Annotated in this window: 49 protein-coding genes (1 of these 49 running past the window's edge); 31 read left to right on the top strand and 18 right to left on the bottom strand. The window is 65.8% G+C overall.

Annotated elements, in window-relative coordinates; translation table 11 throughout:
* The 4 genes from AAFN46_RS05420 to AAFN46_RS05405 all read right to left on the bottom strand — a co-directional run.
* A protein-coding gene (locus AAFN46_RS05420; RefSeq protein WP_347807673.1) for an efflux RND transporter permease subunit crosses the window boundary here: on the bottom strand, positions 1–1383 show its beginning. 1770 nt of this gene lie to the left of the window's left edge; the window shows 1383 of its 3153 coding nt (coding positions 1–1383); its start codon is at positions 1381–1383; its stop codon lies off the left edge, out of view.
* Positions 1380–2798: an efflux RND transporter periplasmic adaptor subunit gene (locus tag AAFN46_RS05415; protein ID WP_347807672.1), complete on the bottom strand. Its 1419-nt coding sequence runs from the start codon at positions 2796–2798 to the stop codon at positions 1380–1382. The genes AAFN46_RS05420 and AAFN46_RS05415 overlap by 4 nt, the downstream gene beginning before the upstream one ends.
* A complete protein-coding gene (locus AAFN46_RS05410; protein WP_347807671.1) occupies positions 2795–4057 on the bottom strand; it encodes a TolC family protein in 1263 nt (420 codons plus the stop codon). Before AAFN46_RS05410 ends, AAFN46_RS05415 begins: the two co-directional genes overlap by 4 nt.
* 92 nt (positions 4058–4149) lie before the next feature.
* Positions 4150–4485, bottom strand: coding sequence for a hypothetical protein (locus tag AAFN46_RS05405; RefSeq protein ID WP_347807670.1), 336 nt, complete (start codon positions 4483–4485; stop codon positions 4150–4152).
* Positions 4486–4641: 156 nt separating this feature from the next.
* On the opposite strand from AAFN46_RS05405, the gene AAFN46_RS05400 reads away from it, so the two are divergent.
* Positions 4642–4989, top strand: a complete 348-nt coding sequence (locus tag AAFN46_RS05400) for a hypothetical protein (protein ID WP_347807669.1) — start codon at positions 4642–4644, stop codon at positions 4987–4989.
* A gap of 116 nt (positions 4990–5105) precedes the next feature.
* On the opposite strand, the gene AAFN46_RS05395 is transcribed toward AAFN46_RS05400, so the two are convergent.
* The 4 genes from AAFN46_RS05395 to AAFN46_RS05380 form a co-directional block, all read right to left on the bottom strand.
* Positions 5106–5336, bottom strand: a complete 231-nt coding sequence (locus AAFN46_RS05395; protein ID WP_347807668.1) for a GDCCVxC domain-containing (seleno)protein — start codon at positions 5334–5336, stop codon at positions 5106–5108.
* 128 nt (positions 5337–5464) lie between these two features.
* Complete coding sequence (locus tag AAFN46_RS05390; protein ID WP_347807667.1) at positions 5465–5692, bottom strand: zf-HC2 domain-containing protein; 228 nt, start codon at positions 5690–5692, stop codon at positions 5465–5467.
* Positions 5686–6291 (bottom strand): sigma-70 family RNA polymerase sigma factor, encoded by a 606-nt coding sequence (locus AAFN46_RS05385; RefSeq protein WP_347807666.1) that lies wholly within the window; start codon positions 6289–6291, stop codon positions 5686–5688. Before AAFN46_RS05385 ends, AAFN46_RS05390 begins: the two co-directional genes overlap by 7 nt.
* A 429-nt stretch (positions 6292–6720) precedes the next feature.
* A complete protein-coding gene (locus AAFN46_RS05380) occupies positions 6721–7740 on the bottom strand; it encodes a zinc-dependent alcohol dehydrogenase family protein (RefSeq protein WP_347807665.1) in 1020 nt (339 codons plus the stop codon).
* 173 nt (positions 7741–7913) lie between these two features.
* On the opposite strand from AAFN46_RS05380, the gene AAFN46_RS05375 reads away from it, so the two are divergent.
* The 4 genes from AAFN46_RS05375 (at position 7914) to AAFN46_RS05360 (ending at position 15015) form a co-directional block, all read left to right on the top strand.
* Positions 7914–8831 (top strand): LysR family transcriptional regulator, encoded by a 918-nt coding sequence (locus AAFN46_RS05375; RefSeq protein ID WP_347807664.1) that lies wholly within the window; start codon positions 7914–7916, stop codon positions 8829–8831.
* A 160-nt stretch (positions 8832–8991) separates the two neighbouring features.
* Positions 8992–10230: a multidrug efflux RND transporter periplasmic adaptor subunit MexE gene (mexE, locus tag AAFN46_RS05370; RefSeq protein ID WP_347807663.1), complete on the top strand. Its 1239-nt coding sequence runs from the start codon at positions 8992–8994 to the stop codon at positions 10228–10230.
* A gap of 205 nt (positions 10231–10435) precedes the next feature.
* The gene (locus AAFN46_RS05365) at positions 10436–13618 is read left to right on the top strand and encodes an efflux RND transporter permease subunit (RefSeq protein ID WP_347807662.1); all 3183 of its coding nucleotides are present in this window, start codon (positions 10436–10438) and stop codon (positions 13616–13618) included.
* Positions 13615–15015 (top strand): TolC family protein, encoded by a 1401-nt coding sequence (locus tag AAFN46_RS05360; RefSeq protein ID WP_347807661.1) that lies wholly within the window; start codon positions 13615–13617, stop codon positions 15013–15015. Before AAFN46_RS05365 ends, AAFN46_RS05360 begins: the two co-directional genes overlap by 4 nt.
* 82 nt (positions 15016–15097) lie before the next feature.
* On the opposite strand, the gene AAFN46_RS05355 is transcribed toward AAFN46_RS05360, so the two are convergent.
* Positions 15098–15568, bottom strand: coding sequence for a PACE efflux transporter (locus AAFN46_RS05355; protein ID WP_347807660.1), 471 nt, complete (start codon positions 15566–15568; stop codon positions 15098–15100).
* Positions 15569–15699: 131 nt separating this feature from the next.
* Between AAFN46_RS05355 and AAFN46_RS05350 the strand changes: the two genes are divergently transcribed.
* The 5 genes from AAFN46_RS05350 (at position 15700) to AAFN46_RS05330 (ending at position 19742) form a co-directional block, all read left to right on the top strand.
* Positions 15700–16599: a LysR substrate-binding domain-containing protein gene (locus AAFN46_RS05350; protein WP_347807659.1), complete on the top strand. Its 900-nt coding sequence runs from the start codon at positions 15700–15702 to the stop codon at positions 16597–16599.
* A 52-nt stretch (positions 16600–16651) separates the two neighbouring features.
* Positions 16652–17311 (top strand): glutathione S-transferase family protein, encoded by a 660-nt coding sequence (locus tag AAFN46_RS05345; protein ID WP_347807658.1) that lies wholly within the window; start codon positions 16652–16654, stop codon positions 17309–17311.
* A gap of 269 nt (positions 17312–17580) precedes the next feature.
* Entirely contained in the window at positions 17581–17832 is a 252-nt protein-coding gene (locus tag AAFN46_RS05340; RefSeq protein WP_347807657.1) for a helix-turn-helix domain-containing protein, read from the top strand.
* Positions 17832–19028, top strand: a complete 1197-nt coding sequence (locus AAFN46_RS05335) for a type II toxin-antitoxin system HipA family toxin (RefSeq protein ID WP_347807656.1) — start codon at positions 17832–17834, stop codon at positions 19026–19028. Before AAFN46_RS05340 ends, AAFN46_RS05335 begins: the two co-directional genes overlap by 1 nt.
* 261 nt (positions 19029–19289) lie before the next feature.
* Complete coding sequence (locus tag AAFN46_RS05330; RefSeq protein ID WP_347807655.1) at positions 19290–19742, top strand: hypothetical protein; 453 nt, start codon at positions 19290–19292, stop codon at positions 19740–19742.
* Between the two features lie 3 nt (positions 19743–19745).
* Here the strand turns inward: AAFN46_RS05330 and AAFN46_RS05325 are convergent, their stop codons facing one another.
* The 6 genes from AAFN46_RS05325 to AAFN46_RS05300 form a co-directional block, all read right to left on the bottom strand.
* Entirely contained in the window at positions 19746–21197 is a 1452-nt protein-coding gene (locus AAFN46_RS05325) for an efflux transporter outer membrane subunit (RefSeq protein ID WP_347807654.1), read from the bottom strand.
* Entirely contained in the window at positions 21194–24301 is a 3108-nt protein-coding gene (locus AAFN46_RS05320; RefSeq protein ID WP_347807653.1) for an efflux RND transporter permease subunit, read from the bottom strand. The genes AAFN46_RS05325 and AAFN46_RS05320 overlap by 4 nt, the downstream gene beginning before the upstream one ends.
* A 169-nt stretch (positions 24302–24470) precedes the next feature.
* On the bottom strand, positions 24471–27563 hold the full coding sequence (locus tag AAFN46_RS05315) for an MdtB/MuxB family multidrug efflux RND transporter permease subunit (RefSeq protein WP_347807652.1): 3093 nt from the start codon (positions 27561–27563) through the stop codon (positions 24471–24473).
* On the bottom strand, positions 27560–28765 hold the full coding sequence (locus tag AAFN46_RS05310; RefSeq protein ID WP_347807651.1) for an MdtA/MuxA family multidrug efflux RND transporter periplasmic adaptor subunit: 1206 nt from the start codon (positions 28763–28765) through the stop codon (positions 27560–27562). The genes AAFN46_RS05315 and AAFN46_RS05310 overlap by 4 nt, the downstream gene beginning before the upstream one ends.
* 284 nt (positions 28766–29049) lie before the next feature.
* The gene (gene tpx / locus AAFN46_RS05305) at positions 29050–29550 is read right to left on the bottom strand and encodes a thiol peroxidase (RefSeq protein WP_347807650.1); all 501 of its coding nucleotides are present in this window, start codon (positions 29548–29550) and stop codon (positions 29050–29052) included.
* Positions 29551–29645: 95 nt separating this feature from the next.
* Positions 29646–30287, bottom strand: a complete 642-nt coding sequence (locus tag AAFN46_RS05300) for a GNAT family N-acetyltransferase (RefSeq protein ID WP_347807649.1) — start codon at positions 30285–30287, stop codon at positions 29646–29648.
* Positions 30288–30419: 132 nt separating this feature from the next.
* Here AAFN46_RS05300 and xthA point away from each other — a divergent pair, with 132 nt between their 5' ends.
* The 4 genes from xthA to AAFN46_RS05280 all read left to right on the top strand — a co-directional run bounded on the left by xthA (position 30420) and on the right by AAFN46_RS05280 (position 34036).
* A complete protein-coding gene (gene xthA / locus AAFN46_RS05295) occupies positions 30420–31232 on the top strand; it encodes an exodeoxyribonuclease III (protein ID WP_347807648.1) in 813 nt (270 codons plus the stop codon).
* 92 nt (positions 31233–31324) lie between these two features.
* Positions 31325–32689: a substrate-binding domain-containing protein gene (locus tag AAFN46_RS05290; RefSeq protein WP_347807647.1), complete on the top strand. Its 1365-nt coding sequence runs from the start codon at positions 31325–31327 to the stop codon at positions 32687–32689.
* 178 nt (positions 32690–32867) lie between these two features.
* Positions 32868–33857, top strand: a complete 990-nt coding sequence (locus tag AAFN46_RS05285) for a TerC family protein (RefSeq protein WP_347807646.1) — start codon at positions 32868–32870, stop codon at positions 33855–33857.
* Complete coding sequence (locus AAFN46_RS05280; RefSeq protein ID WP_347807645.1) at positions 33857–34036, top strand: hypothetical protein; 180 nt, start codon at positions 33857–33859, stop codon at positions 34034–34036. Before AAFN46_RS05285 ends, AAFN46_RS05280 begins: the two co-directional genes overlap by 1 nt.
* A 186-nt stretch (positions 34037–34222) precedes the next feature.
* On the opposite strand, the gene AAFN46_RS05275 is transcribed toward AAFN46_RS05280, so the two are convergent.
* A complete protein-coding gene (locus AAFN46_RS05275) occupies positions 34223–35452 on the bottom strand; it encodes an acyl-CoA dehydrogenase (protein ID WP_347807644.1) in 1230 nt (409 codons plus the stop codon).
* 132 nt (positions 35453–35584) lie between these two features.
* Between AAFN46_RS05275 and AAFN46_RS05270 the strand changes: the two genes are divergently transcribed.
* Complete coding sequence (locus AAFN46_RS05270; protein ID WP_347807643.1) at positions 35585–36514, top strand: LysR family transcriptional regulator; 930 nt, start codon at positions 35585–35587, stop codon at positions 36512–36514.
* Between the two features lie 129 nt (positions 36515–36643).
* On the opposite strand, the gene AAFN46_RS05265 is transcribed toward AAFN46_RS05270, so the two are convergent.
* Complete coding sequence (locus tag AAFN46_RS05265; protein WP_347807900.1) at positions 36644–37771, bottom strand: acyl-CoA dehydrogenase family protein; 1128 nt, start codon at positions 37769–37771, stop codon at positions 36644–36646.
* Positions 37772–37779: 8 nt separating this feature from the next.
* Positions 37780–38547, bottom strand: a complete 768-nt coding sequence (locus AAFN46_RS05260; protein WP_347807642.1) for a 3-hydroxyacyl-CoA dehydrogenase — start codon at positions 38545–38547, stop codon at positions 37780–37782.
* Positions 38548–38650: 103 nt separating this feature from the next.
* On the opposite strand from AAFN46_RS05260, the gene AAFN46_RS05255 reads away from it, so the two are divergent.
* From AAFN46_RS05255 to AAFN46_RS05180, 16 genes are all read left to right on the top strand, one after another.
* Positions 38651–39040, top strand: a complete 390-nt coding sequence (locus tag AAFN46_RS05255) for a MerR family DNA-binding transcriptional regulator (protein ID WP_347807641.1) — start codon at positions 38651–38653, stop codon at positions 39038–39040.
* Between the two features lie 29 nt (positions 39041–39069).
* Entirely contained in the window at positions 39070–40233 is a 1164-nt protein-coding gene (locus AAFN46_RS05250; RefSeq protein ID WP_347807640.1) for an isovaleryl-CoA dehydrogenase, read from the top strand.
* A 93-nt stretch (positions 40234–40326) separates the two neighbouring features.
* Entirely contained in the window at positions 40327–41931 is a 1605-nt protein-coding gene (locus AAFN46_RS05245; protein ID WP_347807639.1) for a carboxyl transferase domain-containing protein, read from the top strand.
* A 108-nt stretch (positions 41932–42039) separates the two neighbouring features.
* A complete protein-coding gene (locus tag AAFN46_RS05240) occupies positions 42040–42840 on the top strand; it encodes a gamma-carboxygeranoyl-CoA hydratase (protein WP_347807638.1) in 801 nt (266 codons plus the stop codon).
* Positions 42837–44786, top strand: a complete 1950-nt coding sequence (locus AAFN46_RS05235) for an acetyl/propionyl/methylcrotonyl-CoA carboxylase subunit alpha (RefSeq protein ID WP_347807637.1) — start codon at positions 42837–42839, stop codon at positions 44784–44786. The genes AAFN46_RS05240 and AAFN46_RS05235 overlap by 4 nt, the downstream gene beginning before the upstream one ends.
* A gap of 199 nt (positions 44787–44985) precedes the next feature.
* A complete protein-coding gene (locus AAFN46_RS05230) occupies positions 44986–45888 on the top strand; it encodes a hydroxymethylglutaryl-CoA lyase (protein ID WP_347807636.1) in 903 nt (300 codons plus the stop codon).
* A 10-nt stretch (positions 45889–45898) separates the two neighbouring features.
* Complete coding sequence (locus AAFN46_RS05225; protein ID WP_347807635.1) at positions 45899–47305, top strand: sigma 54-interacting transcriptional regulator; 1407 nt, start codon at positions 45899–45901, stop codon at positions 47303–47305.
* Positions 47306–47554: 249 nt separating this feature from the next.
* Positions 47555–48946, top strand: a complete 1392-nt coding sequence (locus AAFN46_RS05220) for a GntP family permease (RefSeq protein ID WP_347807634.1) — start codon at positions 47555–47557, stop codon at positions 48944–48946.
* 11 nt (positions 48947–48957) lie between these two features.
* Positions 48958–49728 (top strand): 3-hydroxybutyrate dehydrogenase, encoded by a 771-nt coding sequence (locus tag AAFN46_RS05215; RefSeq protein ID WP_347807633.1) that lies wholly within the window; start codon positions 48958–48960, stop codon positions 49726–49728.
* Positions 49729–49783: 55 nt separating this feature from the next.
* Positions 49784–51739 carry an acetoacetate--CoA ligase gene (locus AAFN46_RS05210; RefSeq protein ID WP_347807632.1) on the top strand — a complete coding sequence of 652 codons (1956 nt, stop codon included), beginning with the start codon at positions 49784–49786 and terminating at the stop codon, positions 51737–51739.
* Positions 51740–51908: 169 nt separating this feature from the next.
* Positions 51909–52268, top strand: a complete 360-nt coding sequence (locus AAFN46_RS05205) for a hypothetical protein (protein WP_347807631.1) — start codon at positions 51909–51911, stop codon at positions 52266–52268.
* 134 nt (positions 52269–52402) lie between these two features.
* Positions 52403–53101 (top strand): hypothetical protein, encoded by a 699-nt coding sequence (locus tag AAFN46_RS05200; RefSeq protein ID WP_347807630.1) that lies wholly within the window; start codon positions 52403–52405, stop codon positions 53099–53101.
* Between the two features lie 564 nt (positions 53102–53665).
* Positions 53666–54868, top strand: coding sequence for an S-type pyocin domain-containing protein (locus AAFN46_RS05195; protein WP_347807629.1), 1203 nt, complete (start codon positions 53666–53668; stop codon positions 54866–54868).
* A complete protein-coding gene (locus tag AAFN46_RS05190) occupies positions 54865–55209 on the top strand; it encodes a hypothetical protein (RefSeq protein WP_347807628.1) in 345 nt (114 codons plus the stop codon). The genes AAFN46_RS05195 and AAFN46_RS05190 overlap by 4 nt, the downstream gene beginning before the upstream one ends.
* Positions 55210–56124: 915 nt before the next feature.
* Positions 56125–56829, top strand: coding sequence for a hypothetical protein (locus AAFN46_RS05185; protein ID WP_347807627.1), 705 nt, complete (start codon positions 56125–56127; stop codon positions 56827–56829).
* Positions 56830–56932: 103 nt separating this feature from the next.
* The coding region (locus tag AAFN46_RS05180; protein WP_347807626.1) for a hypothetical protein at positions 56933–57194 on the top strand (262 nt) is incomplete at its 3' end.

Here is a 57194-nt window from a genome sequence, read left to right as displayed (position 1 = left end):
GAACGACAGGGTGATGATCAGCAGGCAGAAGAATAGCGCCGGGCCGACCTCGGCCGCGGCCGTGGCCATTACCCGCCAGTGCGCCTCGCCCTGCAGCCGCGCGCCGGGATGCCGGGCCTGCCAGGCCTCGATGTGCTTGTGCGCGTTCTCGATCATCACCACGGCGGCATCGACCATGGCGCCGATGGCGATGGCGATGCCGCCGAGCGACATGATGTTGGCGTTGATGCCCTGCTGGCGCATGACGATGAAGGCCATGAGGATGCCCAGGGGCAGGGTGATGATCGCCACCAGCGACGAGCGCAGATGCCAGAGGAAGAGCAGGCAGACCAGGGCGACCACGACGAACTCTTCCAGCAGCTTGCCGGCGAGATTGTCGATGGCGCGCTCGATCAGCGCGGAGCGATCGTAGGTGCTGACCAGCTCGACGCCGGCCGGCAGGCTGGCCTTGAGGCTGTCCAGCCTGGCCTTCACCGCGGCGATGGTGTCGCGGGCGTTCTTGCCGGAACGCAGGATCACCACGCCGCCGACCACCTCGCCCTGGCCATCCAGCTCGGCGATGCCGCGGCGCATTTCCGGCCCCAGCTGCACGCTGGCCACCTGGCCCAGCAGCACCGGCACTCCCGTTGCCGTTGCCCGCAGCGGCACGTTGCGGAAATCGTCGAGGCTCTGCAGATAGCCCGAGGCGCGCACCATGTACTCGCGCTCGGCCAGTTCGAGAACGGCGCCGCCGGCCTCCTGGTTGGCGCTCCTCAGCGCCGCTGCCACTTCCTGCTGAGTCACCCCGTAGGCGACCAGCTTCTGCGGGTCGAGCAGCACCTGATACTGCTTGACCATGCCGCCCAGGCTGGCCACCTCGGCGACGTTGGGCAGGCTCTTGAGCTCGTACTTGAGGAACCAGTCCTGCAGCGCGCGCAGCTGGGCGAGGTCGTGCCGGCCGCTGCGATCGACCAGGGCGTACTGGTAGATCCAGCCGACGCCAGTGGCGTCCGGACCGAGGGTGGTGGTGACGCCCTCGGGCAGGCGCTCCTGGGCCTGGTTGAGGTATTCCAGCACCCGCGAGCGCGCCCAGTACAGGTCGGTGTCGTCCTCGAACAGCACGTAGACGAAGGAGTCGCCGAAGAACGAGTAGCCACGCACCGTCTTCGCCCCCGGCACCGAGAGCATGGTGCTGGTCAGCGGGTAGGTCACCTGGTTCTCGACGATCTGCGGCGCCTGGCCGGGAAAGCTGGTGCGGATGATGACCTGGGTGTCGGACAGGTCCGGCAGCGCGTCCAGCGGCGTGCTGCGCAGCGACCACAGACCCAGGGCGGTGACGAACAGGGTGGCCAGCAGCACCAGGAAGCGGTTGCCGATCGACCAGTGAATCAGACGCGCGATCATGGCCGCTCTCCTTCCTTGTCGAGCCGCTCGATCAGCAGGCCGGCGTCGGTCTGCCGGGCGCCGATGCGCACCGCGTCGCCGGGCGCAAGACCGCCGGCCACCTCGGGGCTGGCCAGCGCAAAGCTCATGGTCATGGCAGGCATGTCCAGGCTCTCGAAAGGCCCGTGTTCCAAGGTGACCTGATGGGCGTCCAGGCTGCGGATCACGCCATGGGCCTGGTGCAGTCCCCCGGCGAGGATGCCCTGCAGGCTAGCCTCGGAGTCGATCAGGAACTGCCCGGAGACGACCACCGACTGGCCCTCCCTGAGGCCGGACAGCACCTCCAGGCGCCCGTCGGCCTCGCGGCCCAGGCGGATCTCCTGGGGCCGGTAGCGCCCGTCGCCCTCGGCCAGCATCACCAGTGCGCGCTTGCCGGTGCGGATCACCGCCTCGCTCGGCACCAGCAGCACGGGGCGCGGGTCGCCGGCGTCGAGGCGTACGGCGGCGAACATGCCGGGGCGCAGCCTGCCCTCGGGGTTGGCCAGCTCGCTGCGCACGGTGAGCGTGCGGGTCTGCGGGTCGGCGCTCGGCAGCAGGGCGATGACGCGGCCTTGTAGATGCTGCCCGGGGAAGGCCGTCAGGCTGGCGCGGACATCCGCGCCGAGGCGAATCTCGCCGGCCATGGCCTCGGCTACCGCCACATCCAGCCAGACGCTGGACAACCCGTTGATCCGCGCCAGTTCCTGCCCGGCCGCCACGCTCATTCCGGCGCGCACCGTCAGCGCCTGCAGCTCGCCGGCGATGGGCGTGGTGAGGGTGTGCAACGCCCGGGGAGCGCCGCTGCGGCGCACCTGCTCGATCAGCTCCGGCGGCATGCCAAGCAGGCGCAGGCGCTCGCGCGCCGCCGCGATCAAGCGGGCGTCGCCGCTGCGCTGCACGGCCAGGAACTCCAGCTGGGCCGCCGACCATTCGGGTATCAGCAGGTCGACTAGGGGCGCGCCGGCGGGCAGCACGTCGCCGGGGGCGCGGTCATAGACCCGCTCGACGAAGCCGCCGGCGCGCGCCTGCAGGTTGGCCACCTCGCGCTGGTTATAGGCCAGGCTGCCGACCGCCTCGATGGCGCTGGGCAGCACGCCGCGGACCACGGGCGCGGTGCGCATGCCGAGGCTCTGCACCGCCTGGGCGGGCACGCTGAGGGCGGAGGCATCCTGCGAGGCGCCGGCGTACTTGGGCACCAGCTGCATGTCCATGAAGGGCGACTTGCCCGGCTGGTCGAAATGCTGCGTGGGGTACATCGGGTCGTACCAGTAGAGCACCGCGCGCTCCGGCGCCGGCGCGTCAGCGGCTTCATTCTGAGTCTGCCGGGCCAGCCAGTAACCGGCGCCGGCCGCGATCCCGGCGCTGGCCAGCCAGGCGAGGGTGAAACCCTGTTTCATTGCAGGCCCTCCACATAGGCGTAATGCAGGCTGGCGCCGAGTTGACTCAGCTGGCGTTGTTGCTCGATGCGCCGCAGCCGGGCCTCGATCAGCTCACGCCGGGCCTCGATGACGGCCGTCAGCGTGCCGTTACCGGCGCGGTAGGCGGCCAGCTCCAGCTCGGCGCGGGTGCTGGCCAGCGGAATCAGCTCGTCGTCGCTGCGCGCCAGCGCCCTGCGCCGTTGTTCCAGCTCGGCCAGGCCGCTCTCCAGCGCGGCCCGGTGGGCGCGCAGCAGCGCCTCCTGCTCAGCCTCCAGCTGCGCCATGGCCTGTTGCTTGGCGCCGATCCTGGGTCCCTGACGGGTGCCGACGAACAGCGGCAGGTCGAAACTGAACTGCAGCATCAGCATGTCGCCGAAGCGGCTGTCGCGGTCGTTGTAGGCCAGCTCCACGCCCCAGTCGGGGGTCTTCTCGGCGACTGCCTCGGCCAGCTCGGCGCTGGCTTCGCCGACCCGGGCCGCGGCGGCGCGCAGCTCGGGGTGGCGGACCAGGCGCTGGCGCGCTGGCGGCATCGCCAGGCCCAGGCTGGGCGCGTCGCCCGCCAGGGGCCGCTCGGCCTCGTCGCCAATCCAGCGCCGCAGCCTGGCCCGGGCCAGCGCCACATCGCGCTCCAGCTCGTCGCGGCGGTCCTGCAGGGCCAGCGCCGCCTGGTCGGCGCGCAACAGCTCGCCAGGTTGCGCGCGGCCGCCGGCGATCAGCGCCTGCACGGTCGAGCGCAGCGTGGCGACCTGCTCATCCAGTTCATCGAAGAGTTCGCGGCTGCGCTCGGCGTAATGCACATCCAGCCAGCTCGCCGCCGTCTGCCGCTTGATCTCCAGTTGCATGACCCGCTGCTCGGCCTCGGCGCGCAGCACGGAGGCCTCGGCCAGCTGGCGGCGCGCCTGGCGCTTGTCGCCATTGGGAACCTCCTGGATGAACCCGATGCGGCGCATGGTCATGAAGTCGCGGTTCAGGCTGTAACGATCCGGCCCCTCGAGGGGCAGATTGTCGATGCCGAGGATCAGCCGCGGATCGGGCAGGGCGGATGCAGGCTCCAGCGCCTGCCGCGCCGAAGCGAGCTGCGCCTGGCGCGCGAGGTTGTCGGGCGCGCCTTGCTCGGCGAGTGCCTGCGCCCGCGCGAAGGTCAGGGGCTGCGCCTGGGCGCCAACGGAAAGGACAGCCCAGAGCGCGGCCGTCGGCACGCCCAGGCGCGCACGGCGTGGGAAAGGGAAAGCGGACATGCTTTCGTCTCCAATGCGATTGATCGGAGTCGCCCCGACGCGGCATGCGCGGAGCGACGGCGCCTGCGGCGCAGGCGCGGGGGATCAGGGCATCAGGCGAAGCGAGGAGGGCGCCAGAACCCGGCGGGCTCGCGCTCGATGGCCGCCGGGCTCGGCGCCGCCGCGGGACGTGAAGGGATCGGGGTGAGAGTCTTGCTCGCGGAGGTCTGTACGAGCCCACCGCTCTTGCATTCCAGGCCCGACTTGCAGGACTTCTTAGCGGACATTCCGCTGGATTCGTCCATGTGCTCGCAGCAGGGCGCATCCGCCAGCGCCGGTTCCTGGCTCTGCATCGGGCAATGCTGGGCCGGCATGCCGAAAGCCATGCCGGCGAAGCTCGGCAGCACGAGGCTGACCATCAGCAGCAGGACTAATCCGGTTCGACGCACGGGCGATCACCATTGGGGCACCGCGCGACGATAGCAGATCGCCCTGCAAAAGGCAGCGGGATCTCCCGGTATTCACAAGGCTCGCAGGGACAACCATGTAACAACGGGGCCGATTGACCATCGGAGGGGTGTAGGACATCTCTGGAGGATGAAATCATGAAAACTCTAATCGCCACGACCACTCTAGCGACCTTGCTGACGGGTTTCGGTGCCGTCCCGGCTCATGCGTCTGAGGCCAGCCCATTCTGGAGCGACCAGCACGCCCGGCTGATGCTGGCCGAGGGCGGCAGCGAGCGCCTCATCGTCAACCGTCAACGCATTCAAGAGTCGCTCGCTGCGCGAGATCGTCTGGACGATAGCCAGCGTTTCGCCGATCTCATCGAGGAACAGCCAACCGCGGCCGGCACCCGGGAGGACGCGCGGGAGACTCCGAGCGGCACGTCGGTACCGTCCTATAAGTCGCCTATCCTGCGGGATCGCGCCATCTACGGTAGTCCGCATTGATGCGTGGGGCGCCAGCCAAGGGAAGCCGCGTTTCGGGAGGCGGGCACAGGGATGTACCCGCCCGCGATGCGTGTGCCGAACCCTCGTCCTGGTGCCGCTCTACAGGAGGAGTCGTATCACCGGCCGCCATCTGTGCAGCATCCGCAGGGGCCTCGCCGTAGCTGGACCGGCGGGCAGGGCACCGAGCCGTAGGAGCAGAACACGCAACAGTCACCCGGTCTGGGACGCAACAGGGCGCGGCAGGACGGGCACTCCTGGTAGAACTGGCAGGCATCCGTCGGCATAGCCTGCTTCCAGGCAAAGCCGCACTGCGGACAGGTCAATTCGGACTCGAGGATGGCATTCATCGTCGGCTCACTTGTGCGCGATGGAGGGGTAGCCAGTGCTAACCGGGTAGAGCCCGCCGATGCTGTCGTTTATGGGCAAATGGCGGGGCACCCTGGCGCTCGGGGCGCGACATCGAGGTACGGCGCACTCAGTCATCCGCCTTGCGTAGTCGCTGAATGATGGCCGAGCTGTCGACCTGGCCATCTGCCAGCGGCAGTTTTTGCAGCACCTCGGAGGTCAGCTGCAACTGTTTAAGGTAGAGCTTGCAGCGTGGGCACATGCGTAAATGCATGAACACCGCCCAGCGACTCCTCAGGCTCAGGCGGCCCTCCATGATATCTGAGCTCAGCTCCGACATTTCCCGGCAGGTCAGCATGTTCCCGCCTCCTCGAAATGGTTGAGCATGGCATGCATGCGCTGCCGCCCGCGGTGCAGCAGGACGCGAATATTGCCTTCGCTCAGGTTGAGCGCGCGGGCGATCTCCGCATAGTCCAGGCCGCCCAGCTCGCGCATCAGCACCACGCTTTGCTGGTCGTTGGGCAGCCTGTGCAGGTGCTTGTTGATGCACTCGTACAGCTCTGCCTCGGTCAGCAACGCCTCCGGTGTATCGCGGTGCCATGGCGTGGGTGGGCTGCCCCAGGCACCTTGGGCATTGAAGCGGGAGCCGATGGGGGAGCCACTGTCCTTGCCCCAACCATCGAGGGGTATTTCGCGGCCCGTCTTGCGCAGGATGGCTTGGGCTTCGTTGATGGCTATGCGCGCAAGCCAGGTCCGCAGCTTTGAGCGGCCTTCGAATTTGGCGATGGCCGAGAATGCCTTGACCCAGGTCTCCTGGGCGACATCCTTGGCCAACTCGCGCCCCACCAGGGGAGTGGCCATCGTGACCAGAAAGGCATGATGCAACTGGATCGCACTCCCCAGGGCATCCTTGTCGCCCTGCCTGAGCCGCTTGAGCAATGCCTGTTCGTCATCCATCCGTGGTTTTCCTCCGTCGACGCGAGAATGAACGGATGTTTCTGGTTACAGCGCTGCTGTAACAAATCTGACCGGACTTGATCAGATTAGTAGTGAAACCCTCCGATAGGGGCGCCATCTGGCACTGAGCGCCGGCTTAGCCTTTCGAGGTTAGATGAGCGCTTGGGGGCGACGGCAAAGAGGGATGCCAGAGGCAAGAGGCCGGGTTGTGCCACAAGCGTGGAGACCGAGGGGGAAGAGCCGCTGTATCGCGGGGCCTCATGAACATCTATGGCATAGCACGTAATTTAACATAATATACATTATGCGAAGCATAGGACTCAGCGGAAGTGGACAGGGCTTGCGCTTCGCATAATGGTTCTTCTGTGAAATACGGCCCTGCCAAAGCGGCAAATTTCGAATCGGTGTCAGTGGCCGGGCGCGCGCCTGCTACTCCAGCGTCATCACCACCCGCCCGCCGGCCGGACAGGTCTCCATGAACTGGTTGGCGGCGACGAAATCCGCGAAGGCGAAGCGCCTGGAGATGGTCGGCTTGAGCAGACGGTCGGCGGTCATCTGGTTGATACGGGCCAGCGCGCGCTGCACCGCCGCCTCGTCGCGCTGCAGGCCCAGCTCCGGCTGGCCGGTGAAATCCAGCACACAGTGGCGGAAGAACTGCAGGTGCTTCTTGAACGCCGCGCAGGCCGGGAAGGCCGCGTCGTTGCCGCCGTTGACGCCATACAGGATCAGCTTGCCACGGGTCGCCGCGACGTCGCCGAGCAGCTTCATCTGCGGGCCGGCGCACTGATCCAGCACCACTTCCACGCCCTTGCCGTCGGTGAAGCGCTCGACTTCGAGGACCAGGTCCTGCTCCTCGGTGTCTATCACCTTGTCGGCACCCAGTTCACGCAGGTAGCCGCGAGTATCGCCCTCGCTGGTGGCGGCGATCACGGTGGCGCCCAGCGCCTTGGCCAGTTGCACCGCCTGCGGCGCCAGGCAATGGGCGGCCTCGGTGATCAGCACGCGCTGCCCGGGCTGCACATCGGCCAGCTCGACCAGGGCGAAGTAGGCCAGCATGAAGGGGGTGTAGTGCACGGCCGCCTCGGCCGGGCTGAGCACATCCGGATAGCGGGTCAGCGCGCAGCGCGGCATCAGCACCAGATCGCCCCAGGCCGGATACTGGTTGGGGCTGAAGGCCGGGAAACTGGCCACCGCCATGCCGGGAGCGAGATCCTCGACACCGGGACCGACCGCCTCGATCACCCCGGCCAGCTCGAAGCCGACACCGGCGGGCAGCCGCGCGGCCTCGTCCGGAGACAGGCTCTGGCGCCACAGCACGTCGCGCCAGCCCACGCCGAGCGCCTGGGTACGGATCAGCACTTCGTCATGACCGGGTTTCGGGGTCGGCAATTCCTCCAGACGCAGCACGCTGGCATCGCCGAACTGGTGGAAGCGGATCATGCGGGACATCACACACCTCGCCTACATATCTTCATGGCCACGGACTCTATACGGGCTTTACCTGCAAGACTACCCGCGCCTGTCGATAGTCACCATAACTGCGGATGATCGATTTACCCCTAAGACTTGACGTTGCCGACTCTGCCCCGCACCTTTCACAGATTCCCGAAAGGATGCCCGCGATGAACCGCAACGACCTGCGCCGTGTCGACCTGAACCTGCTGATCGTGTTCGAGACGCTGATGCACGAACGCAGCGTGACCCGTGCGGCGGAGAAGCTGTTTCTCGGCCAGCCGGCCATCAGCGCCGCCCTCGCCCGCCTGCGCAGCCTGTTCGACGACCCGCTGTTCGTGCGCACCGGACGCAGCATGGAGCCGACCGCGCGGGCCAGCGAGATCTTCGCCCTGCTCTCCCCGGCGCTGGATTCCATCTCCACCGCCGTCAGCCGCGCCACCGACTTCGACCCGGCCACCAGCAAGCAGGTTTTCCGCATCGGCCTGTCCGACGACGTCGAGTTCGCCCTGCTGCCGCCGCTGCTGCGCCGCCTGCGCGCCGAGGCACCGGGCGTGGTGCTGGTGATTCGCCGGGCCAACTACCTGCTGATGCCGGGACTGCTGGCTTCCGGCGAGATCTCCGTGGGCGTCTGCTACACCGACGAGCTGCCGGCCAACGCCAAGCGCAAGGTGCTGCGGCGCAGCAAGCCCAAGCTGTTGCGCGCCGACAGCGCACCCGGCGCGGTAAGCCTGGACGACTACTGCGCCCGGCCGCATGCGCTGGTGTCCTTCGCCGGCGACCTCACCGGCTTCATCGACGAGGAGCTGGAGAGGCTCGAACGCAAGCGCCGCGTGGTGCTCGCCGTGCCGCAGTTCAATGGCCTCGGCACCCTGCTGGCCGGCACCGACATAGTGGCCACCGTGCCGGACTACACCGCCGCCGCCCTGACCGCCGCCGGCGGCCTGCGCGCCGAGGAACTACCGCTGCCGGCACGCACCTTCGAGCTGCACATGGCCTGGCGCGGCGCCCAGGACAACGACCCCGCCGAGCGCTGGCTGCGCTCGCGCATCCAGATGTTCTGCGGCGATCCGGACAGCCTCGCCTGACGGGCTGCGAAGGCTCTAAATCGGCCATCGCACCGACTATCAATACAAACAGAGCAATCATCATTCCGGATGATAGTCACCTTCGGGTCGTTCGATTCGCACCTGCAAACTCCGCCCCGCAGACTCCGCCCATCCACAAATCCGACTGGCGGAGTCAAACATGGAACAGTCACCTCATCTCTCCTGGCGCCTGCCCCTGGCCATCGCCGCGGCCCTGGTGCTGAGCGCCTGCGGCAAGGGCGAGGAAGCCGCGCAACAGATGCCGGCGGCCAAGGTCAGCATCGCCGAAGTGATCGAACAGCCGATCAACGAATGGGACGAATTCACCGGACGCCTGGAGGCGCCGGAGTCCGTCGAGGTCAGGCCCCGGGTCTCCGGCTATATCGACCGCGTCGCCTTCCATGAAGGCAGCCTGGTGAAGAAAGGCGACCTGCTGTTCCAGATCGACCCGCGCCCCTTCGAGGCCGAGGTCAAGCGCTTGCAGGCCCAGCTGCAACAGGCCCGCGCCAACCAGACCCGCGCCGCCAACGAGGCCCGCCGCGGCGAGCGCCTGCGCCAGAGCAACGCCATCTCCGCCGAACTGGCCGATGCCCGCGCCAGCGCCGCTACCGAAGCCCAGGCTGCGGTTGCCGCGACCCAGGCCGAGCTGGACAACGCCCTGCTCAACCTCAGCTTCACCCGCGTCACCGCGCCGATCGACGGCCGCGTCAGCCGCGCCGAAGTCACCGCTGGCAACCTGGTCGGCGCCGGTCAGTCGCTGCTGACCACCGTAGTCTCCACCGACAAGGTCTACGCCTACTTCGACGCCGACGAGCGCGTGTTCCTCAAATACGTCGAGCTGGCCCGCCAGGCCGGCGGCGACGCCCGCGGCGCCAGCCCGGTGTACCTCGGCCTGTCCAGCGAGAGCGGCCACCCGCATGCAGGCCAGCTGGATTTCCTCGACAACCAGGTCAACCCGCGCACCGGCACCATCCGCGGGCGCGCCGTGTTCGACAATAGCGACGGCCGCTTTACTCCCGGCCTCTACGCCCGCCTCAAGCTGGTCGGCAGCGGCACCTACCCGGCCGCGTTGATCAAGGACGAGGCGGTCGGCACCGACCTGGGCAAGAAGTTCGTCCTGGTGCTCGACAAGGACAACGCCGTGCAGTACCGCGCCATCGAACTCGGGCCGAAGCTGGAGGGCCTGCGCATCGTGCGCAGCGGCCTGGCCAAGGGCGAGAAGATAGTGGTCAACGGCCTGCAGCGCGCCATGCCCGGTGCACCGGTCGATCCGCAAAGCGTGCCGATGGCCGACGACAGCACCCTCGCCCGCCTCGCCGAACTGCGCCGCGCCGTCGATGGCAGCCGTGCTCCACAGGTAGCCGAGCAAAGCGCCAAGCCCGGCACGCCGCGTAGCTGACCCTAGGCTGGGTTAGGCCAAAGGCCGTAACCCAGCGTTGCGAACCAGCCTGTACACCGCTCGCTGGGTTACGCCGCGAGGCGGCTAACCCAGCCTACGGGCCTACGGGCCGGGTCAGGTACAAGCCTTATCAAGAATACCGTCCGGTGAGCCACGCCGCAGGCCGGCTCTCCCCGAAAATGCCTATCCGCACAGGTAGACGAAGATGAATTTCTCCCAGTTCTTCATCCGGCGGCCGATCTTCGCCGCCGTGCTGTCGCTGCTGATCCTGATCGCCGGTGCGATCTCGCTGTTCCAGCTGCCGATCAGCGAATACCCGGAAGTGGTGCCGCCCACCGTGGTGGTGCGCGCCAACTTCCCCGGCGCCAACCCCAAGGTGATAGGCGAAACCGTCGCCTCACCGCTGGAGCAGGCCATCACCGGCGTCGAGGGCATGCTCTACATGTCCTCGCAGTCCACCGCCGACGGCAAGCTGACCCTGACCATCACCTTCGCCCTCGGCACCGACCTGGACAACGCCCAGGTACAGGTGCAGAACCGCGTGACCCGCACCATGCCGACCCTGCCGGTCGAGGTGCAGCGCCTGGGCGTGACCGTCGACAAGGCTTCGCCCGACCTGACTATGGTGGTGCACCTGACCTCGCCGGATCAGCGCTACGACATGCTCTACCTGTCCAACTTCGCCGCGCTCAACGTCAAGGACGAGCTGGCGCGTCTGGACGGCGTGGGTGACGTGCAGCTGTTCGGCATGGGCAACTACTCGCTGCGCGTGTGGTTGGACCCGAACCAGGTGGCCTCGCGCAACCTCACCGCCAGCGACGTGGTCGCCGCGATCCGCGAGCAGAACCGCCAGGTCGCCGCCGGCGCCCTCGGCGCGCCGCCCTCGGATGCCGGCAACAGCTTCCAGCTGTCGATCAACACCCAGGGTCGCCTGGTCAGCGAGGAAGAGTTCGAGAACATCATCATCCGCGCCGGCGAAGACGGCGAGATCACCCGCCTCAAGGACATCGCCCGCATCGAACTGGGCTCCAGTCAGTACGCCCTGCGCTCGCTGCTGAACAACCAGCCGGCCGTGGCCATTCCGGTGTTCCAGCGCCCCGGCTCCAACGCCATCGAAATCTCCGACGCCGTGCGTGCGCGCATGGCCGAGCTGAAGCAGGGCTTCCCGCAGGGCGTGGACTACGAAATCGTCTACGACCCGACCATCTTCGTGCGCGGCTCCATCGAGGCGGTGGTGCACACCCTGCTCGAGGCCATCGTGCTGGTGGTGCTGGTGGTGATCCTGTTCCTGCAGACCTGGCGCGCCTCGATCATCCCGCTGGCCGCCGTGCCGGTGTCGCTGATCGGCACCTTCGCCGTGATGCACCTGTTCGGCTTCTCGCTCAACGCCCTGTCGCTGTTCGGCCTGGTGCTGGCCATCGGCATCGTGGTGGACGATGCCATCGTCGTGGTGGAAAACGTCGAGCGTAATATCGGCCTGGGCAAATCGCCGGTCGAGGCCACCCGCCAGGCCATGAAGGAAGTGACCGGGCCGATCATCGCCACCGCGCTGGTGCTATGCGCCGTATTCGTGCCGACCGCCTTCATCTCCGGCCTCACCGGGCAGTTCTACCAGCAGTTCGCCCTGACCATCGCCATCTCCACGGTGATCTCGGCGTTCAATTCGCTGACCCTGTCGCCGGCCCTGGCCGCCGCGCTGCTGAAGGATCACCACGCGCCCAAGGATCGCTTCTCCCGCGTGCTCGACAAGCTGTTCGGCGGCTGGCTGTTCGCCCCGTTCAACCGCTTCTTCGACCGCGCCAGCCACGGCTACGTCGGCACCGTGAAGCGCGTGCTGCGCGGCAGCTCCATCGCCCTGCTGGTCTATGGCGGCCTGCTGGTCCTCGGCTACCTGGGCTTCTCCAGCACCCCGACCGGCTTCGTGCCGCAACAGGACAAGCAGTACCTGGTCGCCTTCGCCCAACTGCCCGATGCCGCCACCCTCGACCGGACCGAGGCGGTGATGAAACGCATGTCGGAGATCGCCGCCGAGCACCCGGGCATCGAGAACACCGTGGCTTTCCCGGGCCTGTCGATCAACGGCTTCACCAACAGCCCGAACAGCGGCATCGTGTTCACCCCGCTGCGTCCGTTCGACGAGCGCAAGGATCCCTCGCTGAGCGCCGGTGCCATCGCCGCCGAGCTGAATGCCCAGTTCGCCGAGATCCAGGACGCCTACATCGCCATCTTCCCGCCGCCGCCCGTGCAGGGCCTCGGCACCATCGGCGGCTTCCGCCTGCAGGTCCAGGATCGCGGCAGCCTCGGCTACGAGGAGCTGTACAAGCAGACCCAGAACGTCCTGGCCAAGGCGCGCCAGCTGCCGGAACTGAACCCGATGTCGCTGTTCACCAGCTACCAGGTCAACGTGCCGCAGGTGGATGCCGCCATCGACCGCGAGAAAGCCAAGACCCACGGCGTGGCCATCAGCGACATCTTCGACACCATGCAGGTGTACCTGGGCTCGCTGTATGCCAACGACTTCAACCGCTTCGGCCGCACCTATCAGGTCAACGTCCAGGCCGACCAGCAGTTCCGCCTGGAGCCCGAGCAGATCGGCCAGCTCAAGGTGCGCAACAATCGTGGCGAGATGATCCCACTGTCGACCTTCGTCAAGGTCGAGAACAGCTCGGGGCCGGACCGGGTGATGCACTACAACGGCTTCCTCACCGCCGAGATCAACGGCGCGGCGGCTCCCGGCTACAGCTCCGGCCAGGCCGAGGCGGCCATCGCCCGGCTGCTCAAGGAGGAACTGCCCAACGGCATGACGTTCGAGTGGACCGAGCTGACCTATCAGCAGATCCTCGCCGGCAATACCGCGATCTTCATCTTCCCGCTCTGCGTGCTACTGGCCTTCCTGGTGCTGGCCGCCCAGTACGAGAGCTGGAGCCTGCCGCTGGCGGTGATCCTGATCGTGCCGACCGTGCTGTTCTCCGCCATCACCGGGGTGATCCTGGCCGGCGGCGACAACAACGTGTTCACCCAGATCGGCCTGATCGTGCTGGTGGGCCTGGCGTGCAAGAACGCTATCCTCATCGTCGAGTTCGCCAAGGAGAAGCAGGAAGAAGGCCTTGACCGTATGACCGCTGTGCTGGAAGCCTGCCGCCTGCGTCTGCGCCCGATCCTGATGACCTCCATCGCCTTCATCATGGGCGTGGTGCCCCTGGTGCTGTCGTCCGGCGCCGGCGCCGAGATGCGCCATGCCATGGGCGTGGCGGTGTTTTCCGGGATGATCGGCGTGACCTTCTTCGGCTTGCTGCTGACCCCGGTGTTCTACGTGCTGATCCGCGCCTTCGTGGAGAAGCGCGAGGCGCGCAAGGCCAACCAGATCGCTGACGAGGTGCATGCATGAAGCCGTTGATTCCCGCCCTGCTCGCCCTCGCCCCCGCTTTTATGTTGGCCGCCTGCGCCGTCGGCCCGGACTACCGGGCGCCGGACACCGCGCCTGCGCAGATCGCCGCGCTGGAGGCCGGTGACTACGACCGCACCGACTTCGAAGCGGCCTGGTGGCAGCAGTTCGACGACCCGACCCTGAGTCAGCTGGTGCAGCAGTCGCTCAAGGAAAACCGCGAGCTGCGCGTGGCCTTCGCCCGCCTGCGCGCCGCCCGCGCCATCCGCGACGATGTCGGCAACGACCAGATGCCGGTGATCACCAGCCGCGCCAGCGGCGAGTTCGGCAAGGCCCAGCAGCCACCGACCAGCGAGCAGCGCATCCGTCAGGAGCGCTACGACCTGGGCCTGGACATGGCCTGGGAACTCGACCTGTTCGGCCGCATCCAGCGCAGCATCGAGGCCAGCGACGCGCAGAGCGAGGCCGCCGAGGCCGAGCTGTACCAGCTGCAGGTCAGCCTGATCGCTGAGCTGGTGGACGCCTACGGCAATCTGCGCGGCGCCCAGCTCAGGGAGCGCATCGCCCGCGACAACCTGAACAACCAGCAGGAGTCGCGCGCGCTCACCGAGCAGCTGCGCGACGCCGGCATCGGCAGCGAGCTGGACGTGCTGCGCGCCGACGCCCGCCTGGCCGCCACCGAAGCCAGCCTGCCGCAACTGCAGGCCGAGGAAGCGCGGGCGCGCAATCGCATCGCCACCCTGCTCGGCCAGCGTCCGGAACAGCTGACGGTCGACCTTTCTCCACAGCCCTTGCCGATCATTGCCAAGGCCCTGCCCATCGGCGACCCCGCCGAACTGCTGCGCCGCCGCCCGGACGTGCGCGTGGCCGAGCGCCGGCTGGCCGCCGCCACCGCCAATGTCGGGGTGGCCACCGCCGACCTGTTCCCCAAGGTCAGCCTGAGCGGCTTCCTCGGCTTTACCGCCGGCCGCGGCTCCCAATTGGGCGCCGCCGATGCGCGGGCCTGGGGCGTGGCGCCGACCATCAGCTGGGCCGCCTTCGACCTCGGCAGCGTGCGCGCCCGCCTGCGCGGCGCCGAGGCCGACGCCGATGGCGCCCTGGCCCAGTACGAGCAGCAGGTGCTGCTGGCCCTGGAAGAGTCGGAAAACGCCTTCAGCGACTACGCCAAGCGCCAGCAGCGCCTGATCTCGCTGGTGCGCCAGTCCGAGGCCAGCCGCGCGGCGGCGGCCCAGGCCGCGGTGCGCTACCGCGAAGGCAGCGAGGACTTCCTGGTGCTGCTCGATGCCGAACGCGAGCGCCTGGCCGCCGAGGACGCCCAGGCCCTGGCCGAGATCGAGCTGTACCGCGGCATAGTCGCCATCTACAAGGCGCTCGGCGGAGGCTGGCAGCCCAGCGCCTGATTGCTGTTCCTCCTGGGCCGACACCGCCCTTTGTCGGCCACCACTCGTCCCCGCGGCTCAGCTCCTGTCCGTGGGGATTTTTTTATCCGCAAGAGCCGCTGCGAGATGAGCAGATATCACCCATTGGCGGACATTCGCGCGCCGAGTCGGGCACGCCGAACAGCAGGTCGAAGGCCCACTGGAAGGCAAAGGCGTAGAAGAAGAAAAACGCCAGCAGACCGATATCGGCGACCAGCGCCTGCCACCAGCCGATGTCCAGCCACCAGGCCATGACCGGCACCAACAACAGCGCCAGGCCACCCTCGAAACCGAAGGCATGCAGCAGCCGTCGCCCCAGCGTCCGGGTGCGCAGCCGCTGACGGCCCTCCCAGTACTCGAACAGGCTGTTGAACAGCATGTTCCAGCTCAACGCCAGCAACGACAGCAACAACGCCAGTGCGCCGGTGTGCGCCAGCCCCTTGTCGAAGGCCAGCGCCAGCACCGGGGCCACGAACAGCGCCCCGACCAGCTCATAGAGCACGGCCTGCGTCACTTTCCTCATCGGCCCCTGCATCTCATCGACCTCCTCGCGGCAACCCCGGAATGGCGTGCACTGGCGGCCACTCTAGGGCGGGCGAGTTTTCGCAACAAATGACCTATAGTTCGCCAGGATGAAATCAATTCACCAGTCAGGATGATGCCCGCATGTTTGCCCGCCTGCCCCTCACCGCGCTGCGCACCTTCGAGTCGGCGGCGCGCCTGGCCAGCTTTCGTGCCGCGGCCCTGGAGTTGAGCGTTACCCCGACCGCCGTTTCCCACCAGATCCGCGGACTGGAGCAATGGCTGGGCGTACTGCTGTTCGAGCGTCTCGGCCGAGGCGTGCGCCTCACCGAGGCCGGCGAGAAGCTGCAACGCAATCTGCACGGCGCCCTGCTGGAAGTCGACCGCTGCCTGACCACCCTGCGCCCGCAGCCCGGCGAGCAGTGCATCAGCCTCAACACCATGCCGGCCTTCGCCGCACTCTGGCTGATCCCCCGCCTCGGTCGTTTCTATCGGCGCCACCCCGGTATCCGCGTACGCATCGAGACCAGCAACGAACTGGTCGACCTCGAGCGCGACGCCAGCCTCGACCTGGTGATCCGCTGCGTCCTGGGCGAATACCCGCAACTGCACCAGCAGTTCCTGATGGAGGAGCGCTTCGCCGCCTATGCCGCGCCACAACTGCTGCAGCGCCTGCCCGGCGAAGCGGAACTGATCGGCGTGGGCTGGGAGGCGCCACTGTCCGGCCTGCCCGCCTGGGAGACCTGGGCCGACAGGGCCGGCGAAGACTGGGTACACGGCGCCACCCGCCGCGACTACCCGGACGAGCACTACGCCCTGCAGGCGGCCATCGCCGGCCAGGGCCTGGTACTGGCCAGCTCGGTACTGGCGTCGGACAGCCTGGCCAGCGGCCTGCTGCAACCCTATCGGAGCGACATCAGCCTGCCCGGGGCCCGCTACCTCGCGCTGTGCGTGCCCGGTCGCCAGCGTCAGCCGGCGCTCAAGGCCCTGCTGGACTGGCTGGCCGAAGAAGCGGCGCTGGAAAACGCCCCGGCTGTCGATTGAGGCGCGCGCCGTTCGACCAGTAGCAAGCCCCCAGCCCATGGAGACCCGCAGCATGGCCCTCGAACTCTTCGCCCACCCCTTCTCCTCCTACTGCCAGAAGGTGCTGATCGCCCTCTACGAGAACGACACGCCCTTCGAATACCGTCTGCTGGCGCCGGAGCAGCCGCAGAACATGGCGCAACTGGCCGAGCTGTGGCCCATGCGCCGCTTCCCGCTGCTGCTGGACGAGGGCCAGGCGGTGGTAGAGTCGAGCATCATCATCGAGCACCTGCAGCTGCGTCATCCGGGGCCGGTGCGATTGATCCCGGACGACCCGCAGCAGGCCCTGGAGGTGCGTTTCATGGACCGGGTGTTCGACAACTACGTCGCCACCCCGCAGCAGAAGTGCGTATTCGATGCCTTGCGCTCACCGGATGATCGCGATGCCTATGGCGTGGCCGAAGCGCGGCGCATGCTGGAAACCGCCTACGCCTGGCTGGAACGACGCCTGCAGGGCCGTACCTGGGCCGCCGGCGCCAGCTTCAGCCTGGCCGACTGCGCGGCGGCGCCCTTCCTGTTCTACGCCGACTGGACCCTGTCGATTGGTGAGGCCTTCCCCACCGTGCGCGCCTATCGCCAACGCCTGCTGCAGCGCCCTTCCTTCGCCCGTGCGGTGGACGAGGCACGGCCCTACCGGTCGTTCTTCCCGCTCGGCGCGCCGGACCGGGACTGAGCGCCAAGGGATTATGGGTTGCCTGGAAACGCTGCAAGCCCAGTGAAATTCAGTGGACTGCAAGTCACGCGATAGAGCGGATTAAGCGTATTCGAGCGAAATCTGTGAGCGCTGGGCACTGTCCCGCCAGTGTGCCGACTCTCGTACCGTCGAGGCTGCATAAGAGCAGCGCCCGGCCTCCTCTCGGGCTTGAAAGGCAATGCTCGCTTTGATTTTTCTCTTGGTTCCGTATACGTTACATTTATCTTGACTTGTTGCGTATACGGGACATGGACCATTCCCTCATCACCACTCGCCTTGGCCTGCAGGTTCGGCAGCGACGCCTGAACCTCGGCCTGACTCAGGCCAGGCTTGCCGCTCTGGCGGGCATCACTCGGCAGAAGGTCATCGCCGTCGAGAAGGGCGACCTGTCGGTCGGCATGACGGCCTATGCGCGGGTGCTGGGGGCCTTGGACTGTGAGTTCGCGGTGGTACCCGCCGCGATGCCCACGCTGGATGAAATCCAGGGAGTGTTCGACTGATGGCCGCCGTGCTGCAGGTTTCGACGCCAGAGGGCGATAGCGGGAAGATCCTCACCAGCGCTGGGGATTATCTGTTCCGCTACCACGAGGGGGCCCGCGCGCAGGCGGCGATCAGCTTGCTCATGCCGGTGCGGCTGGATGAATACCGCCACCGGGAGCTGCACCCGATCTTCCAGATGAACCTGCCGGAAGGCTATGTCCTGGAGCAGTTGCGCAACCGCCTGGCCAAGCTGGTGAGCGTCGACCCCACGCTGCTCCTGGCGCTGTCTGGCAGCAGTGCGCCGATTGGCCGTGTAACGGTGAATTCACCGGAGGTCGATGCGCTGCTGGAGCGGCAGCAGTTCCCGGGAGAAAAGCTGGAGGAAATCCTCGCCTGGGATGGTGCGGAAGATATCTTCGCCGGCCTGGTCGATCGCTACATCCTGCGTGCCGGCATCTCGGGCGTGCAGCCCAAGGTCTTGGTGCCTGAGCATCAGGACTCCGCGCCACAGCGTTTTACCTCGAAAACCACCGACCTGATCATCAAGAGTGGCCGGGATGAGTTTCCGGGGCTGGCGATCAATGAATTCCTCTGCATGTCCGTGGCCCAGGAAGCGGGGCTTGCGGTGCCGGAGTTCTACCTGTCGGCCAACGCCAGGCTGTTCGTCATGCGCCGCTTCGACCGCGACGAGCAGCTCAACCCCATCGGCTTCGAGGACATGGCAGCCCTGATGGGCCTGGCTGCGGAGCAGAAGTACAGCAAGAGCTATTCGGCCATCGCCAAGGCCATCCGCCTGTTCTGCCCGCCCGATCAGGTGCAGGGCTCGCTGGCCCAGCTCTTCGCCATGGTGACCCTGAGCTGCATCGTCGGTAACGGCGACGCCCACCTGAAGAACTTCGGGCTGCTGTATTCCGACCCCACCCGGCGCGATGCGCGGCTGGCGCCGGCCTACGACATCGTCAACACCACGGCCTACATTCCAGAGGACGTACTGGCGCTGGATCTCGTGGGCAACAAGTCGATGTTCGCGTCGCGGCAGGGGCTACTGGACTTCGCTCGGATCTGTGATGTGGCGCAGCCGGATGAAGTGATTCGCGGGCAGCTGGGCGCGCTGGAACGAGTGCTGGCGCGCTCAACCGAGGTGTGCGAGCAGGCCCCCCATGTAAGCGCGGCAATCAGGCGGTGCGCTGAGCCGTTTATGAAAACATTCGGCTAGCTGCGTGTTCGGACGGCCCTCGTTTGGCATGGATGTCATTGATCGGCGAGCCTATTCGGCTCATCTAGTGAGCCGATAATGCCGCCTATTCGGCTCATGACAGCCCTGGGTCCGCGAGACGTGGGTCAACTGGATTATCCCGCTTCGCTAACCATCTCCGGCCGATGGGCAATCGAATTGGGTGACGGAAGTTTTCTTGTACCGGCGCGAAGTCGCTTAGCATAGCCTCGCAACGTCCCCGCCCTGCTACAAGGAAAGTCGATGAAAAAGCGCCTGCTGCTGCCCCTGCTCTGCCTGTTCTCCACCCTCGCCCACGCCGACTCGGCATTGACCGAGGCCAGTATCCGCGCCCTTTACGCCGATATCGCCGCCGCCGCCTCGCAGCGCGATGTCGAAGGCACTCTGGGGTATATGAGCGAGGACGTGCGCATCCATATCGCCGCACCCAAGGGCAGCATCGAACTCGATGCGGACAAGTACCGCCAGTTGCTCACGCAGGGCTGGAGCGGCCTGGACAGCTACCGCATGGAAGTGGCCATCGAGTCGATCGAGATCGCCGCCGACGGGCAGAGCGCCACGGTCAAGGACAGCACCCAGGAAACCCTGAGCCTGAACGGCCAGGAGATGAGCACCGGCATGCAGGAAACCGCCAGCCTGCGCCTGATCGACGGCGAGCCGAAGATCGTGCGGATCGAGGCGACCATCCAGCCTTGAGGGCTATTGCTCGGCAGCGAGCCCCTGCCAGCCACCGCCCAGGGCGGCGATCAGCTGTACGCTGGCGATCAGGCGGCTGCCCTGCAGGCTCAGGCGGGTTCGCTCGTTGCTTAGCGCGGTGGTCTGCACGCTGACCACATCGGTGAACTCAACGGTGCCGGCCTTGTACTGGTTGAGCAGCAGCCGCAGCGACTCGCGTGCGGCGTCCAGCGCCTCCTGCTGCACGGCCGCCTCGCGCTCCAGCACGGCCAGCTGCACCAGGTAATCCTCCACCTCGCGGAAGCTGCTCAGCACCGTCTGCCGGTAGTCGGCCACGGTCTGGTCGTAGCTGGCCTCGGCCTGCTCGACGCGGGAACGGATCAGGCCGCCATCGAACAGGTTGAGGGCGAAGGACGGGCCGATCGACCAGAAGCGGTTGGGCGAGCTGATCCAGTCGTCCAGGCCGCCGCTGCGGTAGCCGCCAGTGGCGGACAGGCTCAGCTCTGGATAGTAGGCGGCTTCGGCCACGCCGATCTCGGCGTTGGCGGCCATCACCCGGCGTTCGGCGGCGGCCACGTCCGGGCGGCGCTCCAGCAGGGTCGAGGGCAGGCTGAGCGGCACGCCGGGCAGCGCCGGCACGTCATCGCGCACCGCCAGTTCGAACGCCGACGGCGCCACGCCGACCAGCACGGCGATGGCGTGCTCGAGCTGGGCGCGCTGGTATTCGATATCCACCGCCTCGGCCTCGGTGCCCTTGAGCTGGGTCAGCGCCTGGGTCACGTCGGATCTGGGCACTATGCCGGCCTTGTACTGGTTCTCGGCGATGCGGTAGGCCTGCTTGTAGGTCGCCACGGTCTCGTCGAGCAGGTGTTTCTGCCGGTCCAGCACGCGCAGCTGCAGGTAATTCTGCACCAGCTGCGACTGCTGGCTGAGGCGCACCGCGGCCAGGTCGGCGGCGCTGGCGTCGAGACCGGCGTTCTCCGACTCCAGCTGGCGGCGCAGCTTGCCCCACAGGTCCAGCTCCCAGCTCACGCCGAGGCTGGTCTCATAAGTCTTCGACACGGTCGAGGCATTGGCGCCACTGACGCTGACGCCTTCGCTGGTGCCGATGGTGCTGTCGCCGCCGCCCTGCCCGGCGCGGGTCACGCCGGCGTTGAGCCCCAGGCTGGGGAACAAGCCCGCCCGCGCGCCGCGCACCAGGGCCTGGGCCTGGCGGTACTGGGCGGCGGCCGAGGCCAGGTTCTGGTTGTTCGCGTCGAGTCGCTCGATCAGCGCGTCCAGCTCGGCGTCGCCATAGAGCTTCCACCAGTCGTCACGCAACTGAGTGTCGGCCGGCGCGGCAGACTTCCAGCCGGCCGCCTGCTTGAACTCGACCGCCGGGGCGCTGGTCGGGCGCAGGTAGTCGGGGCCGACGGCGCAGCCGGCCAGCATCAGGGCGGCCAACAGGAAGGAAAGGCGAGGCAGTGCGTGTTTCATAGCGGAGTTTCCAGGGCGGCATCGCTGCGCACGCCGCGCCAGCGGTTGACCCGGTGGCGCAGGCGGTCGAGGTAGAGGTAGACCACCGGGGTGGTGTAGAGGGTGAGCAGCTGGCTGAGGATCAGCCCGCCGACGATGGCCAGGCCCAGCGGCCGACGCATCTCGGCGCCTTCGGCCTGGCCCAGCAGCAACGGCAGCGCGCCGAGCATGGCGGCCAGGGTGGTCATCATGATCGGGCGAAAGCGCAGCAGGCAGGCGCGGCGGATTGACTCCTGCGGGCTCAGGCGCTCGCTGCGCTCCAGCTCCAGGGCCAGGTCGATCATCAGGATGGCGTTCTTCTTCACCACGCCGATCAGCAGGAACAGGCCGAGCAGCGAGACCATGCTGAACTCGCCGCCGGTGAGCAGGATCGCCGCCAGCGCGCCGACCCCGGCCGACGGCAGCGTGGAGAGGATGGTCAGCGGGTGGATGTAGCTCTCGTAGAGGATGCCGAGGACGATGTACACCACCAACAGGGCGAACAGGATCATCAGCGGCTGGCCCTGGGCCTCCTTCGCGAACTGGCCGCCGGTGCCACCGAGCAGGCCCTGCACCTCGGTGGGCAGGTTGAGCTCATTCACCGCCTTGCGGATCGCCGCGTTGGCCTGGTCCTGGGTCACGTCCGGCGCCAGGCTGTAGCCGATGCTCTCGGCGGCGAACTGACCCTGGTGGTTGACCCGGTCCTCCTCCAGGCTGCGCTCCCAGCGGGCGAAGCCGGACAGCGGCACGCGCGCGCCATCGGCGGCGATCACCTGGATCTGGTCGAGGGCCTCCGGATACTGGGCCTGCTTCGGGTCGATCTCCATCACCACGCTGTACTGGTTGAGCGTCTCGTAGATGGTGGAGATCTGCCGCTGGCTGAAGGCGTTGTTCAACACGCCGGTGATCATCGCCATGTCCACGCCCAGGCGCTGCGCCGTGGCACGGTCCACCACCAGGGTGATCTGCTGGGCACCCTCACCCTCGTTGGCGTCGATGTCGACCAACTCGGGCAGCGCCGCCAGGCGGTCGCGCACCTTGGGCGTCCACTCCTTGAGCAGCTCGAGCTCGCTGGCCAGCAGCACGTATTCGTTCTCCGAGCTGCGACCCTGGCGGCCACCGAACTGCAGATCCTGGTCGGACATCAGCATCAACCGCGCGCCGGGCACCTTGGGCAGAGTCTCGCGCAGACGATCCATCACTTCGCGGGCCGAGATGTCGCGCTCGCCGATGGGCTTCAGGCGCACCACCAGGAAGGCGTTGTTGATGCCGCTCTCGCCGCCGATGAAGCCGGCCACGCTGTGGATCGCCGGGTCCTTCAGCAGGCCGTCGCGGAAGGCGTCCATCTTCGGCTGCATGACCTGGAACGACAGGCCGTCGTCGCCGCGTACGAAGCCGATCAGCTGGCCGGTGTCCTGCTCGGGCATCAGCGTCTTGGGCACCGTGGCGAACAGGTAGAAGTTGCCGGCGATGGTCAGCAGCAGGCTGAACAGGGTCAGCTTGGCATGCGCCAGGGCCCACTCCAGGCCGCGCCCGTAGAACGCCAGCACGCGCTCCTGCACCCGCGCGCCGAGCCGCTGCAGGCGGCCCGGTTCGCGCGCCTCGTCCTCGGCCTTGAGCCAGCGAGCGCAGAGCATGGGCGTGAGGGTCAGCGACACGGCCATGGAGATGAGGATGGCGGCGGTCAGGCTGACGGCGAACTCGCGGAACAGGCTGCCGACTATGCCGCCCATGAACAGGATGGAGAGGAACACCGCGACCAGCGACAGGTTCATCGACAGCAGGGTGAAGCCCACTTCCTGGGCGCCCTTGAAGGCCGCGGCCATGGGCTTCTCGCCGGCCTCGATATGCCGCGAGATGTTCTCCAGCACCACGATGGCGTCGTCCACCACCAGGCCGGTGGAGATGATCAGCGCCATCAGCGACAGGTTGTTCAGCGAGAAGTCCAGCAGGTACATCACGGCGAAGGTGCCGACCAGCGAGACCGGCACCGCCAGCGCCGGAATCAGCGCGGCGCGCCAGCGGCCGAGGAACAGGAATACGACCATGATCACCAGCGCCACGGCGATCAGCAGGGTGCGTTCGGCCTCGTGCAGGCTGGCGCGGATCACCGGCGAGCGGTCCATCGCCACCGCCAGCTCGGCGCTGGCCGGCATCACCGCCTCCAGCGCCGGCAGCTCGGCACGAATGCCCTCGATGGTCTCGATGATATTGGCCCCGGGCTGGCGGTTGACCACCAGCAGCACGGCCTTCTCCGCGTTGTAGAAGCCGGCGTTGTAGCGGTTCTCCACCGAGTCGGCGACCGTGGCCACGTCGCTCAGGCGCAGCGGCGCGTTGTTCTGGTAGCGGATGATCAGGTCGCGGTAATCGGCGGCCTTGTGCAGCTGGTCGTTGGCCTGGATCTGCCAGTGGCGGTCGGCATCTTCCAGCGCGCCCTTGGGGCGGTCGCGGTTGGCCTGGTCGATGGCGCCCCGCACCTCGTCCAGGGCCACGCCGTACTGGTCCAGCAGGCGCGGCTCGAGCTGCACGCGCACGGCCGGCAGCGAACTGCCGCCGACCTGGATCTCGCCCACGCCCTGCACCTGCGACAGCTTCTGCGCGATCACCGTGGAGGCCAGGTCGTACAGCTGGCTCTTGTCCAGCTGCGGCGAGGTCAGCGACAGCACCATGATCGGCGCCTGCGAGGGGTTGTACTTCTTGTAGGTGGGCATGCTGCGCATGCCGCTGGGCAGCAGGTTGCGCGCGGCGTTGATCGCCGCCTGCACCTCGCGGGCGGCGGCGTCCACGTTACGCCCGATCTCGAACAGAATGATGATGCGCGTGCTGCCCTGGCTGCTGCGGCTGGTCATCTCGCTGATGCCGGCGATGCTGCCGAGCGCCCGCTCCAGCGGCGTGGCGACGCTGGAGGCCATGGTCTGCGGGCTGGCGCCCGGCAGGTTGGCGCTGATGACGATGGCCGGGAAGTCCATGTTCGGCAGCGGCGCCACCGACAGCAGGCGGAAGCTGAGCAGTCCGGCGAGGATGATCGCCAGGCTCAGCAGCAGGGTGGCCACCGGCTGGCGGATAAAGGGGGCGGAGAGGTTCATTGGCCTTCTGCCCTCACCCCAACCCTCTCCCGGTGGGAGAGGGGGCAGTCCGCGTAGGGCTGGTAGCCCTTCCCTTCTCCCCCCGGGAGAAGGTGGCCCGCAGGGCCGGATGAGGGACGAGTCGCCTGCACCACCCTCACCCCGGCCCTCTCCCAGAGGGAGAGGGAGTTCATGCCGCCACCCCCGCCGCGCTGCGCCCCAGCAGGCGCCGTGACATGCGGTCGAAGGCCAGGTAGATCACCGGCGTGGTAAACAGCGTGAGGATCTGGCTCAGCAGCAGGCCGCCGACCATCACCAGGCCCAGCGGCTGGCGCAGCTCGGCGCCGGAGCCGCTGGCCAGCATCAGCGGGATGGCGCCGAACAGCGCGGCCAGGGTGGTCATCAGGATCGGGCGGAAGCGCAGCAGCGCAGCGCGACGGATGGCGTCCACCGGCGCCATGCCCTGATGCCGCTCGGCCTCCAGGGCGAAGTCGATCATCATGATGGCGTTCTTCTTGACGATGCCGATCAGCAGGATGATGCCGATGATGGCGATCAGGCCCAGGTCGTTGCCGCTCAGCAGCAGCGCCAGGAGCGCGCCGACACCGGCCGAGGGCAGCGTCGAGAGGATGGTGATGGGGTGGATGTAGCTCTCGTAGAGCACACCCAGCACGATGTACATGGTGACGATGGCCGCCAGGATCAGCAGCAGGGTCGAGTCCAGGGAGGCGCGGAAAGCCTCGGCGGCGCCCTGGAACTGGCTCTGGATGGCGGCCGGCAGGCCGATCTCGCGCTCCACCCGCTCGATCACCTGCACCGCCTCGCCGAGCGACACGCCCGGCGCCAGGTTGAACGACAGGGTCACCGCCGGGAACTGGCCAATATGGTTGATCAGCAGGCTGGCCGGGCGCTCTGTGACGTGCGCCAGCGAGGCCAGCGGCACCTGGCCGCCGCTGGCGGTGGCCACGTGAATGCCTTGCAGGGCCTGCGGCCCCAGTTCGCCGGCGCCCATGCTCTCCAGCACCACGCGGTACTGGCTGGCCTGGGTGAAGATGGTGGAAATCTGCCGCTGGCCGAAGGCGTCGTACAGCGCATCGTCGATGGCGCCGACGCTTACGCCCAGGCGCGCGGCGGCGTCGCGGTCGATCTCGAGGAACAGCTGCAGGCCACGGTTCTGCAGGTCGCTGGCGACGTCGCGCAGCTCAACCTGCTCGCTCAGCGCGGCCACCAGCCGCGGCGTCCACTGCTCCAGCAGCGCGCCGTCCGGCGACTCCAGGCTGAACTGGAACTGGGTACGGCTGACCCTATCCTCGATGGTCAGGTCCTGCACCGGCTGCAGGTACAGGGCGATGCCCGGCACCTCGGCCAGTTGCGGGCGCAGGCGCTCGATCACCTCGCTGGCGGTGACGTCGCGCTCGCGATGCGGCTTGAGGTTGATCAGCAGACGACCGCTGTTCAGGGTCGGGTTGTCGCCGTCCACGCCGATATAGGACGACAGGCTGGCGACATCCGGGTCGCGCAGGATCACCGCCGCCAGGCGCTGCTGGCGCTCGCTCATGGCCTTGAACGAGATCGACTGCGGCGCCTCGGAGATGCCCTGGATCAGCCCGGTGTCCTGCACCGGGAAGAAGCCCTTGGGCACCGCCAGGTAGAGAATCACGGTAAGCGCCAGGGTGCCGATGGCTACCAGCAGGGTCAGGCCCTGATGGCGCAGGGTCCAGCCCAGGCCGACGTCGTAACGGGCGATCAGGCCCTCGATAAAGGCACCGGCTGCGCGGTAGAAGCGGCCCTGCTCTTGCTCCTTCTCGGCCTTGAGCAGGCGCGCGCACATCATCGGCGTCAGGGTCAGCGACACCACCAAGGAGATCAGGATGGCCACCGCCAGGGTGATGGCGAACTCGCGGAACAATCTCCCCACCACGTCAGCCATGAACAGCAGGGGGATCAGCACCGCGATCAGCGAGAAGGTCAGCGAGATCAGGGTGAAGCCGATCTGCTTGGCGCCCTTGAGCGCGGCGTTGAACGGTGTCTCGCCCTCCTCCAGATGGCGGGCGATGTTCTCCAGCATGACGATGGCATCGTCGACCACGAAGCCGGTGGCGATGGTCAGCGCCATCAGGGTCAGGTTGTTGACCGAGAAACCGGCCAGGTACATCACGCCGAAGGTGCCGATCAGCGACAGCGGCACGGCGATGGACGGGATCACGGTGGCCGATACCTTGCGCAGGAACAGGAAGGTCACCAGCACCACCAGGGCGATGGCCAGCACCAGTTCGAACTGCACGTCCCTGACCGCCGCGCGGATGGTCTGGGTGCGGTCGGTGAGCACCTGCACTTCCAGGCTGGCCGGCAGCGCGGCGGTGATCTGCGGCAGCAGCCTGTGGATGCGGTCGACCACCTCGATCACGTTGGCGCCGGGCTGGCGCTGGATGCTCAGCAGCACCGTCTCGTTGCGGTCGGCCCAGGCCGCCAGACGCTCGTTCTCGGCGCCGTCCTCCACCCGGGCGACATCGCCCAGGCGCAGCGCGGCGCCGTTCTCGTACTTGAGGATCAGGCCTTGGTATTCGGCGGCGGACTTGAGCTGGTCGTTGGCATCCAGTTGGGAGACCCGGGTCGGGCCGTCGAAGTTGCCCTTGGGCTGGTTGACGTTCTGCCTGCCGATCAGCTCGCGCACGTCGGCCAGGTTGAGGCCGTGGCTGGCCAGGGCCTGCGGGTCGGCCTTGATGCGCACGGCAGGGCGCTGACCGCCGGCCAGGCTGACCAGGCCGACGCCGCTGATCTGCGCGATCTTCTGCGCCATGCGCGTGTCGATCAGGTCGTGCACCTGGGTCAGCGGCAGGGTGCTGGAGCGGATCGCCAGGGTCAGCACCGGGGTATCCGCCGGGTTGACCTTGTTGTACACCGGCGGCGCCGGCAGGTCGTCGGGCAGCAGGTTGCTGGCCGCGTTGATGGCCGCCTGCACCTCCTGCTCGGCCACGTCCAGATTGACCTCCAGGGTGAAGCGCAGGGTGATCACCGAGGCGCCGCCCGAGCTGGTCGAGGACATCTGTTTGAGCCCCGGCATCTGCCCGAACTGGCGCTCCAGCGGCGCGGTCACCGCGCTGGTCATCACCTGCGGGCTGGCGCCCGGGTAGAGGGTGAGCACGCGGATGGTCGGGTAGTCGACCTCCGGCAGCGCGGAGACCGGCAGCAGGCGGTAGGCGATCAGACCAGTGAGGAAGATCGCCACCATCAGCAGCGTGGTGGCGACCGGCCGCAGGATGAACAGGCGCGAGGTGTTCATGCGTCCTGCTTCTGTTCGGCCTGGCCCTGGGGCTGCGCCAGGGCGCCCGGCTGGTTGCCGATCACCTGCACCTGGCTGCCGTCCTTGAGTTTGTCGGTGCCTTCCAGCACCAGGCGTTCGCCGACCTTGACGCCCTCTTCCACCAGGCTGGTGGCGCCGTCGCTGGCGCCGACCCGAATGTCGCGAATCTCCACCTTGTCATCGCCAGCGAGGACGAAGACGAAGGTGCCACGGGCGCCGAACTGCACGGCGGCGGACGGGATCAGCGTGGCCTGCTGGCGGGTCTCCACGCGCAGGCGCACATTGACGAACTGGTTGGGAAACAGGCGCTCGCCGGCATTGGCGAAGCGCGCCTTGAGCCTGACGGTGCCAGTGGCCAGGTCGATCTGGTTGTCCAGGCTGTGCAGCTCGCCCTCGGCCAGCAACTGCCGCTCGCCACGGTCCCAGGCCTCTACCCGCAGCTTCTGCCCGTCGCGCACCTTGGCCAGCACCGGTGGCAGATCCTTCTCCGGCAGGGTGAAGTTGACGGCGATCGGCTCGACCTGGGTGATCACCACCAGGGGCGTGCTGTCGCTGCTGCGCACCAGGTTGCCGAGGTCCACCTGGCGCAGGCCGAGGCGACCGGCAATCGGTGCGCGGATGCGGGTGAAGTCGAGATTGAGGCGGGCCTCGGCGACGGCGGCCTGATTGCTCTTCACCGTGCCCTTGTACTGGCCGACCAGCGCCCGCTGGGTGTCCAGAGTCTGCTTGGCGATGCTGTCCTCGGCGTACAGGCCCTGGTAGCGGGCCAGGTCGATCTCGGCGTTCTTCAGCTGCGCCAGGTTCTGCGCCAGGGTGCCTTCGGCCTGCTGCAGCGCCACCTGGTAGGGGCGCGGGTCGATCTGCGCCAGCAGGTCGCCGGCCTTGACCAGCTGGCCCTCCTCGAACAGCACCTTGACCAGCTCGCCGTCCACCCGCGAGCGCACGTTCACCGTATTCAGCGCGGTGACGGTGCCGAGGGCCTTGAGTTCGATGGGAAAGTCGCCGCTGCCGACCTCGGTCAGGCGCACCGGCACCGGACCCTCCCAGGGACTGTTGCCTTCCGCCTTGCCCTGCTCCGGCTTGGCGGACAGCAGCCACCAGAGCAGCGAGGCGCCGAGCAGGACGACCAGGGCGAGAGGCCAGCGGCGGGAAATGCGGGAGGTGGCGCGAGAGTCGGGCATGATGCGGAATCACTTTCCTGAGGAGGATGCACGATAAGTACTCCCCGCCCCCAGGCAAAGAGGCTTTACCGCCTATTTACCCTTCTTTGACGTAACAAGAAGTTGGAAATTTAGAAACGACAACGGCCTGCGCAGGGCAGGCCGTTGTCGACAACACAGCGTAGGGGCTCGCGAGCTAGAGAAAATCAAGGCGGAAGCGACTGAGGAAGCGGAGTTTACAGGTAGTAAATGAGCATTCCGAAGCCGCTTCCAACACAGTTTTTCCGACGCGCAGCAGCCCCGGATTACTTGAGCGCGGCGATGGCGGCAGCGTAGTCCGGCTCATCGGCGATCTCGCCGACCAGCTCGCTGTGCAGCACCTTGCCCTGCTCGTCCAGCACCACCACGGCGCGGGCGGCGACGCCGACCAGCGGGCCGCTGGCGATGGCCACGCCGTAGTCCTTGAGGAAGCTGGCGCCGCGCATGGTCGACAGGTTGATCACGTTGCTCAGGCCTTCGGCGCCGCAGAAGCGCGCCTGGGCGAACGGCAGGTCGGCGGAAATGCACAGCACCACGGTGTTGGCCAGGCCGCCGGCCTCTTCGTTGAACTTGCGCACCGAGGTGGCGCAGGTCGGGGTGTCCACGCTCGGGAAGATGTTGAGTACCTTGCGCTTGCCGGCCAGGCTGGCCAGGGTCACGTCGGAGAGGTCCTGGCCGACCAGGCTGAACGCCGGGGCCTGCTGGCCGACCTGCGGCAGTTGGCCATCGACCTGAACCGGATTGCCCTTGAGGGTTACTTGAGCCATTGCTTGTTTCCTTGCTGAGGTGATGCCGGGGTCACGGCTCCCGACGGAAGAATGCCGGCAAGTGTGACCGGCCGGTGCCGTCCCGGCAACCCGCGCTAGCCCAGAGCCTGGGTCAGTGCCTGCGGGTTGGGGTGAAAAAACACGTGCTCGCGAATCGGGCCGACCGCCACCTCGCCGATTTCCTCGTAGCCCTGGCGCTTGTAGAACTCCAGGTAATGCGGGTTGCCGGTGTCCAGCACCACGCCCTGGGAGCCGGCGTCCTCGGCGCACCAGTCGTGCAGCGCGGCGAGCAGCTTCTCGCCCAGTTGCTGGCCCTGGAACTCCGGGTGCACGCCGAGCAGCGGCAGCACGTGGTAGGGGCCGGGCGGCAGGCAGGCGAGCACCGCGTCGTGGTACTCCAGGTAGCGCCTGGTGCAGCGGAAGCCGGCGGTGAGCAGCATGCGCAGGCGCCAGCCCCAGCTCTCGGTGATGTCCAGGCGGCGGATCGGCGGCGCGATCAGGGCGATGCCGACCAGGCGCTCGTCGATCAGCAGGCCGATGGCCGGCAGCTCCTCGGCGAAGTGCTGCTGCACCAGCTCGCGCACCGTGGCGCGCACGCGCTGGTCGAAGCCGGGCCGCTCGCTCTCGAACAGGTAGGCGAAGGTCGGGTCGTGGCGGTAGGCGTGGTACAGCAGCGAGCGGGCCTCGCGGACGTAGCCATGGTCGAGCATGCGGACTTCGGCACTGCGATGGGGCATCGGGCTGACCTCGATTGTTATTGGTCTGGCGGGTCGAAGGCCACGTTAGCACCGCCCACCGGAGGCTGCCAGAAGCTGGCCGTCGCCGGAGCGCTGGGCTAGCATCGCTGTTTTACTCGCCGGTAGCCCTCCATGAAGATCGTTTCCTTCAATATCAACGGCCTGCGCGCCCGCCCCCATCAGCTGCAGGCGCTGATCGACAAGCACCAGCCGGACGTGATCGGCCTGCAGGAAACCAAGGTGGCCGACGAGCAGTTCCCGCAGGACGAGATCCGCCAGCTCGGCTACCACGTGCACTACCACGGCCAGAAGGGCCACTACGGCGTCGCCCTGCTCTCGCGCGAGAAGCCGCTGGAGATCCACAAGGGTTTTCCCGGCGACGAGCAGGACGCGCAGCGGCGCTTTATCTACGGCACCTTCGCCGATGCCCAGGGCAACCCGGTGACCGTGATGAACGGCTACTTCCCCCAGGGCGAGAGCCGCGACCATCCGACCAAGTTCCCCGGCAAGCAGCGCTTCTACGCCGACCTGCAGCGGCTACTGGAGGAACGCTTCGACCCCAGCCAGGCGCTGGTGGTGATGGGCGACATCAATATCTCCCCGGAAGACTGCGACATCGGCATCGGCGAGGCCAATCGCCTGCGCTGGCTGAAGACCGGCAAGTGCAGCTTCCTGCCCGAGGAGCGCGAGTGGCTGGCGACCCTCAAGGGCTGGGGCCTGGTGGACAGCTTCCGCCAGCTCAACCCGACGGTGAACGACCGCTTCAGTTGGTTCGACTACCGCAGCCGCGGCTTCGAGGACGAGCCCAAGCGCGGCCTGCGCATCGACGTGATCCTGGCCACCGCCGCGCTGCAGGCGCGCTTCAAGGACGGCGGCATCGACTACGAACTGCGCGGCATGGACAAGCCCTCCGACCATGCGCCGATCTGGCTGGAGCTGAACTGAGCGGCGGGGTTACGCTCCGCTGTCACATATCCGCAATCTTTTAGACTTATTCTCCGCGACGCCAAACCTCTCTAGAACAAGGTGTTCGCTCAATGTCGCAAGCCCAGCCAGTCAGCAATCGGCATATCTTCAACCATGCCTATGTGTGGTTGTTCCTGGCGTTCATCTGCTACGCCCTGCCTTGGTCGGTGTTCGCCGCCGAGGCCAACACCCTGCTGCGCATCCAGGGCTCCAACACCATTGGCGCCAAGCTGGGCCCGGCGCTGGTGGCCGGGCTGTTCGAGAGCCAGGGCTTCGCCAATGTGCGCACGGTGTCGGGAGCGGAGAACGAGCTGCAGGTGCAGGCCGAGAACCAGCTGGGCCGCACCCTGCAGGTGAGCGTGGCGGCCCATGGCTCGGGCACCGGCTTCGCCGCCCTGCAGGACGGCAGCGCCGAGTTGGCCGCCTCCTCGCGGCCGATCAAGGACGGCGAGGTCCAGGCCCTGCAGGGGCTGGGCGACATGCGCGGCGCCGACGCCGAGCAGATCATCGCCATCGATGGCCTGGCCATCATCGTCAACCCGAGCAACCCGGTCGCCGCGCTGACCACCGAGCAGCTGGCCGCCGTGTTCGCTGGCGAGATCAAGGACTGGAAGGCCCTGGGCGGCAGGCCCGGGCCCATCGTCCTGTATGCCCGCGACGACAAGTCCGGCACCTACGACACTTTCAAGGAGCTGGTGCTGGCCGCCAACGGCAAGAGCCTGGCCGCGGGCGCCAAGCGCTTCGAGTCCAGCGACCAGCTGTCCGATGGCGTCAGCCAGGACCCGGCCGGCATCGGCTTCATCGGTCTGCCCTATATCCGTCAGAGCAAGGCCCTGGCCATCGCCGCCGGCGAGTCGCAGCCGATGCTGCCGAGCACCACGCTGATCGCCACCGAGGACTACCCGCTGTCGCGCCGCCTGTTCCTCTACAACCCGCCGGGCACGCCCAACGAGTGGGTGCAGGCCCTGGTGCAGTTCGCCCACAGCGAGGCCGGCCAGGCGATAGTGGCCAAGAGCGGCTTTATCCCGCAGACGGTACAAGCCGTGCAGGTCGAACCCAGCGCCGGGATGCCCGAGGACTACCGCAGGCTGGCCGCCGAGGCGCAGCGCCTGTCGGTGAACTTCCGCTTCCAGGAAGGCAGCGCCGAGCTGGACAACAAGGCGCTGCGCGACGTACAGCGCGTGCTCGACTATCTCAAGGCCAACGACAAGATGCGCCAGAAGGTGGTGCTGGTCGGTTTCGGCGACCCGAAGAACGACCCGGCGCGCGCCGCCCTGCTGTCCAAGCTGCGCGCCATGGCCGTGCGCCGCGACCTGTCCAAGGGCGGGGTGCTGTTCCGCGAGATCACCGGCTTCGGCGACGAGATGCCGGTGGCGGCCAACAGCGGCGACGACGGGCGAATCAAGAACCGCCGGGTCGAGGTGTGGGTGTATTAGTCCCCCTCTCCCTCTGGGAGAGGGTAAAAAGCTGAGTTTGCCGAACCCCGCAAGCAGCTCTAGCCTTGTAACTGGACGACCGCGCAAGGCGGTCGCCAGTGACGCCGGGCCCCTCTGGCGGCGCGCCCAACGCCGCGATGTCGGAGTCACTGTCTGACAGGCAGCGACGGAGGGGCACATGGAACAACTGCTGGCATTTCTCACCACTCCCCTGCTCGGCACCGCCACCTGGCTGTGGTTGAGCTTCCTGTCCATCGTCCTCGCCCTGCTGGTGCTCGACCTCGGCGTGCTGCACCGCGACCAGCACGAGATCGAGATGCGCGAGAGCCTGCTGCTGTACAGCGGCTACTTCAGCGTCGGGGTGCTGTTCGGCCTGTGGGTCTGGCACGAACTGGGCGCGCAGAGCGCGCTGGAGTTCTACACCGGTTTCCTGGTCGAGCAGTCGCTGTCGATGGACAACGTGTTCGTCATGGCGATGATCTTCGGCTTCTTCGGCATTCCCCGGCGCTACCAGCACCGGGTGCTGTTCTGGGGCATCCTCGGAGTCATCGTGCTGCGGGCGATCATGATCGGCCTGGGCACGGCGCTGGTGCAGCGCTTCGACTGGGTGCTCTATGTATTCGGCGCCTTCCTGCTGTTTACCGGGGTGAAGATGCTGTTCACCCACGAGGAACAGCACCCGGACCTGGCGCAGAATCCGCTGCTGCGCTTCCTGCGCCGGCATATCCGGGTCACCGAGGAGCTGCACGAGGGCCGCTTCCTGGTGCGCAAGCGCCCGCCGGGCGGCGAGCGTCACCTGCTCTACGCCACGCCGCTGCTGCTGGCCCTGGTGCTGATCGAGCTGGCCGACCTGGTGTTCGCCGTGGACAGCGTGCCGGCGGTGTTCGCCATCACCCAGGACCCGTTCATCGTCTACACCTCGAACATCTTCGCCATCCTCGGCCTGCGCTCGCTGTACTTCGCCCTGGCGGCGCTGATGCACCGCTTCGTCTACCTCAAGTACGCCCTGGCCCTGGTGCTGATCTTCATCGGCGGCAAGATCTTCCTGCACGGTTTCATCGGCAAGGTCCCCGCCCTGCTCTCGCTCGCAGTAACCTTCGGCCTGTTGGCGGGCGGCGTGCTGCTGTCCCTGCTGAAGACCCGCGACCGACGCGGGCAGGTGCCCTGATGGAAGTATTCATCGACCGACTGGAGCGCAGGGGCCAGGTGTTCTGGCTGGTGCGCATGGGCCGCCGCAGCCTGAGCTTTCACGAGGAGCTGGCGGCACGCACCTTCGCCGCCCAGCTGCACCAGCGCCTGGAGTGGCTGCGCCAGCAGGCGCAAAGCGAGGACAGCGAAGAAGGTTGAATGCGCGGCCGTAGCCCGAATGCAATCCGGGAAGCAGGAGACGCCTGAGGTGGGCTGCCGCTGCGCGGCGAGACCACCCTACGCATGGGCCTCATGCATTGAGTAGGGTGTACTCGCCGCAGGCAGTACACCTGGCGCAAACGACAAGGCCCGCTCGCGCGGGCCTTGTGCATTGGCGAACCGCGATCAGCGGCTGGCCTTCATCTCCTCGCGCGACACGTACTTGCCGACCTCGAACTTGCCGATAGCCGCGCGGTGCACCTCGTCCGGGCCGTCGGCCAGGCGCAGGGTGCGCTGCATGGCGTACCAGTAGGCCAGCGGGAAGTCGTTGCTGACGCCGGCGCCGCCGTGGATCTGGATGGCGCGGTCGATCACGTTGAGCGCGACATTGGGTGCCACCACCTTGATCTGGGCGATCTCGCTGGCGGCGATCTTGTTGCCCACGGTGTCCATCATGTAGGCGGCGTTCAGGGTCAGCAGGCGAGCCTGGTTGATCTCGATGCGCGAATTGGCGATATGGTCGATATTGCCGCCCAGGCGCGCCAGCGGCTTGCCGAAGGCGGTGCGACTGACGGCGCGCTTGCACATCAGCTCCAGCGCACGCTCGGCCATGCCGATGGAACGCATGCAGTGGTGGATGCGCCCCGGGCCGAGGCGGCCCTGGGCGATCTCGAAGCCGCGGCCCTCGCCGAGCAGCACGTTGTCATAGGGCACCCGCACGTTCTCGAACACCACTTCGGCGTGGCCGTGCGGGGCGTCGTCGTAACCGAATACCGGCAGCGGGCGGACGATCCTCACCCCGGGGGTGTCGCTCGGCACCAGGATCATCGAGTGCTGCTGATGACGCGGCGCCTCCGGGTTGGTCAGGCCCATGAAGATCATGATCTTGCAGCGCGGGTCGCAGGCGCCGGAGGTCCACCACTTGCGGCCGTTGATCACCCACTCGTCACCCTCGCGCACGGCGTTGGCCTGCATATTGGTGGCATCCGAGGAGGCCACGCCCGGCTCGGTCATGGCGAAGGCGGAGCGGATCTCGCCGGCCAGCAGCGGCTCCAGCCACTGCTTCTTCTGCGCCTCGCTGGCGTAGCGCACCAGGGTCTCCATGTTGCCGGTGTCCGGCGCGGAACAGTTGAACGGCTCGGCGCCGATCAGCGAGCGGCCCATGATCTCCGCCAGCGGCGCGTACTCCATATTGGTCAGGCCGGCGCCGTACTCGGATTCCGGCAGGAACAGGTTCCACAGCCCCTCGGCTTTGGCCTTGGCCTTGAGCTCCTCCATGATCGCGGTCGGCTGCCAGCGGTCGCCAGCGTTGACCTGCTCTTCGAACACGGCCTCGGCCGGGTAGACATAGGCCTCCATGAACGCGCTGACGCGCTCACGCAGTTGCTGAACCTTGGGGGAGTAGGCGAAATCCATGTGGGCACCTTGGTGGTTGGCTTCGGTATGCAAATGATGCTAGAACAGCACCCACGATTTATCTAAGCTATTTTCCTGCCTTATCAACATTCATAAGCGATATGCGATAGGGCTTGCAGCACGGAGCGGGACATGAATCTGAACAAGGTCGATCTCAACCTCTTCATCGTCTTCGACGCCATCTACAGCGAGGCCAACCTGACCCGCGCCGGGCAGATCGTCGGCATCACCCAGCCGGCGGTGTCCAACGCCCTGGCCCGCCTGCGCGAGACCTTCAACGATCCGCTGTTCGTGCGTACCGCCCAGGGCATGGTGCCCACGCCCATGGCGCAGAACATCGTCGGCCCGGTGCGCAACGCCCTGCAGCTGTTGCGCGTGTCGGTGCAGGAGAGCCGTACCTTCGACGCCAAGCAGGCGAACAAGACCTACCGCATCAGCATGACCGACCTCTCCGAGCAGATCCTCCTGCCGCCGCTGTTCCAGCGCCTGCGCCGGCTGGCACCCTCGGTGCAGATCGAGAGCTTCCAGGCCAAGCGCCGCGAGACCACCAAGGAACTGGCCGCCGGACGCCTGGACTTCGCCGTGGACGCGCCGCTCAACACCGACCCGCAGGTGCGCCACGTCAAGCTGCTGGAAGACCGCTACGTCTGCGCCATGCGCCCCGGTCACCCGCTGGCCAAGGCCAAGCTGAGCCTGGACGAGTACCTGTCGCTGGCGCATATCCAGATCTCCAGCCGCCGCAGCGGCCTCGGCTACATCGACCTGTCGCTGGGCAAAATGGGCCTGCAGCGCAAGGTCGCCCTGCGCTCGCAGCATTACCTGATGGCTTCCAGCGTGCTGCACGACACCGACATGGCGGTGACCGTGCCGGAGCGCTTCGCCCGCCGCCACGGCCTGCACTTCGTCGAGCTGCCGGTCAGCGATATCCCCGCCCTGGAGACCCACCTGTACTGGCACGAGAGCACCGACCAGGACCCGGCCAACCGCTGGATGCGCGAGCAGCTGATCGAACTGGCCCAGCAGGTGATCGCCCAGGAGAAGAAGGCCGCCGAGTCGGCCTGATGCTTCGAGCTCCCTCTCCCTTCGGGAGAGGGCCGGGGCGGCCGGCGTACCGGTGAGGGTTTTTCAAGCCACTCCGCGCGGCCTATGACACCCTCACCCCAACCCTCTCCCAGGGGGAGAGGGGAAGTTTCAGAGCCCGCGCGCAATCACCATACGCTGCACGTCGGAAGTGCCTTCGTAGATCTGGCACACGCGCACGTCGCGGTAGATGCGTTCGACCGGGAAATCCTTGAGATAGCCGTAGCCGCCCAGGGTCTGGATGGCCGCCGAGCAGACCTTCTCCGCCATTTCCGAGGCGAACAGCTTGGCCATCGAGGCTTCGGTCAGGCACGGCATGCCGGCCTCGCGCAGGCTGGCGGCGTGATGCACCATCTGCCGCGCCACGGCGATCTGGGTGGCCATGTCGGCCAGGCGGAAGGCCACCGCCTGGTGCTCGATGATCGGCTTGCCGAAGGTCTTGCGCTCGTGGGCGTAGTCGCGGGCCGCCTCGAAGGCGGCGCGGGCCATGCCCACCGACTGCGCGGCGATGCCGATGCGCCCACCTTCCAGATTGGCCAGGGCGATGCGGTAACCCTCGCCCTCCTCGCCCAGGCGCAACGAGGCCGGGATGCGCACCTCGTCGAGCTGGATCTGGCAGGTGTCCGAGGCGTGCTGACCGAGCTTGTCCTCCACCCGCACCACCGAGAACCCGGGGCTGTCGGTCGGCACGATAAAGGCGCTGATGCCCTTCTTGCCCGCCGCCGGATCGGTCACGGCGAAGACGATCATCATCCCGGCATGGCTGCCGGAGGTGATGAACTGCTTGGCGCCGCTCAGCACGTAGTGATCGCCGTCGCGTCGCGCGCGGGTGCGCAGGTCGCTGGCGTCCGAGCCGGCCTGCGGCTCGGTCAGGGCGAAGGCGCCGAGCATGGCGCCGCTGGCCAGCGGCTGCAGGAAGTGCTCCTTCTGCGCCTGGCTGCCGAACTTGAGGATCGGCATGCAGCCCACCGAGTTGTGCACGCTCATGATGGTCGAGCAGGCGCCATCGCCGGCGGCGATTTCCTCCAGGGCCATGGCATAGGCCAGGTGGCCGGTGGCTGCGCCGCCCCACTCCTCCGGCACCAGCATGCCCATGAAGCCCAGGTCGGCCATTTCCTTCAGGGCCTCGGCGGGGAAGCGGTGCTCGCGGTCCCAGTCGGCGGCGAAGGGCTTGAGCCGCTCCTGGGCGAACTGGCGGGCCATGTCGCGGATCAGGATGTCCTGTTCACTGGGCAGCATCATTCACCTCACTTGGCGGCCATGCGCAGCGCGCCATCGATACGGATGGTCTCGCCGTTGAGCATGGGGTTCTCGACTATGTGGCGGACCAGCGCGGCGTACTCGCCCGGGCGCCCCAGGCGCGGCGGGAACGGCACGTCGGCGGCCAGGGAATCCTGCACCTCCTGGGGCATGCCGGCCATCATCGGCGTCTCGAAGATGCCGGGGGCGATGCACATCACGCGGATGCCCGAGCGCGCCAGGTCGCGCGCCGCCGGCAGGGTCATGGCGGCCACGCCGCCCTTGGAGGCGGCATAGCCGATCTGCCCCATCTGCCCGTCGAAGGCCGCCACCGAGGCGGTGTTGACCACCACTCCGCGCTCACCACCCTCGTTCGGCTCGTTGCGGGCCATGGCCTCGGCGGCCAGGCGCAGCATGTTGAAGCTGCCGACCAGGTTGACCTCGATGGTGCGGCGGAAGCTGTCCAGACCGTGCACGCCCTTGCGTCCGAGCACCTTCTCGGCCGGCGCGATGCCGGCGCAGTTGATCAGCCCGTGCACCGCGCCGAAGGCCTGCAGCGCATCATTCACGGCGGCCTGGCCATCGGCCTCGCGGGTGATATCGCAGCGCAGGAAGCGCGCCCGCTCGCCCAGCTCGCTCACCGCCGCGGCGCCGGCCTCGGCGTTGACGTCGAGCAGCAGCACCCGGGCGCCCAGGCCGACCAGTTCGCGGGCGCTGGCCAGGCCCAGGCCGGAGCCGCCGCCGGTGATCAGGAATACGCTGTCTTCGATACGCATGGGCTGTCCTCGTGCGGAAAAGAAACTGGCATCGGCCACCGCCGACATTGACAGGCAGATTGGCACAGGCTTACGTTAACGTAAAGGTCAACGAGCAAAACCCATGTCCACCACCTATTCGATCTCCGATCTGGCCCGCGAACTGGACGTCACCACCCGCGCCATCCGCTTCTACGAGGAGCAAGGCATGCTCGCCCCCGAGCGGCGCGGGCAGGAGCGCGTCTACCGGCCCAAGGACCTGGTCGCCCTCAAGCTGATCCTGCGCGGCAAGCGCATCGGCTTCTCCCTGGCCGAGTGCAAGGAGCTGATCGACCTGTACGACCCCAGCAGCGGCAACCGCAAGCAGCTGGAAACCTTCATGAGCAAGATCGCCGCGCGCCGCGCCCAGCTCGAACAGCAGCTGCTCGACATCCAGCAGATGCAGCTGGAGCTGGACACCGCCGAAGAGCGCTGCCTGGCCGCGCTGGCCGCGACCGCAGCGGCGAACGCCTAACCCGATAACGACAAGACACAGGTGCCACCATGAGCTATCCGACCCTCAACTTCGGTCTCGGCGAGACCATCGACATGCTGCGCGATGCCGTCTACCAGTTCGCCCAGGCCGAGCTGGCGCCGCGCGCCGCGCAGATCGACCGCGACAACGAGTTCCCCATGGACATGTGGCGCAAGTTCGGCGACATGGGCCTGCTCGGCATGACCGTGGAAGAAGAGTACGGCGGCACCAACATGGGCTACCTGGCCCACGTGGTGGCCATGGAGGAGATCAGCCGCGCCAGCGCCTCGGTCGGCCTGTCCTACGGCGCCCATTCCAACCTGTGCGTCAACCAGATCCGCAAGAACGGCACTCACGAGCAAAAGCTCAAGTACCTGCCCAAGCTGTGCTCCGGCGAGCATGTCGGCGCCCTGGCCATGAGCGAGCCGAATGCCGGCTCCGACGTGGTGTCGATGAAACTGCGCGCCGAGAAGCGCGGCGACCGCTACGTGCTCAACGGCAACAAGATGTGGATCACCAACGGCCCGGACGCCAACACCTACGTGATCTACGCCAAGACCGACATCAACGCCGGCTCGCGCGGCATGACCGCATTCATCGTCGAGCGTGACTTCAAGGGCTTCTCCCGCCACCAGAAGCTCGACAAGCTGGGCATGCGCGGCTCCAACACCTGCGAGCTGGTGTTCGAGGACTGCGAAGTGCCGGAAGAGAACATCCTAGGCGCCGAAGGCAGCGGCGTGCGCGTGCTGATGAGCGGCCTGGACTACGAACGCACCGTGCTCTCCGGCGGCCCGACCGGGATCATGAGCGCCTGCATGGACGTGGTGCTGCCCTACGTGCATGAGCGCCAGCAGTTCAAGCAGTCGATCGGCGAGTTCCAGCTGGTGCAGGGCAAGCTGGCCGACATGTATGCCGGCATGAACGCCTCCAAGTCCTACCTGTACAACGTGGCCAAGGCCTGCGACCGCGGCGAGGAGTCGCGCAAGGACGCCGCCGCGGTGATCCTCTACACCGCCGAGATGGCCACCAAACTGGCGCTGGACACCATCCAGCTGCTGGGCGGCAACGGCTACACCAACGAGTACCCGGCCGGCCGCCTGCTGCGCGACGCCAAACTGTACGAGATCGGCGCCGGCACCAGCGAAATCCGCCGTATGCTGATCGGCCGCGAGCTGTTCAACGAAACAAAGTAAGCGGCAAGCGACAAGCCTCAAGCGGCAAGCAGAAGCGCCCCGGTGTTCTTGCTTGCGGCTTGTAGCTTGCGGCTTGCGGCTCATGGAGAAGCCATGATCCTGCACACCCAGATCAACACCCGCTCGCCGGAGTTCGCCGCCAACAGCGCGGCCATGCTCGCCCAGGTCGAAGACCTGCGCGCCCTGCTCGCCCGCGTTCATGAGGGCGGCGGCGCCAAGGCCCAGGAACGCCACTGCTCACGCGGCAAGCTGCTGCCGCGCGAGCGCATCAACCGCCTGCTGGATCTCGGTTCGCCCTTCCTCGAAGTCGGCCAGCTGGCCGCCTATGAGGTGTACGGCGAGGACGTGCCGGCCGCCGGCGTGGTCGCCGGCATCGGCCGCGTCGAAGGCGTCGAGTGCATGATCATCGCCAACGACGCCACGGTTAAAGGCGGCAGCTACTACCCGCTGACCGTGAAGAAGCACCTGCGCGCCCAGACCATCGCCCAGCAAAACCGCCTGCCGTGCATCTATCTGGTCGACTCCGGCGGCGCCAACCTGCCGCGTCAGGAGGAAGTGTTCCCGGACCGCGAGCACTTCGGCCGCATCTTCTTCAACCAGGCCAATATGAGCGCCCTGGGCATCCCGCAGATCGCCGTGGTCATGGGCTCCTGCACCGCCGGCGGCGCCTATGTGCCGGCCATGAGCGACGAGACCATTATGGTCCGCCAGCAAGCGACGATCTTCTTGGCGGGCCCGCCCCTGGTAAAGGCCGCCACCGGCGAGGTGGTGACCGCCGAGGAGCTGGGCGGTGCCGACGTGCACTGCAAAACCAGCGGCGTGGCCGACCACTATGCCGAGAACGACGAGCACGCCCTGGCCCTGGCCCGCCGTAGCGTGGCCAACCTCAACTGGCGCAAGCTCGGCCAGTTGCAGGCCCGCACGCCCATCGCCCCGCTGTATGGTAGCGATGAGCTGTACGGGGTGATCCCGTTGGATTCCAAGCAGCCCTTCGATGTGCGCGAAGTGATCGCGCGCGTGGTCGACGGCAGCGAGTTCGATGAGTTCAAGGCCCTGTTCGGCACCACCCTGGTCTGTGGCTTCGCCCATATCCACGGCTACCCGGTGGCGATCCTGGCGAACAACGGCATCCTGTTCGCCGAAGCGGCGCAGAAAGGCGCGCACTTCATCGAACTGGCCTGCCAGCGCGGCATCCCGCTGCTGTTCCTGCAGAACATCACCGGCTTTATGGTCGGCAAGAAGTACGAGGAAGGCGGCATCGCCAAGCACGGCGCCAAGCTGGTCACCGCCGTGGCCTGCGCCAAGGTGCCGAAGTTCACCGTAATCATCGGCGGCAGCTTCGGCGCCGGTAACTACGGCATGTGCGGCCGCGCCTACGACCCACGTTTCCTGTGGATGTGGCCCAACGCGCGCATCGGCGTGATGGGCGCCGAGCAGGCCGCCGGCGTACTGGTGCAGGTCAAGCGCGAGCAGGCCGCCCGCGCCGGCCACCCGTTCAGCGACGAGGAAGAGGCGCGCATCAAGCAGCCCATCGTCGCCCAGTATGAACAGCAGGCCCACGCCTACTACTCCAGCGCCCGCCTGTGGGACGACGGCGTGATCGACCCGGCGCAGACCCGCGACGTGCTCGGCCTGGCCCTGTCCGCCAGCCTCAATGCGCCCATCGAGCCGACCACCTTCGGCGTATTCAGAATGTAACCCCCCTCTCCCTCCGGGAGAGGGGTCGGGGGTGAGGGACGGTTCGTAGAACGCCGACCTCCCTCACCCCAACCCTCTCCCGAGGGGAGAGGGAGTAAAGGAGCCGCCATGACTGACTTCACCACCGTACAACTCGAGAAAGACCCGCGCGGCTTTGCCACCCTGTGGCTGAACCGTCCGGACAAGAACAACGCCTTCAACGCCGAGATGATCCGCGAGCTGATCCTCGCCCTCGACGCCGTCGGCGCCGACAAGACCCTGCGCTTCCTGCTGCTGCGCGGCCGCGGCAAGCACTTCTCCGCCGGCGCGGATCTCGCCTGGATGCAGGCCAGCGCCAAGCTCGACTACAACGCCAACCTGAACGACGCCCGCGAGCTGGCCGAGCTGATGTACAACCTCAATGCCCTGAAGATCCCCACCCTGGCCGTGGTCCAGGGCGCGGCCTTCGGCGGCGCGCTGGGCCTCATCGCCTGCTGCGATATGGCTATCGGAGCCGAGGATGCGCTGTTCAGCCTGTCCGAAGTGCGCATCGGCCTGGCCCCGGCGGTGATCAGCCCCTTCGTCGTGCAGGCCTTGGGCGAGCGCGCCGCGCGCCGCTATGCGCTAACCGCCGAACGCTTCTCCGGCAGCCGCGCCCGCGAGCTGGGCCTGCTGGCCGAAGCCTACCCGACCGCCGAGCTGGACGCCCAGGTCGAAGCCTGGGTGAACAACCTGCTGCTCAACAGCCCGCAGGCCATGCAGGCCAGCAAGGACCTGTTGCGCGAGGTGGCCAGCGGCGTGCTCAGCCCGGCCCTGCGCCGCTACACCGAAAACGCCATCGCCCGCATCCGCGTCAGCCCCGAGGGCCAGGAGGGGCTCAACGCCTTCCTGGAAAAACGCACGCCCGCCTGGCAGGAGCCGCAAGCATGAGCCTCAAGCATATCGACACCCTGCTGGTGGCCAACCGCGGCGAGATCGCCTGTCGGGTGATGCGCACCGCCAAGAGCATGGGCCTGAACACCGTGGCCGTGCACAGCGCCATCGACGCCCATGCGCGCCATGTGCGCGAGGCCAATATGGCGGTGAATCTCGGCGGCGCCAAGCCGGCCGAGAGCTACCTGCTGATCGACAAGATCATCAAAGCGGCCAAGGCCAGCGGCGCCCAGGCCATCCACCCGGGCTACGGCTTCCTCTCAGAGAACGCCGGCTTCGCCCGCGCCTGCGAGGCGGCCGGCCTGCTGTTCCTCGGCCCGCCCGCCTCCGCCATCGATGCCATGGGCAGCAAGTCCGCGGCCAAGGCGTTGATGGAAGACGCCGGCGTACCGCTGGTGCCCGGCTACCACGGCGAGGCCCAGGACATCGAGACCTTCCGCGCCGCCGCCGAACGCATCGGCTACCCGGTGCTGCTCAAGGCCGCCGCCGGTGGCGGTGGCAAGGGCATGAAGGTGGTCGAGCGCGAGGCCGACCTGGCCGAGACCCTGGCCTCCGCCCAGCGTGAAGCCCAGTCCGCCTTCGGCGACTCGCGCATGCTGGTCGAGAAATACGTGCTGCAGCCGCGCCATGTGGAGATCCAGGTGTTCGCCGACAGCCACGGCAACTGCCTGTACCTCAACGAGCGCGACTGCTCGATCCAGCGCCGCCACCAGAAAGTGGTCGAGGAGGCCCCCGCCCCGGGCCTGACCCCGGAGCTGCGCCGCGCCATGGGCGAGGCGGCGGTCAAGGCCGCCCAGGCCATCGGCTATGTCGGCGCCGGCACCGTGGAGTTTCTGCTGGACGCCCGCGGCCAGTTCTTCTTTATGGAGATGAACACCCGCCTGCAGGTGGAGCACCCGGTTACCGAGGCCATCACCGGCCTCGACCTGGTGGCCTGGCAGATCCGCGTCGCCCGTGGCGAAGCGCTGCCGATCACCCAGGAGCAGGTGCCGCTCAATGGCCACGCCATCGAGGTGCGCCTGTACGCCGAGGACACCGAGCAGGACTTCCTGCCCGCTTCCGGCGACCTCAGGCTGTATCGCGAGCCGGCCGCCGGCGAAGGCCGCCGGGTCGACAGCGGCGTGGCCGAGGGCGACACCGTATCGCCCTTCTACGACCCCATGCTGGCCAAGCTGATCGCCTGGGGCGAGGATCGCGAGCAGGCTCGCCAGCGTCTGCTGGCCATGCTCGAGGAGACCTTTGTGGGCGGCTTCGCCAGCAACCTGCCGTTCCTCAAGCGCGTGCTGGCCCACCCGGCGTTCGCCGATGCCGAGCTGGATACCGGCTTCATCGGTCGTCATCAGCAGAAACTGCTGCCGCCGGCCGGCGAGCTGCCCGGCGAGTTCTGGCAGCTGGCCGCCGAGGCCTGGCTGCACAGCGAGACCCCGCAGCGCGCGCACGAGGACCATCACTCGCCCTGGAACGGCCATTCGGGCTGGCGCGCCGGCCTGGCCTCCGAGACCGACCTGCACCTCGCCTGCGGCGAGCAGCGCGGCACAGTGCATCTGCGCGGCACCGTGCGCTCGCAGCTGCTGGGCGAGCAGCTGTGGACCGAACGGGACGGCCTGCGCCGCGCCCATCGCGCGATTCGCCGCGGCGCTGCGCTGTATCTGCAGTGGCAGGGCAAGCTGCACGAAGTGCGCCGCGTCGACCCGATCGCCGAAGTCGAGGCCAGCCACGCTCACCACGGTGGGCTGACGGCGCCGATGAACGGCAGTATCGTGCGCGTGCTGGTCGAGCCCGGCCAGAGCGTGGAGACCGGCACCGCCCTGGTGGTGCTGGAGGCCATGAAAATGGAACACAGCATCCGCGCGCCGCACGCCGGCACGGTCAAGGCGCTGTACTGTGGCGAAGGCGACATGGTCGGCGAAGGCGCCGTGCTGGTGGAGCTGGAAGAGTCTTGAGCGTAGGGTGTACTCGCCGCAGGCAGTACACCTTGCGCCCCGCGGTGGACTGTCGCTGCGCTCCGAGTCCACCCTACGCATTATTCCCTCTCCCTCCGGGAGAGGGTTAGGGTGAGGGTATGACGTTCAACTCCACTCCCTCACCCCGGCCCTCTCCCAAAGGGAGAGGGGGCGTCGAACTAATCTCGCGAGGAAATTCATGAACCTGCCGCAAAAAGTCCGCCTGGTCGAAGTCGGCCCGCGCGACGGCCTGCAGAACGAGAAACAGCCGATCGGCGTGGCCGACAAGGTGCGCCTGACCGACGACCTGAGCGCCGCCGGCCTGAGCTATATCGAGGTCGGCAGCTTCGTCTCTCCCAAGTGGGTGCCGCAGATGGCCGGCAGCGCCGAGGTGTTCGCCGGCATCCAGTACAAGCCCGGCGTGGTCTACGGCGCGCTGACCCCCAACCTCAAGGGCTTCGAGGCCGCCTTGGAAGCCGGAGTTAAGGAAGTGGCGGTATTCGCCGCCGCCAGCGAGGCCTTCTCGCAGAAGAACATCAACTGCTCCATCGCCGAGAGCCTCACGCGTTTCGTACCGGTGCTGGAGGCGGCCAAGGCCCAGGGCATCACGGTGCGCGGCTATGTCTCCTGCGTGCTCGGCTGCCCCTACGAGGGTGACATCGCGCCCGAGCAGGTCGCCTTTGTCGCCCGCGAGCTGCTGGCCATGGGCTGCTATGAAGTCTCCCTGGGCGACACCATAGGCACAGGCACCGCCGGCAAGACCCGCCAGCTGTTCGAGGTGGTCGGCCGCGACATCCCGCGCGACAAGCTGGCCGGGCATTTCCACGACACCTACGGCCAGGCCCTGGCCAATATCTACGCCAGCCTGCTGGAAGGCATCGCCGTGTTCGACAGCTCGGTCGCCGGTCTGGGCGGCTGCCCCTATGCCAAGGGTGCCACCGGCAATGTCGCCACCGAAGACGTGCTGTACCTGCTGAACGGCCTGGGCATCCACACCGGCATCGACCTGGATAAGTTGATCGACGCCGGCCAGCGCATCTGCCAGGTGCTCGGCCGCGACAACGGCTCGCGCGTGGCCAAGGCACGCCTGGCCGCCCGCTGAAGCCTGCGCCATGACCGCCTCCTCGTCCCTGCGCGACTACCAACGCGTACGCCTGCTGGCGATCCGCTCGCTGTTCGAGATAGTCGAGCAGTCCAGCGAGGGCACGGTGATCGTCGACCGCGACGCGCGCATCGTCTGGATGAACGAGCGCTACGCGCGCCGCTACGGCCTGCAGAACGCGGCCGAGGCCATCGGCCAGGAGGTGGAGAAGGTCATCCCCACCAGCCTGCTGCGCCAGGTGGTGGAGACCGGCGAGCCGATACTGCTGGATATGCTCGACACGCCCGGCGGCCCGCTGGTGGTGATGCGCCTGCCGGTGCACGACGACGCCGGCGCGGTGATCGGCGCCATCGGCTTCGCCCTGTTCGACCAGCTGAACAACCTCGCGCCGCTGGTGACCCGCTTCATGCAGATCCAGCAGGAGCTGGCCTCGACCCGCTCGCTGCTGCAGGCGCGCCAGGCCAAGTACAGCTTCGCCCACTTCATCGGCGCCAGCGCCGCCAGCCTGGAGGTCAAGCGCCGCGCCCGCCGCGCTGCGGCCAGCGAGTCGCCGGTGCTGCTGCTCGGCGAGACCGGCACCGGCAAGGAGCTGCTGGCCCACGCCATCCACAGCGCCTCGCCGCGCGCGCACAAGCCCTTCGTCAGCGTCAACTGCGCGGCGATTCCCGAGACGCTGCTGGAGGCCGAGTTCTTCGGCACCGCGCCCGGCGCCTTCACCGGCGCCGACCGCAAGGGCCGCCCCGGCAAGCTGCAGATCGCCCAGGGCGGCACCCTGTTCCTCGACGAGATCGGCGACATGCCCCTGGCCCTGCAGAGCAAGCTGCTGCGCGTGCTGCAGGAGAAGGAGTTCGAGCCGGTCGGCTCCAACGAAGTGCGCCGCAGCGACGTGCGCCTGATCGCCGCCACCTCGCTCGATCTGCAGGCCGCCGTGCAGGCCGGGCGCTTCCGCGCCGACCTCTACTACCGCCTCGATGTGCTGCCGATCCGGCTGCCGCCGCTGCGCGAGCGCCTGGACGACCTGCCGGCGCTGTGCGAGACGATCCTCGACGAGCTGCCCGGCCACCACGAGCTGGACGACGAGGCCCTGGCGCTGCTGGCCAGCCATGCCTGGCCCGGCAATGTGCGCGAACTGCGCAACGTGCTGGAACGCACCGCCCTGCTGGGCGACGAGCCACACATCGGCGCCGCCGCGCTGCGCAGTGCCATCGGCCGCATCAGCCCGCTGCCCTCGCCAGTGCCGAACCTGCCCGGCACGCTATTCAGCGGCGGCGACTTGCATGCCGCACGCGAGGCCTTCGAGCGCGAGTTCATTCGCCAGGCCCTCGCCGAACATTCGGGCAATGTGCTGCAGGCCGCGCAGCGCCTGGGCCTGGGCCGTTCCACCCTGTACAAGAAGATGGTCGCCCTGGGGCTTTAGTCCTGAAATGGAGACATTCTCAAAATAGAGAACCACCAGATATCCCTATGCTACGTGGCCTGCGCTACACAGCCGTCTCCATTTAGAGAAACAAGCACGGATACGATTCCCGAAAATATATAAATATCCTTATCTATCAATTACTTAATCAGTTGGCATGGAAGTCGCTATCTCCTGTCTCGCGCTCTCGACGGGCGCCCACAACAACAATGAATGCCGCGCATCGACGCGGCGCCAGGAGACCACTCCATGAGCGTGATCGTTGCTCTCGCGGCACTCGCCCTGCTGATGCTCGCCGCCTATCGCGGCTACAGCGTCATCCTCTTCGCCCCCATCGCCGCCCTCGGCGCCGTGCTGCTCACCGACCCGTCCGCCGTGGCGCCCGCCTTCACCGGGGTGTTCATGGAGAAGATGGTCGGCTTCATCAAGCTGTACTTCCCGGTATTCCTGCTCGGCGCCGTGTTCGGCAAGCTGATCGAGCTGTCCGGCTTCTCCCGCTCCATCGTCGCGGCGGCCATCCGCCTGCTCGGCACGCACCAGGCGATGCTGGTGATAGTGCTGGTCTGTGCCCTGCTCACCTATGGCGGCGTGTCGCTGTTCGTGGTGGTGTTCGCCGTGTACCCCTTCGCCGCCGAGATGTTCCGCCAGAGCGACATCCCCAAGCGCCTGATCCCGGCGACCATCGCCCTGGGTGCCTTCAGCTTCACCATGGACGCCCTGCCCGGCACGCCGCAGATCCAGAACATCATCCCCACCGCCTTCTTCGGCACCACCTCCTGGGCCGCGCCCTGGCTGGGGGTGATCGGCACCCTGTTCGTGTTCGGCGTCGGCATGTTCTATCTCGACCGCCAGCTGCGTAAGGCCAAGCGCAACGGCGAGGGCTACGGCAGCGAGCTGCGCAACGAGCCGGAGACCGCCGACGACATCGCCCTGCCCAACCCCTGGCTGGCGTTGTCGCCGCTGGTGCTGGTGGGCCTGGCCAACCTGCTGTTCACCCAGTGGATTCCGCAGTTCTACGGCAAGACCCACAGCCTGCAGCTGGCCGGCATGGCGGCGCCGGTGACCAGCGAAGTGAGCAAGCTGACCGGTATCTGGGCCGTGCAGGCCGCGCTGCTGCTGGGCATCCTGCTGGTGCTGATCTGCGGCTTCCGCGCGATCAAGACCAAGCTGGCCGAGGGCACCCGCACCGCCGTCGGCGGCGCATTGCTGGCGTCGATGAACACCGCCTCGGAATACGGCTTCGGCGCGGTGATCGCCTCGCTGCCCGGCTTCCTGGTGCTGGCCGACGCGCTGAAGAGCATCCCCAACCCGCTGGTCAACGAGGCGGTCACCGTCACCCTGCTGGCCGGCATCACCGGCTCGGCCTCGGGCGGCATGAGCATCGCCCTGGCGGCCATGTCCGATACTTTCATCGCCGCCGCCAACGCCGCCAACATCCCGCTGGAGGTGCTGCACCGGGTGGCTTCGATGGCCTCCGGCGGCATGGACACCCTGCCGCACAACGGCGCGGTGATCACCCTGCTGGCGGTCACCGGCCTGACCCACCGTGAGGCCTACAAGGACATCTTCGGCATCACCCTGATCAAGACCCTGGCGGTGTTCGTGGTGATCGGCGTGTTCTACGCCACCGGCATCGTCTGAGGAGAGAGACTATGAATCTGCAAGGCAAAACCGCCCTGGTCACCGGTTCCACCAGCGGCATCGGCCTGGGGATAGCCCTCAAGCTGGCCGAGGCCGGCGCCAACCTGATGCTCAACGGCTTCGGCGACGTCGAGGCGGCCGTGGCGGCCGTCGCCAGTCACGGCGGGCGGGTGCGCCATCACCCGGCGGACATGCGCGAGCCCGAGGAGATCGAGGCGCTGATCCGCGCCAGCGAAGCCGAGTTCGGCGCCATCGACATCCTGGTCAACAACGCCGGCATCCAGCATGTGGCGCCAGTAGAGAGCTTCCCGGTGGAGCGCTGGGACGCGATCATCGCCATCAACCTGAGCTCCGCCTTCCACACCAGCCGCCTGGCGCTGCCGGGCATGCGCGCGCGCAACTGGGGGCGCATCATCAATATCGCCTCGGTCCATGGCCTGGCCGCCTCGCCCGGCAAGAGCGCCTATGTGGCGGCCAAGCACGGCCTGATCGGCCTGACCAAGAGCCTGGCGCTGGAGACCGCCACCACCGGCATCACCTGCAACGCCATCTGCCCCGGCTGGGTGCTGACGCCACTGGTGCAGCAGCAGATCGACGACCGCGCGGCCGCCGCCGGCGGCCTCGACCAGGCCCGCCACGACCTGCTGGCCGAGAAGCAGCCTTCGCTGCAGTTCGTCACCCCCGAACAGCTCGGCGAGCTGGCGCTGTTCCTCTGCAGCGGCGCCGCCGAGCAGGTGCGCGGCACGGCCTGGAACATGGACGGTGGCTGGCTGGCGCAGTGAGCCCGGCCCCCATGCTTTACTCTCAACACAGCACAAGAAGTTCAGGATCTAACGCATGAACCAACCGCTTTGGGCCCCCTCCGTCGAACGCATCGCCGCTACCCGCATGGATGCCTTCCGCCGCTTCGTCAACCAGCGCCACGCCCTGCAACTGGCCGACTACCCGGCCCTGCACGCCTGGAGCGTGGCCGAGCGCGAGACCTTCTGGCAGGCCATCGTCGACTTCTTCGAGCTGCGCTTCAGCAGCCCGCCCGAAGCCGTGCTGCGCGAAGGCACGGCTATGCCCAGCGCGCACTGGTTTCCCGGCGCCACCCTGAACTTCGCCGAGTACCTGCTGCGCCGCCGCGATGAGCACCCCGCGCTGGTGGCCATCGGCGAGGACGGCTCGCGCGAGCAACTGAGCTACGCCGAACTGGCCCGCCAGGTCGCCGGCCTGCAGCAGAGCCTGAAGGCCGCCGGCGTCGGCATCGGCGACCGGGTCGCCGCTTTCATGCCCAACACCTGGCAGACCGTTGTCGGCATGCTCGCCACGGCCAGCCTGGGCGCTACCTGGTCGTCCTGCTCGCCGGACTTCGGCACCCAGGGCGTGATCGACCGCTTCGGCCAGATCGAACCCAAGGTGCTGATCGCGGCCGCCGGCTACCGCTATGCCGGCAAGAACCTCGACCTGACCGGCAAGCTCAACGAGATCCTCGAGCGCCTGCCTTCGCTGGCGCAACTGGTGGTGGTGCCCTACTCCCGCCCCGAGGCCCGGGTCGACGACTTGCGCACGGCCGCACGCGTCAGCCTCTGGCAGGACTTCTACCAGCCAGGCGGCACGCCCGAGTTCGTCGCGGTGCCGTTCGAGCAGCCGCTGTACATCCTCTACTCCAGTGGCACCACCGGCGTGCCCAAGTGCATCGTCCACGGCGCCGGCGGCACCCTGCTGCAGCACGTCAAGGAACTGGGCCTGCACACCGACCTGACGGCCGACGACTGCCTGTTCTACTACACCACCTGCGGCTGGATGATGTGGAACTGGCTGGTCTCGGGCCTGGCCCTGGGCGCCACCCTGGTGCTGTTCGACGGCTCGCCCTTCCACCCCGGTGCCGAGCGTCTGATCGACCTGATCGACGCCGAGAACATCAGCATCTTCGGCACCAGTGCCAAGTTCCTCGCGGCCCTGGAGAAGGCCGGCGCCAAGCCGCGCGAAACGCACAGGCTGCAGCGCCTGAAGGCCATCCTCTCGACCGGCTCGCCGCTGTCGCACGAGAGCTTCGAGTACGTCTACCGCGACATCAAGGCCGAGCTATGCCTGTCCTCCATCTCCGGCGGCACCGACATCGTCTCCTGCTTCGCCCTGGGCAACCCGGTGCTGCCGGTGCGCCGCGGCGAGCTGCAGTGCAAGGGCCTCGGCATGGACGTGCAGGTGTGGAACGACGACGGCAAGGCGGTGATCGGCGAGAAGGGCGAGCTGGTCTGTGCCCGCCACTTCCCCTCCATGCCCGTGAGCTTCTGGAACGACACGGACGGCGCCAAGTTCCATGCCGCCTACTTCGAGACCTTCCCCGACGTGTGGGCCCACGGCGACTACGCCGAGGAGACCGAACACGGCGGCCTGGTCATCCATGGCCGCTCCGACGCCGTGCTCAACCCCGGCGGCGTGCGCATCGGCACCGCCGAAATCTACCGCCAGGTGGAAAAGATCGAGGAAGTACTGGAATCCATCGCCATCGGCCAGGACTGGGACGGCGACGTGCGCGTGGTGCTGTTCGTGCGCCTGCGCGAAGGTGTGGCGCTGAGCGACGAGCTCAGGCAGCGCATCTGCACCACCATCCGCGCCAGCACCACGCCGCGCCATGTGCCGGCCAAGATCATCGCCGTGGCCGACATCCCCCGTACCATCAGCGGCAAGATCGTCGAACTGGCCGTGCGCAACGTGGTACATGGCAAACCGGTGAAGAACACCGACGCCCTGGCCAACCCCCAGGCCCTGGAGCTGTACCGCGACCTGCCCGAACTGCGCAGCTGAGCGGATGCAGTTGCCGTCTCACCGCAAGCGGTGAAACGAGCCGTTCTGGGCCAGCGCAACGGCAACAGAACCAAACCGCAAAGCCGGCGACGCCCCGCTCCGTCGCCGGCTTGAGCAAAAGGCCGGCACTCGGGCAGACTGCAACGACTCCCCGCCCAGTGGTGACAATATGGAAGTTGTCAAAACCCTCAAGCCTGGCAAGAACGGCACCAAGCGCCTGGTCGACATCTACGGCGAAAGCCTGGTCGCCGTGCGCTACCGTCTCGATCGCAAGACCAACACCAGCTACACCACAGTCGAGCTCATCATCGAACACAAACCTATCCCCACCCCAGCCCAGAACACCACGGCATACCGCCTGCACCAAGAACGCCAGCAGGTAGCCGTGCGCATTCACTATGCCGAAACGGAACTGCAGAGCCTGGCAAGAAAAGCCGGCGGCAAATGGGACCGGGAAAAACGCGTCTGGCTGCTCCGCTACGGCGATGCGATACGGCTGGGGCTCAAAGAACGGATCGTCAAAAATTGATGGTCAGATATGGACACGCGATGGCTACATCTGGATATAAATTCCTAAATTTGGAAAACTATCCAAATGTAGGCATGTCGCCTACTTATAGTTAGCTGTTCAAATAATATCGCGAAATATAATGGACTCGGTAAATGGGTAAATCTGGAAGACCACCAAAAGTAGATCACTTAAGAAATTCTTTTATAAAAGACATAGCTTCGGCACGAACCCTAGTTATAAAAATCAAAAGTGTCGCCGCTATTAATCCAAATTCAAACACACCAAGAATCCATGTAAAGCATGCCCAAAGAGTAGTTGAGCTTGCATTTATGGGGGTTGTTGCTAGCTGGGAAGACTTCTTGGAGCAAGTTTTAGTTCGTTACCTCGCCGGAGCTAAGACTGACTCAGGCTATCAACCTAACCTTCGAATGGGTGCTACATCAGGCATATCTCATTCATACGAAGTAATAATGGGCGACCCGAAATTTAACCCATATAAAAACTATATAGGCTTTGGCTCAGCTAACGACGTCATCAATGCTGCTAAACTATTTCTTGATCACGGGCAGCCCTTTCAAAACGCAATACATCCGAAAATTGAACCTCTCAAAAATGCTGTAAGAATACGCAATAGAACAGCACATTCATCTGACAAATGCATAAGCGACTTTGTGGAAACAGCAAAGAAAATGCTTGGTCAAGAAAAGTTGCGGCAAAGTTATAGGCCTGCCGACCTTTTGGAGGCCAAAGCAGAAAGAGGGTTTGGAAGCTCAGCAAAAGATAGAGAAGTTACATACTTCGAAGCATTTATGGAAATGTATGAAACTCTTGCAAAGAGTATTGTGCCGTAACAGCTAACAACTGGTTCAAATCGCTCGCTTCGCTCACTGGGACGGGCTAAAGCCCGCCCCTTAACCAAACGTTAGACGGCAAAGCAAAGCATGCGGAACATGGAAGTTATGCAGTCAAAAAACACAATACGAATTCAGTCTGCGACTTCGCGGCGGCAGTACGAATCCGTCCCGAACCATTTGCTCCAGGACACCCGGGTATTCACAAACGTAAAGGAACGTCCGGTTCGCGCCTACGCGGTCAGCACACGTTCCAACCGCAGCCCGGTACGCGCCTGTTTCAAGCCTCCCACTGACACCGCTGAGCACGTGCATTATGCTGCCGGCACAAGTCCGTGGCGCGGTCTAACAAGTGGTTCAAATCGCTCGCTACGCTCGCTGGGACCGGCTAAAGCCGGCCCCTTAACCATTCGTTATAAGTCAGAGCTAGAAATTGCGTGACTTCAAGATCGCAAAATCACCACGAGATACAAAAATTAAGCATGACCGTTAAAGCGTGATAACGCGCATGGACGGACCACCACCACGGCGTATCATTTCGCCTTTTTCAAGGAAGATTTACAGATGAGCGGCTACGTCCCGAATAACAGAGATGAACGAAAGGAGCCACCCGCTCCACCCTACAACGGAGATTTCGATAAGCAACCGCCACGCCCACTCGTTCTGGACGTGGAAGAACCCAAGAGGGCAGCACCGCTGGTGCCACCAGCCGGCTGTGTCTTTGCAAAGCCCTGCACCTTGCCAGACGGTCAAATCGACTATCCGCGCACGGCTCCCGCTGAACTCATTAGCCGCTATGGAAAAACAGCTGTACTGGCCGCCAGCAGCGCTAATGCCAACGGTGACTACCCACTGAGCCGCCTATCTGGCGAGTCTATTGCCGGGCTGAGCGCTTTATCGCTTCGCGGTCTGGCCGTGGCGGGATCAGCAAGCGGGACTGTTGGCGGTGGTAGTGTTGCGGGTGGGGCAGCCTCTTCTGGAGCCGTTATTACAGGCGGTGTCATAGCAAGCACTCTGGTTGGGCTGGTTGCGTTGATGTGGCCCAGCCCAATGGGTAACTCAGATCTCTACACACCTGAGCAGCTCCGCAGAATGACGAGCGCACGCACGAGAGTGCGGTTTCGTATCGAACAAGCAGCTGATGGCACCATCAAAGCCTACGGATTTCATACAGCCGCCAAAACCGGCTGGGAAATGATCGATGTGGTGCAATTCACACCCCAAGGCGAGGAGCAGGTAGCCGATTTCGGCGGTGGAATCACATTAGTCTGGACGCCTGCAGTTGATTCCATAGACGCGTTAGGCATCCCTCCCCTGAAAGCAGGGCCGCAAGTCCCACCTATTTGGGTTTATCCAGCAACGGATGCAGCCGCGAAGGTGCTGGTAAATCCAATTTACCCGCCTGAGTACAAAGACTTCATCTTGGTCTTCCCGGCTGAATCGGGAATACAGCCGCTGTATGTGGTGGTGAGTTTAGCCTTTGAACCTGCGGCTTATCATGGGAAAACAGACAACACCGTCAAAAGTAAGGGACCAGAGAACGGGCAAGAGGCCCTTGATAATTCTGTTCAAGTAAAACCAACATCACCCAGACGCATTGGCGTTGACCCTCAAACAAAAGAAATAGTGGTCTTTGACAGAACAGGCGGCGATGTCTACCACGGGCACGTACGCCCTTGGGAAAAACTGCATCAAGACATGAAAAATGCACTTATTAAATCAGGCAAAACAGATGCCAAGGGCAACATTCTAGGAGCTTCGAAATGAGCTTGTCTTATCAAGACCCGTCGATACCTCATGACCAAGCCGTCCAATTCCTTTCGACAAACGATCCGAGATTAATCGTTTCAGCATTAATTTCTACAGGGCTCAACGAAACAGACTGGTCATGGGCACAAAACATCTGTATCGAGCATTTAAATAACTCCAATGAGGATATTGTATCCGCAGCTATAACCGCACTTGGCCACATCGCAAGAAGGCATGAAAGGTTAGACTTAGAAATAACAGAGAAGGCGCTAAAAGAAGCTCAGCTGAAACATCCGTCACTAGCAGGAAATATCGCTGACACCCTGGATGACATTGAGATGTTCGTCTCTAATAATTAAATTGCCTACACTGCATCAAGAACTATAAATCAGGCATCCCGACTTATAACAAATGGTTCAAATCGTTCGCTTCGCTCACTGGGACGGGCTAAAGCCCGCCCCTTAACCAAACGTTAGGCACAGCATGAAAAAGCATCTAATCACCTACCTACTGGGTTTTGCTCCAGCTGTTCTAGTCATATCGATAATAAATTACGTAAATCGTGGACCGTCACGCTCATACCATTACGAAGACAAAGTGCATAGAGAGAAATTGATCTCTATTCTTGAAAACAGAAAAATCCTCTACTCATATGAAATTGACCATCTAAAGCGGCATTGGATAACCCCTTGGGTATTTGACGAAGAACAACTTGAACCAATTGAAAAAGAGATTAAAGAGTGGGAGGAATCAAAAAAATGAAAAATAAAACCCTCCACTCATCACAGAAAGCACACCCAAGCAACGGCGCAAAGTGCCTAACAACTGGTTCAAGTCGTTCGCTTCGCTCACTCGGGACCGGCTAAAGCCGGCCCCTTAACCAATCGTTAGGCGGCAAAAGCAACAAAGGAATGTGCGGGCTTGGAAGTCTTGAAAAGTTACATCCCAATACTACGTGCAATGCCAAAGCCAAATGTGCTCAAAAACTGGTTCGGCGCCCCGTTTCGGCTTCTTCGCTGCTCGCCGCGCATCAAGGCTGCGGGTTATCGCCGCAAGCGCTTGGATATCCGCTCAGTCGAGGCCCAAGCCAAAATAAATACGTGGCTTGAAAGTTCGCTGCGGGTCGGCCACTGTGCGATATTCATTTCCTGCGTCCGACTCGAAGTCCGCAGCCTAACAACTGGTTCAAGTCGTTCGCTTCGCTCACTTGGACGTCCAAAAGCTGCGCTTTTGGCCGCCCCTTAACCAAACGTTAGCTTACTTAAGGAAGAGTAATGTACCCGCCAGCATACCCACACGAGCAAGTACAAAATTTATACCCTGGCGTATTTCTGCTGCATGGCAGTATTAAGATGGGCCCCGGCATGAGAATGAACAGAAATATGGTCATTCTACAAAGCGGTTCAGAATTAACATTAATTAATCCAGTTCGCATGAACGAGGAAGGCCTTGCAGCTTTAGATCTACTTGGCAAGGTGAGCAAAATAATCAGACTGGGAGACTTCCACGGTCTTGACGATGAGTTTTACCTAAATAGATACAAATGTGAGTTCTGGGCTCAGCAAGGCCAGGAAACATACAAATCACCAAGCCCAACAAAAATTATCAACTCAAGCACTACTGGGCCTGTCAGCAATTCCGAATTTTTCATTTTTGAAACTGCCATTTTTCCAGAGGCAGCACTTCTCATCAAAGACCACAAACTATTAATCACTACCGACAGTATTCAATATCATTCTGACTGGAGCTATTTCACATGGTTTACAAAGTTTGCCTTTAAGTTACTAGGCTTCAAAACAGGTCTAAACATTGGAGGGCCTTGGTTGAAGCGCGTAACGCCAAAAAATGAAACGCTCAAAAAAGATTTTGAGGCTCTTTTAACCCTCGACTTTGAGGCCATTATTGCTGCACATGGCTCACTCACTAGAAATGGCGCCAAAGAACTACTCAAAACCGAAATGAGTAACGTGTTCACGTAAGCTAACAACTGGTTCAAACCGTTCGCTTCGCTCACTGGGACGGGCTAAAGCCCGCCCCTTAACCAAACGTTAGGCGGCAAAAGCAACAAAGGAATGTGCGGGCATGGAAGTCTTGAAAAGTTACATCCCAATACTACGTGCAACGCCAAAGCCAAATGTGCTCAAAAACTGGTTCGGCGCCCTGCTCCAGCTTCTTCGCTGCTCGCCGCGCATCAAGGCTGCGGGTTATCGCCGCAAGCGCCTGGATGTCCGCTTAGTCGAGGCCCCAGCCAAAATAAATACGTGGCTTGAAAGTTCGCTGCGGGTCGGCCACTGTGCGATATTCATTTCCTGCGTCCGACTCGAAGTCCGCAGCCTAACAACTG

This window comes from Pseudomonas sp. CAU 1711, assembly GCF_039888625.1.
Lineage (GTDB): Bacteria > Pseudomonadota > Gammaproteobacteria > Pseudomonadales > Pseudomonadaceae > Aquipseudomonas.
This window is presented reverse-complemented; position numbering and strand designations above follow the sequence as displayed.

Excerpts from the sequence above, each read along its gene's own strand:
- AAFN46_RS05415 (WP_347807672.1), bottom strand. The coding sequence starts at position 2,798 with ATGAAACAGGGTTTCACCCTCGCCTGGCTGGCCAGCGCCGGGATCGCG.
- AAFN46_RS05410 (WP_347807671.1), bottom strand. The coding sequence starts at position 4,057 with ATGTCCGCTTTCCCTTTCCCACGCCGTGCGCGCCTGGGCGTGCCGACG.
- AAFN46_RS05400 (WP_347807669.1), top strand. The coding sequence starts at position 4,642 with ATGAAAACTCTAATCGCCACGACCACTCTAGCGACCTTGCTGACGGGT.
- AAFN46_RS05395 (WP_347807668.1), bottom strand. The coding sequence starts at position 5,336 with ATGAATGCCATCCTCGAGTCCGAATTGACCTGTCCGCAGTGCGGCTTT.
- AAFN46_RS05390 (WP_347807667.1), bottom strand. The coding sequence starts at position 5,692 with ATGCTGACCTGCCGGGAAATGTCGGAGCTGAGCTCAGATATCATGGAG.
- AAFN46_RS05385 (WP_347807666.1), bottom strand. The coding sequence starts at position 6,291 with ATGGATGACGAACAGGCATTGCTCAAGCGGCTCAGGCAGGGCGACAAG.
- AAFN46_RS05380 (WP_347807665.1), bottom strand. The coding sequence starts at position 7,740 with ATGTCCCGCATGATCCGCTTCCACCAGTTCGGCGATGCCAGCGTGCTG.
- AAFN46_RS05375 (WP_347807664.1), top strand. The coding sequence starts at position 7,914 with ATGAACCGCAACGACCTGCGCCGTGTCGACCTGAACCTGCTGATCGTG.
- mexE (WP_347807663.1), top strand. The coding sequence starts at position 8,992 with ATGGAACAGTCACCTCATCTCTCCTGGCGCCTGCCCCTGGCCATCGCC.
- AAFN46_RS05365 (WP_347807662.1), top strand. The coding sequence starts at position 10,436 with ATGAATTTCTCCCAGTTCTTCATCCGGCGGCCGATCTTCGCCGCCGTG.
- AAFN46_RS05360 (WP_347807661.1), top strand. The coding sequence starts at position 13,615 with ATGAAGCCGTTGATTCCCGCCCTGCTCGCCCTCGCCCCCGCTTTTATG.
- AAFN46_RS05355 (WP_347807660.1), bottom strand. The coding sequence starts at position 15,568 with ATGCAGGGGCCGATGAGGAAAGTGACGCAGGCCGTGCTCTATGAGCTG.
- AAFN46_RS05350 (WP_347807659.1), top strand. The coding sequence starts at position 15,700 with ATGTTTGCCCGCCTGCCCCTCACCGCGCTGCGCACCTTCGAGTCGGCG.
- AAFN46_RS05345 (WP_347807658.1), top strand. The coding sequence starts at position 16,652 with ATGGCCCTCGAACTCTTCGCCCACCCCTTCTCCTCCTACTGCCAGAAG.
- AAFN46_RS05340 (WP_347807657.1), top strand. The coding sequence starts at position 17,581 with ATGGACCATTCCCTCATCACCACTCGCCTTGGCCTGCAGGTTCGGCAG.
- AAFN46_RS05335 (WP_347807656.1), top strand. The coding sequence starts at position 17,832 with ATGGCCGCCGTGCTGCAGGTTTCGACGCCAGAGGGCGATAGCGGGAAG.
- AAFN46_RS05330 (WP_347807655.1), top strand. The coding sequence starts at position 19,290 with ATGAAAAAGCGCCTGCTGCTGCCCCTGCTCTGCCTGTTCTCCACCCTC.
- AAFN46_RS05325 (WP_347807654.1), bottom strand. The coding sequence starts at position 21,197 with ATGAAACACGCACTGCCTCGCCTTTCCTTCCTGTTGGCCGCCCTGATG.
- AAFN46_RS05320 (WP_347807653.1), bottom strand. The coding sequence starts at position 24,301 with ATGAACCTCTCCGCCCCCTTTATCCGCCAGCCGGTGGCCACCCTGCTG.
- AAFN46_RS05315 (WP_347807652.1), bottom strand. The coding sequence starts at position 27,563 with ATGAACACCTCGCGCCTGTTCATCCTGCGGCCGGTCGCCACCACGCTG.
- AAFN46_RS05310 (WP_347807651.1), bottom strand. The coding sequence starts at position 28,765 with ATGCCCGACTCTCGCGCCACCTCCCGCATTTCCCGCCGCTGGCCTCTC.
- tpx (WP_347807650.1), bottom strand. The coding sequence starts at position 29,550 with ATGGCTCAAGTAACCCTCAAGGGCAATCCGGTTCAGGTCGATGGCCAA.
- AAFN46_RS05300 (WP_347807649.1), bottom strand. The coding sequence starts at position 30,287 with ATGCCCCATCGCAGTGCCGAAGTCCGCATGCTCGACCATGGCTACGTC.
- xthA (WP_347807648.1), top strand. The coding sequence starts at position 30,420 with ATGAAGATCGTTTCCTTCAATATCAACGGCCTGCGCGCCCGCCCCCAT.
- AAFN46_RS05290 (WP_347807647.1), top strand. The coding sequence starts at position 31,325 with ATGTCGCAAGCCCAGCCAGTCAGCAATCGGCATATCTTCAACCATGCC.
- AAFN46_RS05285 (WP_347807646.1), top strand. The coding sequence starts at position 32,868 with ATGGAACAACTGCTGGCATTTCTCACCACTCCCCTGCTCGGCACCGCC.
- AAFN46_RS05280 (WP_347807645.1), top strand. The coding sequence starts at position 33,857 with ATGGAAGTATTCATCGACCGACTGGAGCGCAGGGGCCAGGTGTTCTGG.
- AAFN46_RS05275 (WP_347807644.1), bottom strand. The coding sequence starts at position 35,452 with ATGGATTTCGCCTACTCCCCCAAGGTTCAGCAACTGCGTGAGCGCGTC.
- AAFN46_RS05270 (WP_347807643.1), top strand. The coding sequence starts at position 35,585 with ATGAATCTGAACAAGGTCGATCTCAACCTCTTCATCGTCTTCGACGCC.
- AAFN46_RS05265 (WP_347807900.1), bottom strand. The coding sequence starts at position 37,771 with ATGCTGCCCAGTGAACAGGACATCCTGATCCGCGACATGGCCCGCCAG.
- AAFN46_RS05260 (WP_347807642.1), bottom strand. The coding sequence starts at position 38,547 with ATGCGTATCGAAGACAGCGTATTCCTGATCACCGGCGGCGGCTCCGGC.
- AAFN46_RS05255 (WP_347807641.1), top strand. The coding sequence starts at position 38,651 with ATGTCCACCACCTATTCGATCTCCGATCTGGCCCGCGAACTGGACGTC.
- AAFN46_RS05250 (WP_347807640.1), top strand. The coding sequence starts at position 39,070 with ATGAGCTATCCGACCCTCAACTTCGGTCTCGGCGAGACCATCGACATG.
- AAFN46_RS05245 (WP_347807639.1), top strand. The coding sequence starts at position 40,327 with ATGATCCTGCACACCCAGATCAACACCCGCTCGCCGGAGTTCGCCGCC.
- AAFN46_RS05240 (WP_347807638.1), top strand. The coding sequence starts at position 42,040 with ATGACTGACTTCACCACCGTACAACTCGAGAAAGACCCGCGCGGCTTT.
- AAFN46_RS05235 (WP_347807637.1), top strand. The coding sequence starts at position 42,837 with ATGAGCCTCAAGCATATCGACACCCTGCTGGTGGCCAACCGCGGCGAG.
- AAFN46_RS05230 (WP_347807636.1), top strand. The coding sequence starts at position 44,986 with ATGAACCTGCCGCAAAAAGTCCGCCTGGTCGAAGTCGGCCCGCGCGAC.
- AAFN46_RS05225 (WP_347807635.1), top strand. The coding sequence starts at position 45,899 with ATGACCGCCTCCTCGTCCCTGCGCGACTACCAACGCGTACGCCTGCTG.
- AAFN46_RS05220 (WP_347807634.1), top strand. The coding sequence starts at position 47,555 with ATGAGCGTGATCGTTGCTCTCGCGGCACTCGCCCTGCTGATGCTCGCC.
- AAFN46_RS05215 (WP_347807633.1), top strand. The coding sequence starts at position 48,958 with ATGAATCTGCAAGGCAAAACCGCCCTGGTCACCGGTTCCACCAGCGGC.
- AAFN46_RS05210 (WP_347807632.1), top strand. The coding sequence starts at position 49,784 with ATGAACCAACCGCTTTGGGCCCCCTCCGTCGAACGCATCGCCGCTACC.
- AAFN46_RS05205 (WP_347807631.1), top strand. The coding sequence starts at position 51,909 with ATGGAAGTTGTCAAAACCCTCAAGCCTGGCAAGAACGGCACCAAGCGC.
- AAFN46_RS05200 (WP_347807630.1), top strand. The coding sequence starts at position 52,403 with ATGGGTAAATCTGGAAGACCACCAAAAGTAGATCACTTAAGAAATTCT.
- AAFN46_RS05195 (WP_347807629.1), top strand. The coding sequence starts at position 53,666 with ATGAGCGGCTACGTCCCGAATAACAGAGATGAACGAAAGGAGCCACCC.
- AAFN46_RS05190 (WP_347807628.1), top strand. The coding sequence starts at position 54,865 with ATGAGCTTGTCTTATCAAGACCCGTCGATACCTCATGACCAAGCCGTC.
- AAFN46_RS05185 (WP_347807627.1), top strand. The coding sequence starts at position 56,125 with ATGTACCCGCCAGCATACCCACACGAGCAAGTACAAAATTTATACCCT.